Source organism: Flavobacterium muglaense (genome assembly GCF_014305155.1).
GTDB lineage: Bacteria > Bacteroidota > Bacteroidia > Flavobacteriales > Flavobacteriaceae > Flavobacterium > Flavobacterium muglaense.
Genome location: NZ_JACRUK010000017.1, coordinates 1 through 57,671, shown reverse-complemented (window position 1 = coordinate 57,671; position 57,671 = coordinate 1). Strand labels below are relative to the sequence as shown.

General features: G+C 34.4%; 54 protein-coding genes (1 of these 54 running past the window's edge). 35 read left to right on the top strand and 19 right to left on the bottom strand.

Annotated elements, in window-relative coordinates; all coding sequences use genetic code 11:
- Positions 1 to 1,116, bottom strand: the 5' portion of a protein-coding gene (locus tag H8R24_RS09000) for a SusC/RagA family TonB-linked outer membrane protein (protein ID WP_187018241.1). 1,914 nt of this gene lie to the left of the window's left edge; 1,116 of the gene's 3,030 nt are visible here — the first part of the coding sequence; it begins with the start codon at positions 1,114 to 1,116; the stop codon falls past the left edge of the window.
- Between the two features lie 270 nt (positions 1,117 to 1,386).
- Between H8R24_RS09000 and H8R24_RS08995 the strand changes: the two genes are divergently transcribed.
- The 16 genes from H8R24_RS08995 (at position 1,387) to H8R24_RS08920 (ending at position 20,112) form a co-directional block, all read left to right on the top strand.
- Positions 1,387 to 2,439, top strand: a complete 1,053-nt coding sequence (locus tag H8R24_RS08995; protein ID WP_187018240.1) for a sensor histidine kinase — start codon at positions 1,387 to 1,389, stop codon at positions 2,437 to 2,439.
- A complete protein-coding gene (locus tag H8R24_RS08990; protein WP_187018239.1) occupies positions 2,429 to 3,136 on the top strand; it encodes a LytR/AlgR family response regulator transcription factor in 708 nt (235 codons plus the stop codon). Before H8R24_RS08995 ends, H8R24_RS08990 begins: the two co-directional genes overlap by 11 nt.
- A gap of 192 nt (positions 3,137 to 3,328) precedes the next feature.
- Positions 3,329 to 4,798, top strand: a complete 1,470-nt coding sequence (locus H8R24_RS08985) for an MFS transporter (RefSeq protein WP_187018238.1) — start codon at positions 3,329 to 3,331, stop codon at positions 4,796 to 4,798.
- Positions 4,799 to 4,951: 153 nt separating this feature from the next.
- Complete coding sequence (locus tag H8R24_RS08980; protein WP_187018237.1) at positions 4,952 to 6,136, top strand: hypothetical protein; 1,185 nt, start codon at positions 4,952 to 4,954, stop codon at positions 6,134 to 6,136.
- A 461-nt stretch (positions 6,137 to 6,597) separates the two neighbouring features.
- Positions 6,598 to 7,215: a GNAT family N-acetyltransferase gene (locus H8R24_RS08975; protein ID WP_187018236.1), complete on the top strand. Its 618-nt coding sequence runs from the start codon at positions 6,598 to 6,600 to the stop codon at positions 7,213 to 7,215.
- A 68-nt stretch (positions 7,216 to 7,283) separates the two neighbouring features.
- Entirely contained in the window at positions 7,284 to 8,477 is a 1,194-nt protein-coding gene (locus tag H8R24_RS08970; protein ID WP_187018235.1) for an argininosuccinate synthase, read from the top strand.
- A 171-nt stretch (positions 8,478 to 8,648) separates the two neighbouring features.
- A complete protein-coding gene (argC, locus tag H8R24_RS08965; RefSeq protein ID WP_187018234.1) occupies positions 8,649 to 9,626 on the top strand; it encodes an N-acetyl-gamma-glutamyl-phosphate reductase in 978 nt (325 codons plus the stop codon).
- Positions 9,627 to 9,854: 228 nt separating this feature from the next.
- Positions 9,855 to 10,991, top strand: a complete 1,137-nt coding sequence (locus H8R24_RS08960) for an aspartate aminotransferase family protein (RefSeq protein ID WP_187018233.1) — start codon at positions 9,855 to 9,857, stop codon at positions 10,989 to 10,991.
- Between the two features lie 195 nt (positions 10,992 to 11,186).
- Positions 11,187 to 12,383, top strand: coding sequence for a glutamate-5-semialdehyde dehydrogenase (locus H8R24_RS08955; protein WP_187018232.1), 1,197 nt, complete (start codon positions 11,187 to 11,189; stop codon positions 12,381 to 12,383).
- A gap of 92 nt (positions 12,384 to 12,475) precedes the next feature.
- Positions 12,476 to 13,237, top strand: a complete 762-nt coding sequence (proB, locus tag H8R24_RS08950) for a glutamate 5-kinase (RefSeq protein ID WP_187018231.1) — start codon at positions 12,476 to 12,478, stop codon at positions 13,235 to 13,237.
- 156 nt (positions 13,238 to 13,393) lie between these two features.
- Positions 13,394 to 14,362 (top strand): N-acetylornithine carbamoyltransferase, encoded by a 969-nt coding sequence (locus H8R24_RS08945; protein WP_187018230.1) that lies wholly within the window; start codon positions 13,394 to 13,396, stop codon positions 14,360 to 14,362.
- On the top strand, positions 14,331 to 15,116 hold the full coding sequence (gene argB, locus H8R24_RS08940; protein ID WP_187018229.1) for an acetylglutamate kinase: 786 nt from the start codon (positions 14,331 to 14,333) through the stop codon (positions 15,114 to 15,116). Before H8R24_RS08945 ends, argB begins: the two co-directional genes overlap by 32 nt.
- Before the next feature lie 119 nt (positions 15,117 to 15,235).
- The gene (locus H8R24_RS08935; protein ID WP_187018228.1) at positions 15,236 to 16,306 is read left to right on the top strand and encodes a M20 family metallo-hydrolase; all 1,071 of its coding nucleotides are present in this window, start codon (positions 15,236 to 15,238) and stop codon (positions 16,304 to 16,306) included.
- Between the two features lie 229 nt (positions 16,307 to 16,535).
- On the top strand, positions 16,536 to 17,816 hold the full coding sequence (gene argH / locus H8R24_RS08930; RefSeq protein WP_187018227.1) for an argininosuccinate lyase: 1,281 nt from the start codon (positions 16,536 to 16,538) through the stop codon (positions 17,814 to 17,816).
- Positions 17,817 to 17,966: 150 nt separating this feature from the next.
- A complete protein-coding gene (locus H8R24_RS08925) occupies positions 17,967 to 18,968 on the top strand; it encodes a DUF2157 domain-containing protein (protein WP_187018226.1) in 1,002 nt (333 codons plus the stop codon).
- Complete coding sequence (locus H8R24_RS08920; protein ID WP_187018225.1) at positions 18,952 to 20,112, top strand: hypothetical protein; 1,161 nt, start codon at positions 18,952 to 18,954, stop codon at positions 20,110 to 20,112. Before H8R24_RS08925 ends, H8R24_RS08920 begins: the two co-directional genes overlap by 17 nt.
- 493 nt (positions 20,113 to 20,605) lie before the next feature.
- Here H8R24_RS08920 and ytxJ read toward each other — a convergent pair whose 3' ends face one another.
- Complete coding sequence (gene ytxJ, locus H8R24_RS08915) at positions 20,606 to 20,995, bottom strand: bacillithiol system redox-active protein YtxJ (protein ID WP_187018224.1); 390 nt, start codon at positions 20,993 to 20,995, stop codon at positions 20,606 to 20,608.
- A gap of 194 nt (positions 20,996 to 21,189) precedes the next feature.
- On the opposite strand from ytxJ, the gene clpB reads away from it, so the two are divergent.
- From clpB to H8R24_RS08900, 3 genes are all read left to right on the top strand, one after another.
- Positions 21,190 to 23,796 (top strand): ATP-dependent chaperone ClpB, encoded by a 2,607-nt coding sequence (clpB, locus tag H8R24_RS08910; protein WP_187018223.1) that lies wholly within the window; start codon positions 21,190 to 21,192, stop codon positions 23,794 to 23,796.
- 399 nt (positions 23,797 to 24,195) lie between these two features.
- Entirely contained in the window at positions 24,196 to 25,032 is an 837-nt protein-coding gene (locus tag H8R24_RS08905) for a helix-turn-helix domain-containing protein (protein WP_187018222.1), read from the top strand.
- Between the two features lie 86 nt (positions 25,033 to 25,118).
- Complete coding sequence (locus H8R24_RS08900; RefSeq protein ID WP_187018221.1) at positions 25,119 to 25,667, top strand: YbhB/YbcL family Raf kinase inhibitor-like protein; 549 nt, start codon at positions 25,119 to 25,121, stop codon at positions 25,665 to 25,667.
- Between the two features lie 110 nt (positions 25,668 to 25,777).
- Here H8R24_RS08900 and H8R24_RS08895 read toward each other — a convergent pair whose 3' ends face one another.
- On the bottom strand, positions 25,778 to 26,059 hold the full coding sequence (locus H8R24_RS08895; protein ID WP_187018220.1) for a hypothetical protein: 282 nt from the start codon (positions 26,057 to 26,059) through the stop codon (positions 25,778 to 25,780).
- Between the two features lie 186 nt (positions 26,060 to 26,245).
- Between H8R24_RS08895 and H8R24_RS08890 the strand changes: the two genes are divergently transcribed.
- Entirely contained in the window at positions 26,246 to 27,133 is an 888-nt protein-coding gene (locus H8R24_RS08890) for a carbon-nitrogen hydrolase (RefSeq protein ID WP_187018219.1), read from the top strand.
- Positions 27,134 to 27,135: 2 nt separating this feature from the next.
- Positions 27,136 to 28,179 (top strand): agmatine deiminase family protein, encoded by a 1,044-nt coding sequence (locus H8R24_RS08885; RefSeq protein WP_187018218.1) that lies wholly within the window; start codon positions 27,136 to 27,138, stop codon positions 28,177 to 28,179.
- 83 nt (positions 28,180 to 28,262) lie between these two features.
- On the opposite strand, the gene H8R24_RS08880 is transcribed toward H8R24_RS08885, so the two are convergent.
- Complete coding sequence (locus H8R24_RS08880; RefSeq protein ID WP_187018217.1) at positions 28,263 to 30,524, bottom strand: M1 family metallopeptidase; 2,262 nt, start codon at positions 30,522 to 30,524, stop codon at positions 28,263 to 28,265.
- 175 nt (positions 30,525 to 30,699) lie between these two features.
- Here H8R24_RS08880 and H8R24_RS08875 point away from each other — a divergent pair, with 175 nt between their 5' ends.
- The 3 genes from H8R24_RS08875 to H8R24_RS08865 all read left to right on the top strand — a co-directional run bounded on the left by H8R24_RS08875 (position 30,700) and on the right by H8R24_RS08865 (position 32,763).
- Positions 30,700 to 31,548 carry an aldose 1-epimerase family protein gene (locus tag H8R24_RS08875; RefSeq protein ID WP_187018216.1) on the top strand — a complete coding sequence of 283 codons (849 nt, stop codon included), beginning with the start codon at positions 30,700 to 30,702 and terminating at the stop codon, positions 31,546 to 31,548.
- A 6-nt stretch (positions 31,549 to 31,554) separates the two neighbouring features.
- Positions 31,555 to 32,106 (top strand): GNAT family N-acetyltransferase, encoded by a 552-nt coding sequence (locus tag H8R24_RS08870; RefSeq protein WP_187018215.1) that lies wholly within the window; start codon positions 31,555 to 31,557, stop codon positions 32,104 to 32,106.
- A gap of 105 nt (positions 32,107 to 32,211) precedes the next feature.
- Entirely contained in the window at positions 32,212 to 32,763 is a 552-nt protein-coding gene (locus tag H8R24_RS08865; protein ID WP_187018214.1) for a DUF3575 domain-containing protein, read from the top strand.
- On the opposite strand, the gene H8R24_RS08860 is transcribed toward H8R24_RS08865, so the two are convergent.
- Positions 32,764 to 32,991 carry a VF530 family protein gene (locus H8R24_RS08860; RefSeq protein ID WP_187018213.1) on the bottom strand — a complete coding sequence of 76 codons (228 nt, stop codon included), beginning with the start codon at positions 32,989 to 32,991 and terminating at the stop codon, positions 32,764 to 32,766. It abuts the gene before it with no gap.
- A gap of 70 nt (positions 32,992 to 33,061) precedes the next feature.
- Between H8R24_RS08860 and smpB the strand changes: the two genes are divergently transcribed.
- Together smpB and H8R24_RS08850 are read left to right on the top strand one after the other, a co-directional pair.
- Positions 33,062 to 33,514, top strand: coding sequence for an SsrA-binding protein SmpB (smpB, locus tag H8R24_RS08855; RefSeq protein WP_187018212.1), 453 nt, complete (start codon positions 33,062 to 33,064; stop codon positions 33,512 to 33,514).
- A 183-nt stretch (positions 33,515 to 33,697) separates the two neighbouring features.
- A complete protein-coding gene (locus H8R24_RS08850) occupies positions 33,698 to 34,750 on the top strand; it encodes a Fic family protein (protein WP_187018211.1) in 1,053 nt (350 codons plus the stop codon).
- Positions 34,751 to 35,162: 412 nt separating this feature from the next.
- Here H8R24_RS08850 and H8R24_RS08845 read toward each other — a convergent pair whose 3' ends face one another.
- Positions 35,163 to 35,804, bottom strand: coding sequence for a protein-L-isoaspartate(D-aspartate) O-methyltransferase (locus H8R24_RS08845; protein ID WP_187018210.1), 642 nt, complete (start codon positions 35,802 to 35,804; stop codon positions 35,163 to 35,165).
- 145 nt (positions 35,805 to 35,949) lie between these two features.
- On the opposite strand from H8R24_RS08845, the gene H8R24_RS08840 reads away from it, so the two are divergent.
- The 7 genes from H8R24_RS08840 (at position 35,950) to H8R24_RS08810 (ending at position 43,079) form a co-directional block, all read left to right on the top strand.
- Positions 35,950 to 36,915, top strand: a complete 966-nt coding sequence (locus H8R24_RS08840; RefSeq protein WP_187018209.1) for a Gfo/Idh/MocA family protein — start codon at positions 35,950 to 35,952, stop codon at positions 36,913 to 36,915.
- Positions 36,916 to 36,967: 52 nt separating this feature from the next.
- Positions 36,968 to 37,855 carry a 3-hydroxyacyl-CoA dehydrogenase family protein gene (locus H8R24_RS08835; RefSeq protein ID WP_187018208.1) on the top strand — a complete coding sequence of 296 codons (888 nt, stop codon included), beginning with the start codon at positions 36,968 to 36,970 and terminating at the stop codon, positions 37,853 to 37,855.
- A gap of 382 nt (positions 37,856 to 38,237) precedes the next feature.
- A complete protein-coding gene (locus tag H8R24_RS08830) occupies positions 38,238 to 38,900 on the top strand; it encodes a YggS family pyridoxal phosphate-dependent enzyme (RefSeq protein ID WP_187018207.1) in 663 nt (220 codons plus the stop codon).
- Between the two features lie 69 nt (positions 38,901 to 38,969).
- On the top strand, positions 38,970 to 40,331 hold the full coding sequence (locus H8R24_RS08825) for an exonuclease domain-containing protein (RefSeq protein ID WP_187018206.1): 1,362 nt from the start codon (positions 38,970 to 38,972) through the stop codon (positions 40,329 to 40,331).
- An 18-nt stretch (positions 40,332 to 40,349) separates the two neighbouring features.
- Positions 40,350 to 41,177 (top strand): ion transporter, encoded by an 828-nt coding sequence (locus H8R24_RS08820; RefSeq protein WP_187018205.1) that lies wholly within the window; start codon positions 40,350 to 40,352, stop codon positions 41,175 to 41,177.
- 225 nt (positions 41,178 to 41,402) lie between these two features.
- Entirely contained in the window at positions 41,403 to 42,323 is a 921-nt protein-coding gene (miaA, locus tag H8R24_RS08815) for a tRNA (adenosine(37)-N6)-dimethylallyltransferase MiaA (protein ID WP_187018204.1), read from the top strand.
- Positions 42,324 to 42,338: 15 nt separating this feature from the next.
- Positions 42,339 to 43,079, top strand: a complete 741-nt coding sequence (locus H8R24_RS08810; RefSeq protein ID WP_187018203.1) for an acyl-[acyl-carrier-protein] thioesterase — start codon at positions 42,339 to 42,341, stop codon at positions 43,077 to 43,079.
- A gap of 192 nt (positions 43,080 to 43,271) precedes the next feature.
- Here the strand turns inward: H8R24_RS08810 and H8R24_RS08805 are convergent, their stop codons facing one another.
- From H8R24_RS08805 to H8R24_RS08745, 13 genes are all read right to left on the bottom strand, one after another.
- Positions 43,272 to 43,985: a response regulator transcription factor gene (locus tag H8R24_RS08805; protein ID WP_187018202.1), complete on the bottom strand. Its 714-nt coding sequence runs from the start codon at positions 43,983 to 43,985 to the stop codon at positions 43,272 to 43,274.
- A gap of 3 nt (positions 43,986 to 43,988) precedes the next feature.
- Positions 43,989 to 45,572, bottom strand: a complete 1,584-nt coding sequence (locus tag H8R24_RS08800; protein ID WP_187018201.1) for a sensor histidine kinase — start codon at positions 45,570 to 45,572, stop codon at positions 43,989 to 43,991.
- Between the two features lie 59 nt (positions 45,573 to 45,631).
- Positions 45,632 to 46,228 (bottom strand): dephospho-CoA kinase, encoded by a 597-nt coding sequence (gene coaE, locus H8R24_RS08795; RefSeq protein ID WP_187018200.1) that lies wholly within the window; start codon positions 46,226 to 46,228, stop codon positions 45,632 to 45,634.
- A 2-nt stretch (positions 46,229 to 46,230) separates the two neighbouring features.
- Positions 46,231 to 47,229 (bottom strand): glycosyltransferase, encoded by a 999-nt coding sequence (locus tag H8R24_RS08790; protein ID WP_187018199.1) that lies wholly within the window; start codon positions 47,227 to 47,229, stop codon positions 46,231 to 46,233.
- Between the two features lie 177 nt (positions 47,230 to 47,406).
- Positions 47,407 to 48,504, bottom strand: a complete 1,098-nt coding sequence (locus H8R24_RS08785) for a DUF695 domain-containing protein (RefSeq protein WP_187018198.1) — start codon at positions 48,502 to 48,504, stop codon at positions 47,407 to 47,409.
- Positions 48,505 to 48,842: 338 nt separating this feature from the next.
- The gene (fabV, locus tag H8R24_RS08780) at positions 48,843 to 50,033 is read right to left on the bottom strand and encodes an enoyl-ACP reductase FabV (RefSeq protein ID WP_187018197.1); all 1,191 of its coding nucleotides are present in this window, start codon (positions 50,031 to 50,033) and stop codon (positions 48,843 to 48,845) included.
- Between the two features lie 91 nt (positions 50,034 to 50,124).
- Positions 50,125 to 51,777 carry a DNA repair protein RecN gene (recN, locus tag H8R24_RS08775; protein ID WP_187018196.1) on the bottom strand — a complete coding sequence of 551 codons (1,653 nt, stop codon included), beginning with the start codon at positions 51,775 to 51,777 and terminating at the stop codon, positions 50,125 to 50,127.
- Between the two features lie 47 nt (positions 51,778 to 51,824).
- The gene (gene porD / locus H8R24_RS08770) at positions 51,825 to 52,709 is read right to left on the bottom strand and encodes a type IX secretion system protein PorD (protein ID WP_187018195.1); all 885 of its coding nucleotides are present in this window, start codon (positions 52,707 to 52,709) and stop codon (positions 51,825 to 51,827) included.
- The gene (gene coaBC / locus H8R24_RS08765) at positions 52,702 to 53,913 is read right to left on the bottom strand and encodes a bifunctional phosphopantothenoylcysteine decarboxylase/phosphopantothenate--cysteine ligase CoaBC (RefSeq protein ID WP_187018194.1); all 1,212 of its coding nucleotides are present in this window, start codon (positions 53,911 to 53,913) and stop codon (positions 52,702 to 52,704) included. Before coaBC ends, porD begins: the two co-directional genes overlap by 8 nt.
- 6 nt (positions 53,914 to 53,919) lie before the next feature.
- Entirely contained in the window at positions 53,920 to 54,237 is a 318-nt protein-coding gene (locus H8R24_RS08760; RefSeq protein ID WP_007138306.1) for a DNA-directed RNA polymerase subunit omega, read from the bottom strand.
- Between the two features lie 8 nt (positions 54,238 to 54,245).
- Positions 54,246 to 55,040 (bottom strand): outer membrane protein assembly factor BamD, encoded by a 795-nt coding sequence (locus H8R24_RS08755; protein ID WP_187018193.1) that lies wholly within the window; start codon positions 55,038 to 55,040, stop codon positions 54,246 to 54,248.
- 140 nt (positions 55,041 to 55,180) lie between these two features.
- Positions 55,181 to 56,062, bottom strand: a complete 882-nt coding sequence (gene dapA / locus H8R24_RS08750; protein WP_187018192.1) for a 4-hydroxy-tetrahydrodipicolinate synthase — start codon at positions 56,060 to 56,062, stop codon at positions 55,181 to 55,183.
- 6 nt (positions 56,063 to 56,068) lie between these two features.
- Entirely contained in the window at positions 56,069 to 56,587 is a 519-nt protein-coding gene (locus tag H8R24_RS08745) for a DUF6913 domain-containing protein (RefSeq protein WP_187018191.1), read from the bottom strand.
- A 47-nt stretch (positions 56,588 to 56,634) separates the two neighbouring features.
- On the opposite strand from H8R24_RS08745, the gene H8R24_RS08740 reads away from it, so the two are divergent.
- A complete protein-coding gene (locus tag H8R24_RS08740) occupies positions 56,635 to 57,414 on the top strand; it encodes a 5'-nucleotidase C-terminal domain-containing protein (protein ID WP_187018190.1) in 780 nt (259 codons plus the stop codon).
- A 113-nt stretch (positions 57,415 to 57,527) separates the two neighbouring features.
- Positions 57,528 to 57,611 carry a twin-arginine translocation signal domain-containing protein gene (locus tag H8R24_RS08735; RefSeq protein WP_225876791.1) on the top strand — a complete coding sequence of 28 codons (84 nt, stop codon included), beginning with the start codon at positions 57,528 to 57,530 and terminating at the stop codon, positions 57,609 to 57,611.
- Positions 57,612 to 57,671 lie beyond the last annotated feature (60 nt).

The window sequence follows — 57,671 nt, the reverse complement described above, 5'->3', positions numbered from 1 at the left end:
TACTTTTTGGGAAGTATAATTAGCATTTGCAGCAACATTTAATTTATCATCAAAAAACTTAGCCGTTTGACGAATTCCAAAGTTGTTTTTCTTTAAACCGGTCCCTGGAATAACTCCTGATCCAGTAGTATTGGCATACGATAAACTGGTTGATGAAGCCTCAGTCGCTGATGAAAACGCCAACGATGTAATTTGCGTATGTCCTGTTTGAAAGAAATCCTTAACATGATCATTAGAAGTTCCTTTTGCTCCCCAAGTTTCTTCTCCACCGGTAACAGCAACGTAATCAGTTTGGAATTTTGGTAAATAAGACGCACTCTCAAAAGTAGTTACTGATGATGCTTTCAAATTTGATTTTCCTTCTTTGGCCTTTTTAGTCGAAAGTAAAATTACTCCATTTGCACCTTGACTACCGTATAATACCGAAGCAGCCGCCCCTTTTAGTACAGTCATACCATCATAATCATCGGGATTAATTAAAGATACTACATCTCCCCCATCACGGTTACCTCCTGCGGTGTCTCCAAAAGCATTATTAGGTTGGCCAGATGTACCATTAAACAAAGGAATTCCATCAATCACATACAATGGTTGGTTGTTACTTACCGATGAATTACCACGAATTACTACTTTAGTTGACCCTCCAGTACCTCCTGCACTTTTAGTAACCGCAACTCCAGATATCTTTCCTGCAATCGTGTTGATAATATTGGCATCTTTTACTCTTGTTAACTCTTCGGCTTTTAACTCTTGGGCCGAATAAGTTAAGGACTTCCTAGTTTTCTTAATACCCAATGAAGTAACAATAACCTCATTTAAAGCATTAGAACTTGCTTCTTTTAATTTTACAGCAATTGTCCTAGCATCTCCTATTGTAACTTCTAAGGTTTCAAACCCCAAATAAGAGATCAATATTACATTTCCTTTTTTTGCTTCTATCGAAAATTTACCATCTAAATCGGTAATACTTCCTTTAGACTCTCCTAATACAACTATGGATGCGCCTGGTAACGGCATCCCAGATGCATCTGCAACTGAACCTTTGATGATTTTAGACTGAGCAAGCGTAACTTGTGCAGTAAAAACCATCATAAAGATTAAAATAATTTGTTTCATGTTTAAAAGTTTTTGTTAGTTATGGGGTAAATGTATCAGGAAGGAACTGGTAAAAAAAATAAATTAAACCAACGGTTCTTTTTTTTAAACGAACGACATTATTTTGTCTATAACCCGTTTTTGGTCGAATCAACAAAATATTATTTTAATATTATTTTATTAAAAATTCAGGTTTTTATGCAAAATAAAGAGCCCTATATTAAAAAAAATCACTAAAGTTGCATCTTTTAATCTCATGTCCATTTTTTTATAAATTAAACTATTGCTGCTTTGGGTAAAATAAAAGATGTTAAATTCGATTTAAAACTTCAAAATCATTTCTGGTTTTGGGGCATTTACTTTGTCTCTAATTTTTTAAGATGGGGTGCTTATTTTAATGATTATGAATACTCCTTTAAATCCAATTTAATTGAATTTGCATTACACATTCCTTTAGTGTACTTAAATCTCTTTTTTCTAATACCTCGATATGTAATTAAATCAAAATACTTGCACTATACTTTTGCCTTATTACTGAGTGTATTTCTAGTCTATCTATTAAAAACGGGGCTCACTTATTACCTTATTTCCGAAAATATTTGGCCTGAAGCCAACCGCGAATACAAACCGTTTGACACCAATCATATTATCGCAGTTTGTATAGGCGAATTATATGTCGTAGCTATGGCATCTTCAATTTACCTTACCTTAACCTGGCTGAAAGAAAGGGATCGTAATAAAGCATTGCGAGAGGAACAATTTAAGATCAAATTAAAGTATCTCAAAAATCAAATTCAACCCCATTTTTTCTTTAACACTTTAAATAATCTATACGCATTATCTTTAGAATCATCAGATAAAGTGCCCGATGTTATTATAAAACTCTCTAAACTCATGGAGTATGTATTATACGACATCGAAGGAAAAACTTATGTGCCATTGATTAAGGAAATTGAATACATTCAAAATTATATAGAAATAGAAAAACTGCGATTTGAAACTGTCCATGTATCTTTTGATATTGAATCTAACATTGATGAAATTAACGTACCTCCTTTGTTATTTATCAGTCTGGTAGAAAATGCGTTTAAACACGGCGGGATCAGTAACCCTAATTTGGTCATTAAAATTAACTGCAAAACCATCAATGATTCTTTACTAGAGTTCGAAATTATAAATAACTTTATACAAAAACCAAATCTGACAATTAGAACCGGAATAGGATTAAAAAATACAAAAAAAAGATTGAAATTACTGTACCACAACAAATTTAGCCTACAACATAAAATTAAATTCTATTATTATGTAGTAAGCTTGCAAATCCCCCTCAATCATGAAAATTAAATGTATCATAATTGATGACGAACCATTAGCTATTAAAGTTTTACTAAACTATTTTAAAAACTTTCCCGATTTTGAAGTAGTGGCAACATTTACAACCTCGCTTGAAGCTTTGCATTATATCAATAAGACTACTGTTGAGGTTGTTTTTTTGGATATAAAAATGCCTATAATGACTGGTTTTGAACTCATTAAATTAATCGAGCACGATGTAAAACCACGAGTTGTTATCACAACTGCATACAGAGAATTTGCCGCCGAAAGTTACGACTTGGATGTATTGGACTATCTAGTAAAACCTATACCTATCATCCGATTTATAAAGTGCATTAGTAAAATATCGACGGAAATCAGTGTTAAAAACAATATCAAAATAGAACCTTTTAGGGTGGAACCGCATATCTTTATTAAAGTAGATAAAAAAATGGTAAAACTGATTATCGATGAAATTTTATTTATTGAAGGAATGAAGGAATATATTAAAGTAGTTACCAATGATAAAACTTATATCACTCACAAATCCTTAAGCTCTTTGACTGATGAGCTACCAATAGACCAATTTTTGAGAGTTCATAAGTCTTACTGTATCGCTCTAAACAAAATAAAATTCATTGAAGGCAACCGTATTCAAATACAATCATTCACCATCCCTATAGGCCGTAATTACAGTAAAGAAGTAAAAAACAGAATCCTTGAGTAAATGCTGAAACCCAATCATACCAATTAAATTCGCTTTACTTGAAAAATAATCATTATTATTTAACAAAAAGTGATTATTATACAATTATAATAATATTTATGCAAAATTGTTTTTTTTTGATTTGCTTAACAAATATATTTACGCTCTTGAAAACTAAAAACAAATTACTAAAAAAACTAATCCAACACAATTATGAGCTCAGAAAATGTACAAACCAAATGGGGGCAATTTATCTCACTGATAATCGTCTTCTTCTTTTGGGGATTTGTTGGTTCGGCCAACGACATCTTAATACCTGTCTTTAAAAAAGTATTTACTTTATCTCAAGTACAATCACAACTTGTTGCTTGGGCTTTTTATGTAGCCTACTTTGTAGGATCTATTATCTTTTTCTTAATATCACTTAAAGTAGACGTATTACAAAAATTTGGATACAAAAAAACCCTGTCAGCAGGATTATTGTTATCTGCTATTGGTTCGTTTTTATTCGTTCCTGCAGCAACAATGCAAAGTTTTCCTTTTTTCTTGACCGCCTTATTTACGGTAGGTCTTGGATTTTCTATTCAGCAAATTGTAGCTAACCCACTTGCTATTAAAATGGGAAGTGCTTCTACTGGAGCACACCGTTTAACACTAGCTGGAGGAATTAACTCTTTCGGAACCACGATTGGTGCTATTTTATTAGGAATCGCATTGTTCGGAATGGGAGACAATAAGAAAACATCTCTTTCATTAGAAGATATCAAATTGCCTTTTATCATTTTAGGAATAGCCTTTGTACTTGTGGCTATTTTTATGAATTTTTCTAAAATCGAAAACCCGGCAAAAATCGAAAAAGAAGCAGTCGTAACTAGTACTGAAAAATTCAATATTTTAGATTACCCTCAGCTATACCTTGGAATGCTAGCTATCTTTATTTATGTAGGTACTGAGGTAACCATTATCAGTAATTTACCTGCTTTATTACATACAGCTGAGTTTGGTAGTATTCTAGAAGATGCTATTTCGCCTTTTATTGCGCTATACTGGGGAAGTTTAATGATTGGTCGTTGGAATGGTGGTGTAAATGTATTTAACACTTCAAACCTTGTCAACACTGCACTCAAATTTATCGTTCCTGCTCTTGCATTTGGAGTAATTATAGGCGCTAACTTATTTGCTCAGCATGATGTTTCATCATTTTACATCTACCCAATCTGGATCTTACTCTTTATTGCAGTAAGTTTTGTAGGTGGTAAAAATGCTGGTAAAACTTTAATGCTTTTTGGAGTTTCTGGTTTAGTAATGATGTTAGCTGGACTGATTTGTACTGATACTGAAATTGCAAAATTCTTCTTTATATCAGGTGGATTATTCCTATCTATTATGTGGCCATCTATTTTCGATTTAGCTATAGCCGGATTAGGAAAAAACACGGGAAAAGCATCTTCTTTCTTAATTATGATGATTCTTGGAGGTGGTGTTATTCCACTAGTCCAAGGAAGTATTTGTGATTATGACTTAACACATCCTAATGGAATATTTGGTGTCTCATGGACCCATTTCTCTTATGTTGTTCCTTTACTTGGTTTTGCTTACTTAGGATTTTACGGGTTTTATTGTCCTAAAATTTTAAAAAGACAAGGAATCAATCAAGTTGAAACCGAAGGTGGTGCACACTAATTTCAACTCCAAAAATCAAACTATTTTAATCCAAAAGAGTTTTAATTTTTAATTCAATAAATAAAGCCATCAAAAAACATATTTGATGGCTTTTTTTGGCACTAAAATTGAATTTGATTAACCAAATAAATACATTTGTTTAAATCGCTACTCATGAAAAAAACACTACTCTTATTCTTAACTGCCTTATTCATACTATCCTGTGGTGTCAAAAAAACACAAAGTTTACTGAGTGAAGGCGATTATGATGCTGCCATAGACCGCGCTGTTGAAGGGCTTCGTTCTAATAAAAACACTAAAGGAAAACAAGACTATGTATATCTTCTTGAAGAGGCTTTCGCCAAAGCTAAAGATCGAGACTTGCGTAATCTAGACTTACTTTCAAAGGATGGAAATCCTAGAAATTATGAAATCATTTACAACACTTACTTACAATTAAACAATCGTCAAGAAAAAATACGCCCTATCCTTCCATTACCCTTATTAAACAAAGGAAGAAACGCCTACTTTCCATTTGACAACTACAATACACAAATTATTTCTAGCAGAAACACCTTGTCTAAATATTTATACGATAATTCCAAGGCATTGATGCTTACAAACGACAAACAAATATTTAGAAGAGTGTATGACGATCTAAATTATTTGAATCAAATTAATCCCAATTACAAAGATGTTTTAAAGTTAATTGATGAAGCTCGCTTTAAGGGAACCGACTTTATATCTGTCTCATTACGTAACGAAACCAATATGGTTATCCCGTCTGCTTTACAAAACGATTTATTAGATTTTAGTACCTATGGTATGAATGACAAATGGACTGTTTATCATAATGAAAAACAAAAGGGTATCTATTACGATTATGGATTAATAATGAATTTTAGAGACATCAATATCTCACCTGAACAAATAAAAGAAAAGGAGTTTTACAACGAAAAACAGATAAAAGACGGACTTAAAACACTAGTGGACAACCGCGGAAATGTTGTCAAAGACAGTTTAGGAAACACCATTAAAGTTGATAACTTAAAAACAATCAAAATTCGTGTGTACGAATTCAATCAGTTTAAAGCGTGTCAAATAACTGCCAAAGTGGATTATGTAGATCTAAAAACCAATCAGCTATTAGAGTCATTCCCTATCTCTAGCGAATTTATCTTTGAAAACAGATACGCTACTTACAAAGGAGATAAAAGAGCCACTGATGTAGAATACTATAACTACTTTGATCGTAGACCGATCCCGTTTCCTACCAATGAACAAATGGTTTATCAAACCGGCGAAGACTTAAAAGCCAAATTGAAGTCGATTATCACCCAGAATGGTTTTCGCAATTAAGCACGCAATTCCACTATTCATAAAGCAAGCACTTTGAAATTAACAATCAAAGTGCTTTTTTAATAACATTTTACTAAAAAAATGTTAGAAATTAAAAAATACGATTAACGTATTAAAAATAAGTGTACTTTTGCAGCAATGAAACACACAAGATTAAATATAACATCTATCTCACGGATAAAAACCGCTAGTACTTTACCCGAAGTACGGACACTATCTCTATAGTGACCAATACTAGTTCGTTTTATATTAATCATTTTTCATTTTACCGTTTTGAAATCCCAACTGTTAAACATTGGATTATCATATCCTAAAAGCATTTTATTAAAACATTCCATAACTTTTATACCTAATTGTTATACAATCGATTATACATTTGTTTTTAGCTTTAAATTCATTAACTTTTGTTGCTCAAATTTGATTTACAGCTTATTTTTTAACTCAAAAATTCATCTTCTGAAATGAATATCTCCATTATTATAGCACAGGAAGAACATTTTAAGTACGCACAAGTTATTTGCGATACGATAGAATCGTCTGCCTTATTGAGAGGAACTGGAATTGCTAAGCGTACCCCTGAGTACATCCAAAAAAAGATGGAAAACAAGGATGCGGTCATTGCATTAGTCGATGGGACTTTTGCTGGTTTTTGTTATATAGAAAGCTGGCAAGACAGCAACTATGTAGCGCATTCAGGATTAATTGTACACCCTGATTATAGAAACCTTGGCTTAGCCAAAAAAATCAAATCAAAAGTATTTGAATATTCGTTAAAGAAATATCCAAATGCTAAAGTATTTGGAATCACAACTGGATTAGCAGTGATGAAAATCAACTCGGACTTAGGATACAAACCTGTTCCGTTTTCAGAGTTAACCACCGATCCTAGTTTCTGGAAAGGATGTCAAACTTGTACGAATTATGAAATTCTAAAAAGCAAAGATAATAAAATGTGTTTGTGTACCGGAATGTTATATGACCCAAAGGAGAAGCAAAAAATTCCACCAAAACACCCTTTCAATGTCCGGATTTGGAACCGATTAAAAAAAATAAAACAAGCCCTTTTTTTAGAAAACTAAAAAAAAATAAAAATTAAAACACAATCAGCTAAATAGCATCAAGCCATTTAGCCAATAATAGCATAAAAATGAAAAAAGTAGTATTAGCATATAGCGGAGGTTTAGACACATCATATTGTCTTAAATATTTAAAAAACGAAAAAGGATACGAAGTTCACACCGTATTAATCAATACAGGTGGTTTTGACGACGAAGAATTAACTGCAATTGAGGAAAGAGCCTACGAACTAGGAAGCGCACAACACGCTAACCTTACTATCGTAGACAAATATTACGACAAAGCCATTAAATATTTAATTTATGGTAATGTTTTAAAAAACAATACCTACCCTTTATCAGTAAGTGCAGAACGTGTTTTTCAAGCAATTGAAGCCATTAAATACGCGAAATCTGTAGGTGCCGAAGCGATCGCACACGGAAGCACAGGTGCAGGAAATGACCAAATTCGTTTTGATCTAATTTTCCAAACGATCGCTCCCGAAATCGAAATCATCACTCCTATTCGTGACTTGAAACTATCAAGACAAGAAGAGGTGGATTATTTATCAAAAAATGGCGTTCACTACTCTTGGGAAAAAGCACAATATTCAATCAATAAGGGACTTTGGGGAACTAGCGTAGGTGGTAAAGAAACCTTGACTTCACACCAAGCTTTACCTAGCGAAGCGTATCCATCGCAATTGACTAAAGAAGGCGAAGAAAAGGTGACTCTTGAATTCAAACAAGGGGAATTGGTTGCCGTAAATGGTAAAAAAGACAAACCTTCTAATAACATCGTTACTTTAGAAAAATTGGCTAATGCCTATGCTATCGGGAGAGATACACACGTAGGTGACACGATTATCGGAATCAAAGGAAGAGTTGGTTTTGAAGCTGCTGCCCCATTAATTATCATAAAAGCACATCATTTACTAGAGAAACATACACTAGGAAAATGGCAACAATACTGGAAAGAGCAACTAGGAAACTGGTACGGAATGCTTTTCCACGAAGGGCAATTTCTTGATCCTGTAATGCGTAACATCGAGGCGTTCCTTGAAGACACTCAAAAAACGGTAAACGGTACAGTGACTGTTGCCTTGAAACCGTATCATTTCTCATTGGACGGAATTGAATCTGATAATGATTTAATGACAAACAGTTTTGGTCAATATGGCGAAATGAACAACGCTTGGACATCAGATGATGCCAAAGGATTTATCAAGATTTTAGGTAACGCCCAAAACATCTTTTCAGCTGTAAATAATGAAACTTACGAATAAATAGGTTTTACCACAAAGCTCGCTAAGAAAGTGCAAGGCACACTAAGTTTTGTAAACTTTGTGCCTTCTTTGAGTTCTTCTTGGTTAAATTTAATTTACTATTTACATGATTCTTCTATAAAAAACAGAATAATCCAATAAATAGAACGCAAAACATTAAAATAAAAAATTATGATTAACATAGGAATAATAGGCGGCTCAGGATACACAGCAGGAGAATTAATTAGAATCCTAATGTTTCACCCTAATGCAAAGCTTGATTTTGTTTACAGTACCACAAATGCCGGAAAACCATTATCAGTAGCGCACCATGACCTAATGGGTGATATCGAAATGAACTTTACAGACACTGTAAACCCTAATGTTAATGTAGTTTTTCTTTGTTTAGGACATGGTAAATCGATATCATTCTTAAAAGAAAATCAGTTTGCTAGTCACACTAAAATTATCGATTTAGGAAACGATTTCCGTTTAACCAAAGACAAAGAATTTGAAGGTAAATCATTTGTTTATGGCTTACCCGAATTAAATAAAACCAACATTAAAAACGCCAATTATATTGCTAATCCCGGTTGTTTTGCAACAGCAATTCAATTGGCTTTATTGCCATTAGCATCACACAATTTGCTAACTACTGATGTGCACATCAACGCAACAACAGGAAGTACTGGTGCCGGAGTTAGCCCTTCAGAAACGACGCATTTCAGCTGGAGATCAAATAATATGTCGCATTACAAAGCTTTTGACCACCAACATTTAGGCGAAATAAACCAAAGCGTAAATCAGTTGCAAAATTCTTACAATGACGAAATAATCTTTGTTCCAAATAGAGGAGATTTTGCTAGAGGAATTTTTGCTACGTTATACACCACCGTAGAAGAAAGCGTGGAAGATTTGGTAGCCAAATATGAAGCCTATTACAAAGACCAACCATTTGTAACGGTAACAACTACAAATATTAATATGAAGCAAGTGGTACAAACGAACAAATGTATCATCAGTTTAATAAAAAAAGGAAACCGGGTTCTAATCACTTCAATAATTGATAATCTAGTGAAAGGAGCCTCTGGACAAGCTGTTCAAAATATGAACCTCATGTTCGGACTCGAGGAAACTACCGGGTTGCATTTGAAGCCATCAGGCTTCTAAATCCCCACCCCAGCCCTCCCCGAAGGGGAGGGAGACAGGACTTTATCAACGTTGACAATTATATTAGTTTTATTAACTAAGTAATAAAAAAATAAAAATGAATTAATATAACCGCGAACTTATTATTCTTTCTCTTAAAAAGAAAGAACAATAAGAATCTAAAAGCAACACCCCCCGTTGTACGTATTTATTCCCCCTCCTTCGGAGGGGGTTAGGGGGAGGAATACTATGAACTTATTTGACGTTTACCCATTATACCCTATTACTCCTGTAAAAGCATTGGATTGTACTATTACAGACGAAAACGGAATTGAATACTTAGATTTATACTCTGGTCACGGAGTTATTTCGATCGGACATACGCAACCGTATTACGTTGCCAAAGTAAAAGACCAATTAGACAAATTGAGCTTTTACTCGAATGCCATCCAAAATCCATTGCAAGTGGAACTGGCAGACAAACTTGGAAAACTTTCAGGTTATACAGATTACAGCTTGTTTTTATGTTCTTCGGGAGCAGAAGCAAATGAAAACGCCTTAAAAATGGCCTCTTTTCATACCAATAAAGCAAGAGTTGTTTCTTTTGAAAATGCTTTTCACGGACGCACGTCGGCAGCTGTGGCGACAACGGATAATCCCAAAATTGTCGCTCCAATAAACGCACAACAAGTCGTTACCTTTTTGCCATTAAACCAAATTGATTTGGTTGAAGCTGAACTTAAAAAAGGAGATGTTGCTTGTGTGATTATCGAACCTATTCAAGGTGTTGGTGGTTTAGATCAAGGAACAACCGAATTTTTTCAAGCGCTCGAAAAAGTCTGTAAAGCACATGATGTCGTTTTGATCATGGATGAGGTACAATCTGGTTTTGGAAGAAGTGGGAAGTTTTTTGCACACCAATTTCACGGGATTACACCTGATATTATATGTATGGCAAAAGGTATGGGAAACGGTTTCCCAATTGGTGGAATTTTAATTGCACCTCATTTTAAAGCAAGCTACGGTTTACTGGGGACAACTTTTGGTGGAAGTCATTTGGCTTGTGCCGCAAGTATCGCTGTTCTTGAAGTGATTGAAAAAGAAAACTTGATGGCAAATGCTAGTAAAATCGAAGCGTATTTCTTGGAAGCTATTAAAGTAATTCCAGAAATAATCAAAGTAAAAGGAAGAGGATTGATGCTAGGAGTCGAATTCGATTTTGATGTAAGCGCCTTAAGAAAGAAAATGATTATCGAAAAACATATTTTTACAGGTGGAGCTAATAATAAAAACTTATTAAGAATTCTGCCTCCGTTAACAATTACAACGGCTGCTATTGATACATTTATTGTGGCTTTGCAGGAGAGTTTGAAAGAGTTGAAGTAATATTTTTTTAAAGTTGCAAAGGCTCAAAGTTTCTGAGTATTGTACAAAAGTGAATTATTACAAAAAGGTATGCGTGAGGGATAGCAGTGGAAATCCTTTTTTATGAATTGTAGCGCAGCGGAAAGAAATAAAAAAGATTGTAACGAATAGCCCGACCCGACTTTTTTGAGGGTCACGCCCAAATAAAAAACAAATATGAAAACAGTATTATCCATAGCAAAAAGAAATGCCGTTTTGAGTTCGATGGCAATCCTATTAGAACAAGAAAGAGCCAACCTTAAAGCTGTAAATCAACAGGATCTAACAAATTATTCAGGTGATGATTTGGCTATGGAGAAACGTTTGCTTGTTGATGATGCGAAGATTGACGGAATGATCTTGTCATTGCAACAATTGACGAGTCAGGAAGATCCGGTGGGGAAAGTTCGTTTTGATTTTACGCATGAAAACGGAATGAAAATCAGCAATAAAACAGCTGCTTTTGGGACTATTTTAATCATTTATGAATCGCGTCCAGACGTCACTGTTGAGGCAGGTGGAATCGCTTTTAAGTCGGGAAACAAGATTTTATTAAAGGGCGGAAAAGAATCTTTACTGTCTAATTTAAAAATTGTGAATCTTTGGCATCAAGCGTTAAAAGATAATGATGTTGCCTCTTCATGGGTGGAATATTTGAATTATGACCGTGCCGAAACGCAAGCTTTCTTAGAAAATCCAACACAAAAAGTAGACTTGATTGTACCACGTGGAGGAGAGCAATTAATTGCTTTTACAAAGAAACATGCAACTTGTCCTGTAATTGTAAGTGGTCGCGGAAATAACTTTGTTTACGTAAATCAAGAAGCCGATTTAGAAAAAGCGTTAGCCATAATTATAAACGGAAAGACCTCAAACATATCGGTTTGCAATGCTTTGGATAAAGTATTAATTGATACTAATTTACCCAATTGGGAAGCTTTTGCAAACGAATTGGTAAGCAAATTAAAAACATTTAATGTGACTATTTTAGGAGATGACGCTTTCGCGAAAGCGACTCAGATTCCAGTGATTGAAAATGATTTGATTTGGTTCGAAGAGTTTTTAGATTATAAAATTGTAATTGGTACCACGCAGTCAGACGAAGAAGCAATTACCAAAATAAATAAATATTGTGGCGGACATTCGGCTTCCATAATTACAGAAAATAACGAAATCGCACAGCAGTTCATGGATAATGTTGATACTGCAGCAGTTTACCACAATGCCTCTACCCGATTCACAGATGGAGGTCAATTTGGACTTGGGGGCGAACTGGCAATAAGTACCGATAAATTGCACCAACGCGGACCGATAGGTTTACAACATTTGGTAACCAATAAATGGTACGTTTACGGACAAGGACAGATACGATAAAAATTGAAAAATTAAAAGATTGAAGCATTTAAAGGATTAACACAACGAAATTTTGAAATTATTAAATCTTTCAATTTTGAAATGAAACTACAATGGCAAAAAAGAGAATATTACTAAAAATAGGAAGCAATACTTTAACCAAGGAAACCAATCATATTTCGAGAGGGAAAATTGAGGATATTGGAATCCAAATTGCGGCTTTAAATGACGATTACGAATTTGTAATTGTGAGTTCCGGTGCAATTGCAGCTGCAAAGCAGTTTGTAAAACTAGAAAGTAAAGGCAAGGAAATTATTGTTAAACAAGCTTTGGCGTCTATTGGGCAGCCACACTTAATGCGAATTTTCCATGAGAATTTCAAAGATTTAGGGCTATTAACATCGCAGTGTCTACTATCCTATTCTGATTTCGAAAAAGAACAATCTAAAGTCAATATTGTCAACACCATTAATGTGTTAATCGAGAACAATTACATCCCGATTATCAATGAAAATGACACGGTTGCAACAGACGAAATCCAGTTTGGAGATAACGATAAGTTGGCTGCATTAACTGCTGTCCTTCTGAATGTCGATATTTTGATTATTGCAACAAACACAAACGGAATTTACACCAAAGCCTCTATTCACGACGCTGCTCCAGAGACTATTTTACAAGTCAATGATCTAGCTTTGATGGCACAAGAAGTTGGCGATTCAAAATCATCACATGGAACTGGTGGTATGCAATCTAAAATTGAAGCTGCAGCGATTGCAAAAGCAGCAAATATTGAAACTTGGATCGTGAATGGCTTGAAAGACGATTTTATTTTGAATGCCATAAAAAACAGTATTCCGTTCACGAAAATAGTATAAGACAAAATGGAACGCGGATGACGCGGATTCGCTAAAGTGAAAATGCAGAAAATAAATCGTTTCATAATAACCTAAACTAAATAAATTGAAAATCCGCTTTGATCAGTGTCTTTGCGATAGCAAATCCCTATCATCAGCGTCCAAATACATAAAACAATGAATTACATCTCTTTAAAAAACATAGACTCACTCGAAAAATGGGTGAAGCAAGCTTTAAAAATTAAAAAAAAGCCACTTAAAAACAAAAAACTAGGTAAAAACAAAACCTTAGGAATGTTGTTTTTCAATCCAAGTTTAAGAACGCGTTTAAGCACTCAAAAAGCGGCTTTAAACTTAGGAATGAACGTCATGGTAATGAATTTTACCAACGAAGGCTGGACACTAGAATTTGAAGATGGAGCCGTGATGAATCAAGGCGCTTCAGAACACATTAAGGAAGCGGCTGAAGTAGTTTCGCAATATTGCGATATCATTGCAGTAAGAGCTTTTGCTGGCTTAGTAGACAAAGAAAAAGACAATGCCGAAACTGTTTTGGCAGGTTTTTTAAAACACGCTACAGTGCCTATCGTGAACATGGAAGGTTGTACGGGTCACCCTTTGCAAGCACTTGCTGATGCCATTACAATGGCAGAACACAAAACGGAGCATAAACCAAAAGTAGTATTATCATGGGCGCCACATCCTAGAGCATTGCCTCAGGCTGTAGCCAATTCATTCGTGGAAATGATGTTATTGCAAGATGCTGATTTTGTAATTACACATCCTGAAGGATACGAACTAAATCCTGAAATTACTAAAGGAGCTACTATTGAGCACGATCAAAACAAAGCGTTTGAAAACGCCGATTTTATCTATACTAAAAACTGGAGCAACTATATTGATTACGGTAAAATCACAAATAGTGATCCCAGTTGGACCGTAACCGCTGAGAAAATGGCATTGACGAATAATGCTAAATTCATGCACTGTTTACCTGTCAGACGTAATGTAATTGTTGCTGATGAAGTGATTGACAGCGAAAACTCGATTGTAATAGAACAAGCCAATAATAGAACCTATGCAGCGCAACTAGTGCTACAAAAAATACTTGAAAATGCACAAGAAAAAACCCATTACAGTAGTTAAAATTGGAGGAAACATTATTGATGACGCTCAAGAACTCAAGCAGTTTCTCGCTGATTTTGCTAAAATTGACGGACTAAAAGTATTGGTGCATGGTGGCGGAAAATCGGCGACTAAGATGGCGCAAAGCATTGGCTTAGTTCCTCAAATGATTGATGGACGCCGTATTACTGATGCTGCTATGCTTGAGGTTGTCGTGATGATTTATGCGGGTCAAATCAATAAAGACATTGTAGCGCAATTACAAGCTAACGATGCCAATGCAATGGGATTCTCTGGAGCAGATGGAAATTTAATCCAGTCGGATAAAAGAAACCACCCAACAATTGATTACGGATTTGTAGGTGATGTAAAAAAAGTCAACACTACCCTATTAGAGACATTACTAAATAGCGGAATAGTCCCTGTTTTCTGTGCGATTACACACGATAAAAACGGACAATTATTAAACACGAATGCCGATACAATTGCAAGCGAATTAGCAATAGCTTTATCTGAATTTTTTGAAGTAACACTAAGTTATTGCTTCGAAAAACCAGGTGTTCTATACGATGCCGAAGACGACAGCTCAGTTATTACAAAAATGAATCCTGAGTTGTACGCCAAATTAAAGGCTGAAAAAGCCATTCATTCCGGTATGATTCCTAAATTAGACAACTGTTTCAATAGCTTATCCAAAGGGGTGCAACAAATTAAAATTGGGCATCACAAAATGTTACAAAATACAAATGCGGTTTGTACAACTATAGAGTTATAATAACATACCATGAAAAATCACCATTAAGAAATTAAGGACTTTAAGCTTAATTTACTAAATATCTTAATGGTAAGTTTACAACTGAAAATTTCAGTTTTAAGATTCGACATACAAAAAATATGAAAAACAAAGAAACACTTACTCAAGAAGCAATTGCCTTATTAAAAAACCTGATTGAAACGCAGTCTTTTTCAAGTGAAGAGGAACATACTGCTGTTCTAATCGAAAACTGGTTTGCTGTTAACGCCATTCCGTTTGAGAGAGAAAACAACAATATTTGGGCGTACAACAAGACATTCGATAAAAATAAACCAACACTATTGCTGAACTCGCATCACGATACCGTGAGACCCAATCAGGCGTATACTAAAGCCCCTTTGAAAGCCATTGTCGAAGATGGAAAACTATACGGTTTAGGTAGTAACGATGCTGGTGGTTGCTTAGTTTCACTGTTGGCTACTTTTGTCCATTTTTATGCTGCAGAAAACTTGCCGTACAATATTGTAATGGTAGCTTCGGCAGAAGAAGAAAGCAGCGGTAAAAAAGGCTTAAATAGTGTCTTAAAAAGTCTTCCCGAACTAGAATGTGCCATCGTGGGTGAGCCTACTTTGATGCAATTGGCTATAGCCGAAAAAGGGCTACTTGTTCTCGATGTTAAAATCAAAGGAACGCCAAGTCATGCTGCACATCAAAATGAAGACAACGCTTTGTACAAAACAATTCCCGTAATGGAATGGTTTAAAAACTATAGCTTTGATAAAGTATCGGACCAATTGGGCCCCGTTAAAATGACTGTAACCCAGATCAACGCTGGAAAACAACACAATGTAGTTCCGTCTGAATGTGATATCGTAGTTGATATTCGCGTTAACGACTGCTACACGAATCACGAAATTTTGGCTATCGTACAAGAACAGGTAAATGCCGAAGTTACGCCTCGCTCTATGAATTTAAGTTCGTCATCAATCCCCGAAAATCACGGTTTAGTACTAGCTGGAATCGCTTTAGGAAGATCAACTTATGGCTCTCCAACGCTTTCAGACCAGTCGGTTTTGAGCTGTAAATCCTTGAAATTAGGCCCTGGAGATACGTTGCGGTCGCACTCAGCTGACGAATTTATATATTTAAACGAAATCGAAGAAGGAATCGACTTGTACATCAAGATCCTAACTGATTTTTTAAAACAATAAAATAATTAGAAGCTATTCCCGCTATCCGTTACAATCTTTTATTTTTAAAAGAAAAAAAATAAAAGGATTTTCACTGCTATCGGGGCTAGAACTAAGTACACCGAAGGAACATCTAATAATAAACTCTGAGATCCTCTGACTAAACTCTGAGATCCTCTGCGAAACAAAAAACACAAAGAAAGCGACAGTCTAAAAACTTGAAACTTTAAACCTGAAACAAAAAACAAATATGAAACTTTGGGAAAAAGGAATACCTACTGATAAACAAATAGAACAATTCACTGTGGGGAACGACAGAGAACTGGATTTAGTTTTGGCAAAATACGATGCTTTAGGCTCTATTGCTCACGCTAAGATGTTAGGAAACATTGGTTTATTAACCACTACCGAAACTGATTTTTTAGTAGCTGCATTAAACGAAATCATCGCTGATGTAGCCGCAGGAAATTTCGAAATCGAAGATTCATTTGAAGATGTACATTCGAAAATTGAATATTTATTGACTGCAAAACTAGGTGACGCTGGAAAAAAAATCCATACTGCACGCTCTCGAAACGATCAAGTTTTAGTGGATGTGAATTTGTATTTAAAGGATGTCGTTATCGAAATGAAAGCGCAAGTGAAAGCGCTTTTCGATTTGTTAATGGAATCGGCAGAGAAATATCAAAATGTTTTGTTGCCAGGATATACCCATTTACAAATAGCGATGCCATCATCTTTCGGAATGTGGTTTTCTGCTTATGCCGAAACCTTGATTGATGACATCACGATGTTAAATGCCGCTTTGAAAGTAGTAGATCAAAATCCGCTAGGATCGGCCGCCGGTTATGGTAGCTCCTTCCCTATTGATCGTACTTTTACTACCAAAGAATTAGGATTCGAAACTTTAAAATACAATTCGGTTGCCGCTCAAATGAGCCGTGGAAAATCCGAGAAAACATTGGCTTTTGCGATGAGTAGCGTGGCAGCAACTTTGGCTAAATTCTCTATGGATGTGTGTTTGTACATGAGTCAGAATTTTGATTTCATTGGTTTACCGGCACATTTAACTACAGGTTCGAGCATAATGCCGCACAAGAAAAACCCAGACGTGTTTGAATTAATTCGTGGAAAATGCAACAAAATTCAAGCGTTACCATACGAAATCACTTTAATCACTAACAACTTGCCAAGTGGTTACCACAGGGATTTACAGTTGTTAAAAGAAGGATTATTTCCAGCCATTCAAAACTTGCAAGCCTGTTTAGACATTGCTATTTTTTCGATTAAAGACATCAAAGTAAAAGACAATATTTTATCTGATAAAAAATACGATTACCTGTTTACAGTAGATACTTTGAACGAAATGGTAGTTGCAGGAATGCCATTTAGAGATGCTTACAAAGCTGTTGCGGAACAATTAGAAAACGGAACCTACCAATCACCAAAAGCAACCCAACACACACATGAAGGAAGCATAAACAATCTATGTTTGACTGAAATTAAAGAGAAAATGAACCAAGCGTTCTAATTACAATACGATCTGTTTGTTTTAATCCATTCCTCAAAAAGAATGGATTTTTTTCGTTTCATTAGTATTCAACAAGAAGAAACTATTGTTTTATGCAAAAAACTACCCCATTAAACTTATATTTGATATTCAAAATTATAAATCAATGCTATGAAAAAATTTGAAGAACAGGCAACGCAAGGCCTTTTGGATAAAGATTTAATAACCACAGAGCAATTCGACCGTATTCAAGGGTATCGAAATTTAGATCTTTTTTCACTGCATGCGGAGTTAAAATTATTTTTGTATGTTTCAGTATTAATGTTCACCTCGGGTATTGGTATTTTAATTTATCAAAATATAGACAGCATCGGCCACATTGCTATCCTTGGTTTATTACTAACTATAACTGTTGCTTGTTTTTACTTCTGTTTTAAAAACTCCGCAGGGTTTCACAAAATGCAAACACAATTTCAAAATCCCATATTTGATTACCTCATTCTAGCTGCTGTATTACTGAGCTGCATCTTTGTAGGTTATTTGCAGTTTCAATACACTGTTTTCGGCACCCATTACGGCTTAGCTACAATTGTACCCACGACAATAGCTTTCTTTTGCGCTTATTATTTTGATAATAAAAGCGTCTTATCTATTGCCATAACAGGCTTGGCTGCTTATATAGGTCTATCGGTTTCCCCGCAATCTTTGGTTCATAATGATTTTTACCAAACAACTACTTTAAGCTATTCAGCAATACTATTAGGTGTTTTATTAGTTGCCTGGACGGTTTATAGTTCTAAAACCAATCTAAAAAAACATTTCGGCTTAGTGTTTCTTACTTTTGCTTTGCACATTATGAGTATCGCTTGCATCAACAATTTATTTGAAAACTATTGGGGGATTTTTGCATTAATTTTAGCCACTTCTAGCTTCTTTTTCTATTTTACTAGCTATGAATTTAAGTCGGTTACTTTATTTGTATTTACAATAATTTACGCTTACATCGGACTAAATATTGTGCTTGTTACTATTTTCGAATTCTTAAATATTGATGACGATTTATTTATCTCACTCTTTTTCTTAGTTCCTTTTTACTTCATAGGTTCTATTATTTTATTTATCCGTCTTATTAAGCAATTCAATAAAAACAACAGCCATGATACAATACAATAAAGCCGAGTTAGAGCAAGTGTTTTTAGTTGAAGAGGGACGTTCTTTACAAAAAGCAGGGTTTATAAATGCTAAACAATTCACTAAAATTGATACCGACTTAAAGGTTCTTAAATACCATAAAAACATCTTAATACGCATTGGTTTCTTTCTTTTAGGCAGCTTCTTGTACGCCTCCATTTGTGGATTTATAACATTAATTAGTATCGATGCAATTGATAATGAATATCAGTTTTTGATTTATCTATTTGCCATTATTGGCTTTATTGGTACCGAGTTTTTGACTAATCAAAAATATTACGGATACGGCCTTGATGATGCTTTTATACTTGGTGCACAATTATGTCTAGCGATAGCTGTGGGGATTTCTACACATGGAAACGAACTAACAATTGCGTTACTACTTACATTTACATCTTTTCTGAGTTATCTTAGATATGTGCATCTTTCTATGGCTTTGTTGTTTTGCTTAACATCCACTTATTCGGTTGTTTTTATAATGTTTGACTTGGGCGCTTTCGCAAAAACTATTTTGCCGTTCACCATGATGCTTTTTGCAATAGCGATCTATTTTATCTGCAAAAGAATACTACACAAACTAACTGCTCCTTTTTATTATAAAGGAATCCTTTTAGCGCAATCTTTTGCGCTAGTGCTATTTTACTTATCAGGAAATTATTTGGTAGTGCGAGAACTCTCAAGTGAATTAATGGGTGTCGTGATGGCGCCAAACAGTGATATTCCGCTTGCTTTTCTATTTTATGCATTTACTTTCCTAATTCCTGCAAGCTATTTGGTTTTGTCGCTACTAAAAAAAGACCGCTTTATGCTTTGGATCGGACTAGCAACACTTTGCTTTTCGATATTCACCATCCGTTATTATTATTCGGTATTACCTATTGAAGCTGCTTTAACAATTGGAGGTTTGGCTTTGTTTGCTTTTACTTATTTCTCCATAAAAAAGATAAAAAACAATACCACAGGAGTAACTTTTCAACCTGACCGTTTCTCGCAAGGAAATGTCTTTGGCACGGCCGAAATTCTTATGGCTTCTCAAATGGGATTAAAACCCGAAACTACAGTCGATTCTCCAATGGAGTTTGGCGGTGGGGATTTTAGTGGTGGTGGTTCTGGTGGTAGTTTTTAAAGTAAATGAGCGAATAGTTCAATAGCCACGGATTCACAGATTAAAAAAAATGTTGCATCTATAAAAAAAGATTCACAACTACTATCTGTGAAACTATTTTCTATTTTCTAAGTTATTGCAAAATAAAAATTGCGAATTTGCGGTAAAAAAAATGATTGTCGTTTTTCATCCTCAACGCAGTACCAAAAAAATTAACCGCAAATTCGCAAATTAAAACAGTACTGCATTAAAAAAAAACAGATTCACAAATTAAAGTCTGTGAATCTGCAATCCTTTTAGTTAAAACTATTGAATAAAAATTTGCGAATTTGCGGTAAAAATATGATTGCCGTTTTTCATCCTCAACTCAGTACCAAAAAAATTAACCGCAAATTCGCAAATTAAAACAGTACTGTATTAAAAAAAAAAAAACAGATTCACAAATTAAAATCTGTGAATCTGTGGCCTAAAGGTCTTTTTAGTATTTTTTAAACTTTACTAATCGTGTATCAAACTATACTTTAGTTTTCAATTCTCCAGCATCAATATCACTATGAGAAACATTGTAAACTGCTTTACCGTTTTTGATCAAGATCAATTGTGGTGATTGGTGTTGTACTCCAAAACGGCTAGCGATATCATTTGAAATTTCGCGAAAAGCAATTAAATCCAAAAAATAAGGTGTTACTTTTTCTGGAAAGTCAAACTCGTTTTCAAATTGTTTCAACGCCATACGGCTAATGCTGCATCTGGTACTATGCTTAAAAATAGCAACGGGTTTGTCTTTCGATTCTGCTATTATTTCGTCAAGCTGACCAATAAAGTTCAATGGTTCCCAGTCCATTTTGATATTGGATTCGTTTGGATTTTCAGAACTTCCAAAAATATTTTTAAAAAAACTCATAATTTGTCGGTATTTCAGTCATTTTGACTGGTTTATATGATAAAGATCATCTTTTATAAGCCATTTTGTCTCTACTTTTACTATGGAATATAAATTGATGTTTCACTCGCAAAGATAAAACAAATTACTAATAAACACAGCTTGTCTCTTTTTTCAAAACTAAAAATACAAGCTTGTTATTAAACTATAAAAACATGAACATAAATAAATTTACCATTAAGTCGCAGGAAGCCATTCAGCAATCGCAACAATTGGCTCAAGGTTATGGACAGCAACAAATAGAAAACGAACATATTTTTAAGGCCATATTTGAAGTCGATGAAAATGTAGCACCCTTTATTTTGAAAAAACTAAATGTAAATGTGTCCTTATTTATCCAAGTTTTAGACAGTACCATTCAAAGTTTTCCAAAAGTTTCTGGTGGCGAAGTAATGCTTTCAAGAGATGCGAACAAAGCTCTAAACGAAGCAGAGATTATTGCAAAAAAAATGAACGATGAATTTGTTTCTATCGAGCATTTAATTTTGGCTATTTTTGGTTCAAAAAGTAAAGTTTCTCAAATCTTAAAAGACCAAGGTGTAACCGAGAAAGGTTTGAAAGCAGCTATTGACGAATTGCGAAAAGGAGAACGTGTAACCTCTGCCTCTGCCGAGGAAACGTACAACTCTTTAAACAAATACGCCAACAATTTAAATGAGTTGGCCAAAGCCGGGAAACTAGATCCAGTTATTGGCCGCGACGAAGAAATTAGACGGGTATTGCAAATCTTGACACGTAGAACCAAAAACAATCCGATGCTTGTGGGAGAGCCTGGCGTGGGTAAAACCGCCATTGCCGAAGGTTTAGCACATCGTATCGTTGATGGTGATGTACCTGATAACTTGAAGGATAAAATCGTTTTCTCACTCGATATGGGTGCCCTAATTGCGGGAGCCAAATTCAAGGGAGAGTTTGAAGAACGCTTGAAAGCCGTTGTAAAAGAAGTAACTGCCGCCGAAGGTGACATTGTGCTTTTTATTGATGAGATTCACACGCTTGTAGGTGCAGGTGGTGGCGAAGGCGCTATGGATGCCGCTAATATATTGAAGCCAGCCTTGGCTCGTGGAGAACTAAGAGCTATTGGTGCAACGACCTTGGACGAATACCAAAAATATTTCGAAAAAGACAAAGCCCTAGAGCGTCGTTTTCAGAAAATTATTATTGAAGAACCCGATACCGAAAGTGCAATTTCGATTCTTCGTGGAATCAAAGAAAAATACGAAACACACCATAAAGTCCAAATCAAAGATGAGGCCATTATTGCCGCTGTAGAATTATCACAGCGTTATATTACGAATCGTTTTCTTCCAGACAAAGCCATTGATTTAATGGATGAGGCGGCTTCAAAAATTAGAATGGAGATCAACTCTAAACCGGAAGAACTGGACGTTTTAGACCGAAAGGTGATGCAACTCGAAATCGAAATTGAAGCCATCAAGCGCGAAAAAGATGAGAGCAAACTCAAAGTCCTTGGTATGGAATTGGCCAATTTAAAAGAAGACCGCAACACCATTTATACCAAATGGAAATCGGAGAAAGATGTGGTGGATAATGTACAAGCCATCAAGACTGAGATTGAAGACTATAAATACGAAGCAGAACGTGCGGAGCGTGATGGAGATTACGGAAAAGTAGCCGAAATACGTTACGGAAAAATCAAGGAAGCGCAAGAGCGATTGGATATTTTGCACAAAGAATTAGTCGAAAATCAAGCTGGAGGCAGTTCATTAATTAAAGAAGAGGTAACTCGCGAAGACATTGCTGAAGTAGTGGCTAAATGGACAGGAATTCCAGTTATGAAAATGCTACAAGGCGAACGCGAAAAACTATTGCATCTTGAAGAAGAATTGCACCGCCGCGTGGTAGGTCAAGAGGAAGCTATTGAAGCGGTCAGTGATGCTGTACGCCGTTCTCGTGCGGGTTTGCAGGACATGCGCAAACCCGTGGGAAGTTTCCTTTTCTTGGGGACAACCGGTGTGGGTAAAACAGAATTGGCGAAAGCCTTAGCCGAATATTTATTTGACGATGAAAACGCTATGACACGCATCGATATGAGTGAGTACCAAGAACGCCACAGTGTGAGCCGTTTAGTGGGTGCGCCTCCCGGATACGTAGGTTATGATGAAGGCGGACAGTTGACAGAGGCCGTGCGCAGAAAACCATATTCAGTTATTTTATTAGATGAAATCGAGAAAGCACATCCAGACACCTTTAATATCTTGTTGCAAGTATTAGATGAAGGTAGATTAACGGATAATAAAGGACGTCTAGCCGATTTTAAAAACACCATAATCATCATGACTTCCAACATGGGAAGTCAGATTATACAAGAGAAATTCGAGAATATCAAAGGCAGTCTTGAAGAAACTACTGAGGTAGCCAAAGTAGAAGTGTTGAACTTATTAAAACAAACGGTCCGACCTGAATTCATCAATCGTATCGACGAGATTGTGATGTTTACGCCTCTAACAACGGCAAATATTACTAAAATCGTGAGTTTACAACTAAAATCAGTTACTAAAATGCTGGCCCTGCAAGGCATCACCATGGACGCCACACCCGATGCAATTACACATCTTTCTGAAAAAGGTTTTGATCCACAATTTGGAGCTCGCCCCGTGAAACGTGTGATTCAACGTGAGGTATTGAACAAGTTGTCGAAGGAGATTTTAGCTGGCAAAATAGCAACCGATAGCATCATTCTTTTAGATGCTTTTGATGGCGAATTGGTTTTTAGAAATCAAACCGAATTAGTAGAATAAATAATTATATTTTTTTTTTGTAGTAAGAGAACACCAGTCACAAGGCTGGTGTTTTTTTGTGCTTTTTTTTAGGAGCAGAACGTTTTTTTTTTCATAATCACCTTCCCTCCTGCTCTCGGCTATATCTCTTCGTTGCACTACGAGGATGCCGCCTCGATCAGGGCTGATTAAAACAACTAGATTTCATAAGAAGCTTATTAAAAAAACTAAAAACAGTTTGTCAAGTTTCTTAAAGGGATGACTACTTGCTCAAAAGACAAGTTTGGGCAAGTAAATCGTTGCGTATCGCTGTGCTCTCTTTGCGTATCTCTGCATAGTAAAAAACAACAAAATAGCGCTCTAGATAAATAATGATAATTAATTCCTTTTATACGCTTACTTTTGCAAAAACAAATTCCGATGAAAATAATTGCGCTTCCTGACGAACTCCCGATACAAAAATCGGATTTTGTAAAAGTATACGATTATCAAAGTGATCAGGAAATAACCAAACAACAAATTATTTTAAACCAAAATACTTTTAGCTTCCTTGCAGAGGGCACTAAAGATGTTTTTTTTGATAATTCGGCTTGGTCAATTGATAATTCTCATTTCTTGTTAATGAAAGCAGGGCATTGCTTAATGACTGAGAAGCTATCAGCAGGTAAAAATTATAGAAGCATCCTACTGTTTTTTTCCAATGAAACCTTGCTAAAGATTGTCAAAAAAACAGCTGTAGATCAAGCTGAATTTAGTAGTAAAAAGTCCGTTTACTCTTTTAAATACGATGACTTTATCAAGCGTTTTGTAACTAGTTTGCTAGATATATCTAAATTAACCAAAACTACACAAGAAAAATTACTGGAAGTAAAACTGGAAGAAATTATTCTCTATTTAACAGCAATTGATGGAGTAGAATTTGTTCATGCACTACTTTCAAACAGCAATAACAGCCAGCAAAAAATTATTCAAACAGTCGAAAACAATCTCTTGAATAAATTAACGATCACTGAATTGGCTTTTTTATGCAATATGAGTATTTCCACTTTTAAAAGAGAATTTGAAAAACATTATGCCGAATCCCCTATTAAATGGTTTCAAAACAAACGGCTAGAACACGCTTATTTTTTACTTCATCAGGAACATAAAAATGCTTCCGAAATTTATTATGAAGTTGGGTACGAAAATCTATCTAGTTTTATTCAAGCGTACAAATCAAAATATGGTATCACTCCAAAGCAAGATGGAAAAAGCTGAACTTTTAGCAACAGTTTTTGAACCTTTTCATCTTCTTTAGATCAAGCATTGACTCTACATTTGCAAAAACATTTAAAACACACAAAATGAAAAAAGCAAGTTTAGTTTTAGCATTATCATTACTATTTTCGACTACTATTTTCGCACAAAAAACATTTACTTTAACTAGTAAAAACCTAGGCGGACAAGCAACTAAATCTCAAGAATTCAATGGTTTTGGTTGTTCTGGTGATAATTTATCGCCTCAATTAAGTTGGGCTAACGCTCCTGAAGGAACAAAGAGTTTTGCTGTTACGATGTATGATCCAGATGCACCTACAGGCAGCGGGTTCTGGCACTGGGTGGTAGTAGACATTCCATCAAACGTCAATGAACTTGTACAAAACGCAGGAAACGTAACCCTTAATTTAACTCCAAAAGGGGTTATTCAAAGTACAACTGACTACGGTATTAAAGGATTTGGAGGTCCATGTCCACCTGAAGGTCACGGATATCATGAATACATCATCACCGTTTTTGCTCTAAAAACAGATAAGCTAGGAACAAATGAAAATACAAACCCTGCTGTTGTAGGCTTTAATCTCTGGAACCAGACTTTAGCAAAAGCTAGTATTGTTGTTTATTATAAAAGATAGAAATTAAAAAAACGGATAGAAATTCAATTTCAATCCGTTTTTTTATTTCATACTGTACCGTCACACTTCTTTGCTTCCGCAAATAAATTGCAGTTGTCAAAATGTAATTTTTAAGCAATTTTCAAAATGCGGTTTATTGGGATACCTACACCTTTTTTTAATACTACACTTTCATCTGTAAGTGCCCAAACGGTTGTTTCTACCATCTTTTTAGACTGCTCATCTTCAAAAAAGATTTGGATTTTAGAATGTTCTAAATTTCCTAAAGAAAGTGCACGCTCTAGTTCGGTTTTTCTTTGATTGATCGCGTTATCGTCTTCTAAAACTTCTACATGTGGAAATTTTAAGGTTTGTATGTTTTCTTTCTCGATGATTTCAAAATCAGTATTCATAATGACTTATATTTTATTAATAATCTGGTTCAATTGATTTGGTACACGAGTCCTCTTTTATTTAGGATTGTTTAACAAATATAAAATACATTTGGCCTAACCGATACCTACGTTATCACTATTTTAACAAACCTCTTTTTAATAGTCGACATAAATTCTTATTTTTGCAATCTAAAAATTTATCTGATGCCAAATAAAAAATATAAAATAGCTGTTATCCAATTGAACCTTAACGATGTTGCCGAAAACAACTTGAAAAAATGTTTAAGTTGGGTACGTGATGCAGCAGCTCAAGGTGCCGAAGTGATTTCCTTGCCAGAATTGTACAGCAGTCATTATTTCTGTCAAAGTGAAGATGTGGATAATTTTGCTTTAGCTGAACCACTTTACAGTACTTCCTTCATTGCTTTTAGCGCTTTGGCAAAGGAATTGGGTGTAGTGATTATTGTTCCATTTTTCGAAAAAAGAATGGCTGGCATCTATCACAATAGCGCTTACATTATCGATACTGATGGATCTGAAGCTGGACTATATAGAAAAATGCACATTCCAGATGACCCACATTTTTATGAAAAATTCTACTTTACACCTGGTGACTTAGGATTTAAAACGATACCAACACAAAAAGGAAAGATAGGTACCTTAATTTGTTGGGATCAATGGTATCCAGAAGCAGCTCGTTTAACGGCTCTTCAAGGTGCTGAGGTTTTATTTTACCCAACAGCTATTGGATGGCATCCAGCCGAGAAAGACGAATATGGAGTTAACCAACATGGTGCTTGGATGAGTGTAATGAAAGGGCATGCTGTAGCAAATGGTGTTTATGTTGCTGCCGCAAATAGAATTGGTCTAGAGCAATACTTACCAGATACAGCTGGAATTCAGTTTTGGGGATCTTCGTTTATTGCTGGACCACAAGGAGAAATTTTGGCGCAAGCCTCACATGATAAAGAAGAAATCTTAATTGCCGAAGTAGATCTTGACTTACAAGAAAATGTACGCCAAAACTGGCCGTTTTTTAGAGACAGACGAATTGACGCTTTTGGTGACATTACTAAAAGAGCAATCGACTAATTATGAGTACTACAAACAACCGAAGATTTCCGGCAGAATGGGAAAACCAACAAGGGATATTACTTTGTTTTCCACATAACGGAAAAGACTGGCCTGGAAAATACGAAGCGATTCAATGGGCTTTTGTCGAATTTATAAAAAAAGTAACGACTTACGAAACTGTTTTCTTAGTCGTTGCCGATGAAAAACTAAAAGAAAAAGTAACCCAAATGCTCGAAATGGCAAGAGTAAATCTTGATCAAGTTTCCTTTATTGTTCAAAAAACCAACAGAAGCTGGATGCGTGATTCTGGTCCTATTGTGGTTCAGAACAACGGTAAAAGAGAAGCGTTGAACTTTAATTTTAATGGTTGGGCGAAGTATAAAAATTTCCAATTAGACAAACACATTCCTGCAACAGTTGCTCGTCATCTGAACATGCCTATTACGCAAGTAACGTATAAAGGTAAACCTGTAATTATTGAAGGGGGAGCAATTGATGTAAACGGTAAAGGAACATTATTAACTTCAGAAGAGTGCTTGATGCATCCCGATATTCAAGTTCGTAATCCCGGATTTACAAAGGCGGATTATGAAGCTGTATTCAAGGAATATCTTGGTGTTACTAATGTGATCTGGCTTGGAGACGGTGTAGAAGGTGACGATACCCACGGACATATTGATGATTTATGTCGTTTTATCAATGAAGACACCATAGTCACCATTGTAGAAATGGACTCAAAAGACGCTAATTACAAACCATTGCAGGACAACTTAAAGCGTTTGCAAGAAGCTAAACTAGAAAATGGAAAATCACCAGTGATTGTAGCTTTACCAATGCCTAAACGTATTGATTTTGAAGATTTAAGATTGCCTGCTAGTTATGCCAATTTCTTAATCCTGAATAAATGTGTTTTAGTACCTACCTTCAATGATGCTAACGACCGTAAAGCCTTAAATATATTGGCAGAATGCTTTCCTGATCGCGAAATCATTGGAATTAGTGCTATTGATTTGATCTGGGGATTTGGAACACTTCATTGTTTGAGTCAACAAATACCAGCTTAAACTATTTTTCGATTAGATTATTCTTATAATAAAAAACACCAGCAAATATGCTGGTGTTTTTATATGCTATAAATCGGATTTTATTATTTATCCTTTGTAAAAGGAATTTTTTGATCGGCACTGATAATCATATCAAAACCAGATTTATCTTCATTAAACTGGAATTTTAATCCTGCTCTTGTAGATTCAAATAAATCTTTACCTATTGGTTCAACAGTAAACTGGGGGTAATCAGTAATTAAAACATTTAGCACTGAATTCTTTTCAGAGAATGTTATTTTGATAGGGGCTTTTGTATTTGAATACGTACCTAAATAACCATCCAAAATCACATCTTTTTCAATTGCACCAGCACCACTTGTCCAAACATTATTTGATTCATTGCTATCAGGAAACACATGATCAGGATCTAAAGTAATACTTTCTATTTCTTCTGTAGAATTGTGCTTGAATGACCATGAATTATTTCTTTGCCATACTTCAACAGGTAATTTTACTCTGTCTACTTTACCACTTTTTAATTTTACATCTAAAACGATTGGCATTGGCATTTTTTCGAAATTCTCAACTGTAATTATGACTCCTTGTTTAGGATCATTTTTTACGTATTTGATTCCGTTAATACCTTGATCAAAACGCCAGTTGTTTTGAAACCATCCTCTCCAAAACCAACTTAGATCTTCACCCGAAACATTTTCCATTGTTCTAAAGAAATCATCTGGTGTAGGATGTTTAAAAGCCCATCTTTCTACATAAGTTCTAAAAGCCAAGTCAAAACGTTCAGCTCCTAAAACTTGCTCGCGTAGCACAATCAGACCAGAACTAGGTTTAAAATAACACAACATCCCTATATTTGCTTCCTTCATATTATCAGGAGAGCTCATAATCGTTTCTAACTTTGGACTTGTAAAAGCTTCGGCCATATTATGTAAATCAGTAGCTTGACTTTTATATTCTCCATTGTTAAAATCAACTGAACTAAGTGAGTTGATAAAAGTATTAAACCCTTCATCCATCCATCCAAATAAACGCTCGTTTGAACCTACAATCATAGGAAACCAGTTGTGACCAAATTCATGGTCTGTAACTCCCCATAGATCCTCTCCTTTTGACTCCCATCCACAAAAAACAATTCCTGGGTACTCCATTCCACCTTCATTACCTGCTACGTTTGTAGCCACTGGATAAGAGTATTCAAACCATCTTTTTGAATAATTTTCAATTGATGCTTTTACAAACTCTGTTGAACGACCATAGGCTCCATTTCCTCCACTCTCTACTGGATACGCAGATAATGCTAAAGACTTTTTACCGCTAGGAAGATCGATTTTGGCTCCATCTAGAATGAAAGCTGCCGAAGATGCCCAAGACATATCCCTTGCATTCTTTAGCTTATAATGCCACGTTTTAGTAGCTGTACTTGTTTTTAATGCTTCTACTTCTTCTTGAGTACGTATGAATACTGTTTTATCACTTGCTTTTGCCTTCGCTAATCTCGCTTGCTCTGTTGCACTATAAACCGCTGTAGGATTTACTAATTCTCCTGAACAAACTACAATATGATTTGCTGGAGCGGTGATATTAATATCAAAATCTCCATACTCTAAATAAAACTCTGACGCTCCCAAATAGGGATTTGTGTTCCATCCGCGTACGTCATCATACACACACATACGTGGATACCACTGTGCAATAGTAAATATTTTTCCGTTTTTAGTGTCTAAAACTCCTGTTCTGTCTGATCCTTCTTTGGGTGAAATATAAGAGAAATCAATTTTAATTTTAACCGCACCACCTTTAGCTTTTAATTCTTGAGGAAGAAAAACTTGCATTCTAGTATCGGTTATTAAAAACTTTGTCTCTAGCTCAGTTGTTTTACCATTAGTAGTGTTAACAATTTTAACCGATTTGATTCTATGTCCTCCGTCAAAAACTTCTCCTTGTGCACCATTACGACTACCTGTAAGTGGTACAACCGCGTTTCCGCGAGAGTCTGCTTTAAATAAATTTTGATCTACATTCATCCAAACAAAACTCATTTTGTCAGGACTATTATTGGTGTACGTAATTATATCAGTACCAATAATTTCGTTAGTGTTTTCATTTAATTTTGCTGTTAATACATAATCAGCTCTGTTTTGCCAATACTCAGCTCCTGGTTGACCGCTAGCTGAACGTGTAGTAGTTCCATTTTTAGAATAAAAAAATGGCGCAAAAGCATCATGATAATTGTAATTTGAAACCGGAGCAGCTGCCTTGGTTTCTGGCATTTCTTGTGCCCAAAGGGAGGAAATTCCAAATAATAAAGCCAATGGTAAGCCGGCTTTGAACCTAATATTTTTCATCTGTTGTTATTTTACTACCAAATTAACGAAAAAAAAGCTTAGCAGTAAATTAAATTCAATGCTTTTATCAAAAATTAAGAAAATTTTATCGAAAACATATTTTAGAGAAATTTTGGAATAAAATAAAAATTATAAAATACATTTACAGTAATTATCACCCCAAAAAGTAAAAAGAATGACTACAACACTTTTCAATTCAGACTTAACTGCTAAAATAAATCATCTTGGTGCCGAATTATTTTCATTAGAATCAAATAACAAGGAATACATCTGGGAAGGAAATCCTGAATTTTGGGGAAAACACAGTCCGATTCTTTTTCCCATTGTTGGAACATTAAAAAATAATACATACAGTTTTAAAGGCAAGCCTTACAAGCTATCACGCCACGGATTTGCTAGAGATAACGAATTTGTACTTATTGAAAAGCAAGATCATCGTGCCGTGTTTTCTTTGAAATCTAACACGGATACTTTAAAAGTATATCCTTTTGATTTTGAACTGCAAATTATTTATACTCTAGCAGGCAATGATTTAACAATTGCGTACCAAGTTATTAATAGTAGTACTACTCCAATGCCATTCTCTATTGGTGCTCATCCTGCTATCGCATTAACGGGTGATTTTGAAAAATATAGTATTCAATTTGAAAAAAACGAACCTTTACAATACCACTTATTAGAAGATGATTTAATTTCGAATAAAACAGAAACCCTTTCTACAACAGATAATAAAGTAGCTTTAAATTACAAAATATTTGAGAACGATGCTTTGATTTTTAAAACTTTAGAATCAGATTATTTAACTATTTTAGAAAATAAAAAACCTTTGATAAGAGTGCATTATAAAGATTTTCCACATTTGGGAATTTGGACAAAAACAAATGCCCCTTTTCTTTGCATCGAGCCTTGGTTTGGTTACTCTGACTCCACTGAAACCACCGGAAACATTATGCAAAAAGAAGGAATTCAAATTCTACAACCAAAATCAACTTTTAACGCTGAATTTAGCATCCAAATATTATAAAAAAAAATGTTAACAATCAATTTTAGTCCGTTCCCAAATTTAGAAACAGATCGTTTGACCCTTAGAAGCGTTACTGTAAATGACGTTAATGAAATTTTTGACTTGCGTTCTAATAAAGAAGTAATGAAATACATCCCGAGACCTATTGCCAAAACACTGGACGATGCTTTAGATCATATCAATACTATTAACGCAATGATTGATAAAAACGAAGGCATAAATTGGGGAATTAGTTTTAGAGGAAGCCCTAAATTAATAGGTATAATAGGCCACTATAGAATTCAACCACATAATCACCGCGCTGAAGTAGGCTATATATTAAACCCTGAATTTCATGGTCAAGGAATTATTCCTGAAGCGATGAAAAAAGTTATTGCATATGGATTTAATGAAATGAAGCTACATTCTATCGAAGCTGTCATCAATCCAAAGAATAACGCCTCAGAAAGAGTGCTCCAGAAAAGTGGTTTTAAAAAAGAAGCTCATTTTATTGAAAATCATTTGTACGAAGGAGAATTTCTTGACACTGTCATCTATTCATTGTTAAATAATTCTTAATTACTATTATTTCATCAACATCATGTACTAAAAAGTCTAGATTTGTGTTAGTAATACCTCCACTAGGATAGTGGCATTAGCTACTAGACACAACTTTTATAATTTATGAAAAAATTGCTCTTACTACCCCTACTTTTAGTTGCGATGCATTCGCAATCCCAGACATACGTAAAAGTAAATGCGTTTACAACGCTTTTAACAATACCAAACGTGGCTGTTGAAACCAAAATTGGAGAAAAATCAACTTTAAATTTTGATGTACTAGCCTCACTCTGGAAGTCGGTTAACGGGAAACCTCGTGAATTTTATACTTTCACCTCAGAGTATCGGTATCATTTTAAGAGTACGGATAATGGATTTTATGTAGGAGGAAACATCGGCTTAAGTGCATACAATTTTCAAAAGTGGAATTATATCAACACTGATTACTACGAAAGAGGAAAAGGATACTTCATTGGCTCAACCATTGGTTATAAAGCTAAAATAAATGACAAATTTTACCTAGACTGTTTTCTAGGCGGTGGATGGCACCAAGGATTCTACAGAGGTTACCGCATTAGTGACGGTACTAGATATGAGCATGCCCAGCATTATAACAAAAGTGGTGAATGGTTTCCATACCGCGGTGGTGTAATGGTTTCGTATAAATTAAACTAACTACAAAAATTTAGAAACGTTTTTTACATACAACTCTTCTACTTCTTTCCTTGCCCAATCTGTTTTACGTAAAAATGTTAAACTTGACTTGATACTAGGGTTATCATTAAAACATTTAATTTTTATTAATTCGCCCAAAGTATCAAACCCAAAATGAGCTTCTAGTTTTTCTAAAATCGTTTTTAAAGTAATACCGTGCAATGGGTCTTTTGACTGTTGTTTTTCCATATTGCAAATTTATACCAATTTTATAAAAAAAATTGCTGATTCATACATTTGTTGCTACATTTGTCACCCTATGCTAAAAACTGTCAACATACTAAATAAAAGAGCTCGATTTGATTACGAAATAATCGAGAAATTCACTGCTGGAATTGTTTTAGCAGGTACCGAGATAAAATCCATCCGTCTAGGTAAGGCAAATATTACCGAAAGCTTTTGTGAGTTTAGTAATAACGAACTTTTTGCTATCAATACCTATATCGAAGAATACACTTTTGGAAATCAGTTTAATCATAAAGCTAGAAGTGAAAGAAAACTGCTTTTGAACAAACGCGAACTAAAAAGTCTGGAAAGAAGTGTGCAAGCCAAAGGTTTAACTATTGTTCCTTTAAAATTATTTACTAATGAAAAAGGAATGGCGAAACTTGAAATAGGACTTTGCCGTGGTAAGAAAACATACGATAAGAGAGAATCTTTAAAAGAACAAGATACAAAACGTGATTTAGACCGAATCAAAAAAGCTTTTTAAAACCATACCTACTATTCATCGATTGCTTAGTCAAATCAACTTATTTATTTTTATTGTAGCAACATCTATTTTCAACTTGCTAGAAAAGAAGATTTGCTTGAGGTAGTGAAATATTGTGTCAAATTTTTTTCACCAAAATATTATGACTAATTTTGTCAAGACAATATTAAACATATTTTGATCATGAAAACTTTACTAAAAGCAGCAAGAGAAACAAAAGCACTTAAAACAAGAGAATTAGCGCAATTGACAGCTATTGACCAAGCATTAATTAGTAAATTTGAAAGTGGTTCTCGTAAACCTACCAAAGAACAAATAATCAAATTGTCATCTATTCTAGAAATTGACTACGAAACATTGATGATAGCGTGGTTAAAAGAAAAAATTCTTTATGAAATTGGTGACGAACATTTTGCTCTTAAAGCCTTAAAAGAAGCCGAAGAAGAGTTAAACTACATAAGAATAGCAAGTCCCAACCAAAAAATATCCAAAGAGCTACAGCTTTTGTTAAATGAAATAGATGCTTTAAAAATTAAATTAGATAAATTTCGTCAATTTGATAGTTTTAGAATAGCTCAAGCACTTGAGCTAGAATATACTTTCGAAAGTAATCGAATCGAAGGAAATACATTAACATTACGTGAGACTGATTTAGTCATCAACGAAGGTTTGACGATCTCAGGAAAAAGTATGCGTGAACATCTTGAAGCTATTAACCATCAAGAGGCCATAGCCTACATCAAGCAGTTAATTGAGAAAAATAATCCCCTTAATGAGCGTGAAGTTTTATCTATACACAACTTGATCTTACGAGGAATTCAGCCTGAAGATGCAGGTCGATATCGACAAGTTCAAGTGATGATAAAAGGAAGTAGTTATATGCCTCCACAACCGTATATGGTTACTAAAAACATGGAGGATTTCTATATGTGGTACGAAACGTATAAATCTAAACTCCATCCTATTATTTTAGCCGCCGAAATGCACGAACGTTTGGTAACCATTCATCCATTTATTGATGGAAATGGAAGAACTTCACGATTAGTTATGAATTTAATTTTATTGCAGCATGGATATGTAATTGCTAATATCAAAGGAAACTATGAAAGTCGCATGCAATATTATCAATCACTTGAAACGGCTCAAACTCAAAACAACAAAGAAGATTTCCTGCTATTTATTGCTCAAATTGAGAAAGAAAGCTTGGAGCGTTATATTGGGATTATTGCGCAATAAATCAGTGACATCCGTAGTCTAATTCTCAATGCTTTTTCACAAAGATTCACAAAGAAAATAGAGCAACACAAAGTGAATAAAAAATCAGTTTAAATCTGTTTAAATCCGCGTCATCCGCGTGCCATCTCTCAATGTTTTTTCACAAAGATTCACAAAGAAAACAGAGCAACACAAAGTGAATGAAAAATCAGTTTAGATCTGTTTAAATTAGTGACATCCGTGGGCTAATTCTAAACACTATTTCACAAAGATTCAAAGAAAACAGAACAGCACAAAGTGAATGAAAAATCAGTTTAAATCAGTGACATCCGTGGGCCATCTCTCAATGCTTTTTCAAAAAGATTCACAAAGAAAACCAGTCCCATATAGGTCCCAATTCTCCATACACTTCCTCCTAGAAAACGCGAGTGTTTTAATTTTTATCTTCTAATAATGGAACGAATCTAAACTCCCCTAATTCATGTTTTTCGAACTGAGTTTCGTTTTTTCGAATCAATAAAGTCATAATTTGCACATCATCGCCAAGCGGAATAACAAGCCTTCCTCCTATTTTTAACTGTGCCATTAAAGGTTGTGGAATAAATGGTGCACCAGCCGTTACAATAATACTATCAAAAGGTGCAAATCCAGGCAACCCTTTGTACCCATCTCCAAAAGTAAGATGTTTAGGTCTAATTCCTAATTTTGGTAACAAAGCTGATGTTTGCTTGAATAATTCATTTTGACGTTCTACACTATATACCTTTGCTCCCATCATGTACAAAACAGCAGTTTGATAGCCCGAACCAGTGCCTATTTCTAAAACTTTATGATCTTTTTCTATCTCAAGCAACTGAGATTGAAAGGCTACTGTATACGGTTGTGAGATCGTTTGCCCAGCACCTATAGGGAAAGCCTTATCTTGGTAGGCATAATTTTCAAAGCTTGAATTCAAAAAAAGATGTCTGGGAATCTTTTTGATTGCTTCCAGAACATTTTTATCTGTTATTCCTTTCTCTTGTAAAACGCTTACTAATTGGTTTCGAAGTCCTTGATGTTTGGCTGTATCTTTCAAACTTTATTAATTTTATTTTGGTAAAAATAGAAAAGAAATTCTAATTCCAATTGCCAATTTTTAATTTTTAAATAGGCAAATAATTGTGCCTTATCTCTAATTAATTAATCATTTTATTCCTATTTTTGTAGAAATTACAATCATTATGCTAAAAATTGGAGTATTAGGTGCTGGTCACTTAGGAAAAATACATTTGCGATTATTACAACAATCTGAGAAATATGAATTAGTTGGTTTTTATGATCCAAATCAAGAGAATGCTGAGAAAATTTCAAAAGAATTTGGATACAAGCACTTTACCACAATAGCTACTCTTATTCATGCAGTAGACGTCATTGATATTGTGACACCTACGCTTTCCCATTATAAATGTGCTAAAGTTGCTATCAAATCTGGTAAACATGTTTTTATCGAAAAACCCATTTCGAATACTGTCGAAGAGGCCGATGAAATTATCGCTCTTGCAAATGAGTATAAGGTAAAAGGACAAGTAGGACATGTAGAGCGGTTTAACCCAGCGTTTATAGCCAGCAAAGACATGATTGAAAACCCTATGTTTATAGAAACGCACCGTTTGGCTGAGTTTAATCCGCGTGGTACTGATGTGCCTGTAGTTCTCGACTTAATGATTCATGATATTGATGTTATCTTGAGCGTGGTTAAATCCAAAGTAAAAAACGTAAGCGCCAGTGGAGTTTCAGTCATTAGCGACACTCCAGATATTGCTAATGCTAGAATCGAATTTGAAAATGGCTGCGTGGCTAACTTGACTGCAAGCCGAATTTCGATGAAAAACATGCGTAAAACAAGGTTCTTTCAAAAAGATGCTTATATCTCTGTTGACTTTTTAGAGAAAAAATGTGAGGTTGTCAAAATGAAAGATGCTCCCGAAGTTCCGGGTGATTTTGATATGATACTACAAAATGCCGAAGGCGTAAAAAAACAAATTTACTTCTCAAATCCTGAAGTAGAACAAAATAATGCAATCCTAGAAGAACTAGAAACTTTTGCTGATGCAATTACAACTAATTCGACTCCTATTGTTACTTTAGAGCAAGCCACAGACGCTTTAAAAGTAGCCTATCAAATTATCGATTGTTTTAATAAATAAAAGTTCTGATTTAAAAGTTAAACGAGAAAACTTTAAATTTAAAAATAAATAAATGAAAATTATAGCAGTAATTGGAGCAGGAACAATGGGTAACGGAATTGCCCACACTTTTGCTCAAAGCGGTTTTACCGTAAAATTAATAGATGTTTCCGAAAAATCATTAGACAAAGGAATGGCTACTATAGCCGGAAATTTGGATCGAATGATTGCCAAAGGAACTATTACTCAAGAAGACAAAGTAAAAACAATCACCAATATAATTACATACACGGACATTAAGGACGGGGTTGTAGGTGTTGACTTAGTCGTTGAAGCTGCAACTGAAAATGTTGAATTAAAACTGAATATCTTCAAGCAATTAAACGAAGCTTGTTCTCACAATACCATCCTTGCAACAAATACTTCTTCTATTTCAATTACACAAATTGGAGCTGTAGTTGCTCATCCTGAACGCGTTATTGGAATGCATTTTATGAATCCAGTGCCGATTATGAAACTAGTCGAAATCATTCGTGGTTATAACACCAGTGATGAAGTGACAAAGACAATCATGACATTATCAGAGCAGTTAGGAAAAACACCTGTTGAAGTTAATGATTATCCCGGGTTTGTTGCTAACAGGATTTTAATGCCTATGATTAACGAGGCTATTGAAACTTTGTACAACAAGGTAGCAGGTGTTTATGAAATTGACACAGTAATGAAGTTAGGTATGGGACACCCAATGGGACCTTTACAACTAGCTGATTTTATTGGATTAGACGTATGTTTAGCTATTTTGAACGTAATGTACGATGGTTTCAAAAACCCAAAATATGCTCCTTGCCCATTGTTAGTGAATATGGTTCGTGCTGGAAAATTAGGTGTAAAATCTGGAGAAGGTTTTTACGATTATACCGAAAGTAAAAAAGCTGATAAAATAGCTAAACAGTTTGTTTAAATAGCTTCATCGCTATTTAGAAATGATTTCAAAACTTTGAAAACTGTCCTTAACTTACAAATCAAACAATGGTTTTTGTTATAAAAATAATTGCATTGTCAATTTTCTTTCCAATGATTTTTCAACTTATCGTTGGTACACTATCTATAGGAAACAAAGTGAGATTTTCATTTAAGACTGTTTGTATCTATAGTATCATTTCACAATTCGTATTTGCTGTTGTTGCATTTATTACGCTTTATCTTGATTTTACTAAAGAAAGCCAACCTAAATGCTTAAACCCAATGGTAGGAATTGTAAGTGCTATTGTAGCTTGCTTCATCTTTCTAATTGTCTTGATTACCGTTCAAGCTATCAGTAACTATTTTGTAAAAAAAATAAAATGTCAATAAAAAACAACCTACTACATATCAAATCAACGCTACCTGAAAACGTTATACTTGTCGCTGTTTCAAAAACAAAACCAGTGCCCGATTTAATGGAAGCTTACGATGCCGGACAACGTGTTTTTGGAGAAAATAAAATCCAAGAAATGGCCGATAAATGGGAACAAATGCCCAAAGATATCCAGTGGCACATGATTGGTCACGTACAAACAAATAAAGTCAAATTCATGGCCCCTTTTGTAAGTTTGATTCACGGCGTAGACAGTTTAAAATTATTAACCGAAATCAATAAACAAGCCTTAAAAAACAACCGTGTGATTGATTGCTTATTGCAAATGCATATTGCTGAGGAAGAAACCAAATTTGGATTAGACGATCAAGAACTTACTGCACTTCTAGCCTCAAATGAATTTCATGAATTGAAAAACATACGTATCACAGGATTGATGGGAATGGCTACTTTTACGGACAGCCAAAACCAAATTAAGAAAGAATTTATGCATTTAAATGCTGTTTTTAAAAAACTACGCAGCACTTCAACTAGCAGTAACCTTGACATAACTACTTTATCCATGGGAATGTCTGGCGATTATCAATTGGCAATTGAATGTGGCAGTACTATGGTTCGAATAGGGAGTAGTATCTTCGGAGGAAGATAACTCGATAAAGAACATTAGCTGCTTTAAAACGGTTTTAAATCCAAAACCACCAACTTTAAACAAAAAAATTTGTACGCAATATTAGACATAGAAACCACCGGAGGCGCTTTTAATGAAGAAGGAATTACGGAAATTGCTATCTATAAATTTGATGGGCAAGAAATTGTAGACCAATTCATCAGTTTAGTTAATCCTGAAATCCCTATTCAACCTTTTGTGGTCAAATTAACAGGTATCAACAATGCCATGTTAGTCTCTGCACCTAAATTTTTTGAAATCGCTAAGCGCGTTATTGAAATTACTACTGATTGTGTGTTAGTAGCACACAATGCCGACTTTGATTACCGAATCCTACGCACGGAGTTTAGACGTTTAGGATATGATTTTAGCTTAAAAACGCTTTGTACTGTTGAGCTTTCTAAGAAGTTGTTACCAGAGCAACCTTCACATAGTTTAGGGAAGTTAGTGCGTGCTTTAGGCATTCCTATGGCCGACAGGCATCGCGCAAGCGGTGATGCACTAGCTACGGTAAAACTATTTAAAATGCTACTGGAGAAGGACGTCAATAAAGAAATTGTCAAAGACTTTATTAAGCTCAAAGTTGAGAAAGGAATGGCTCCTAAACTGCTGGATATCATCAATACCTTACCCACATCAACAGGAGTTTATTACATACATAACGAAAAAGGAGAATTAATCTACATTGGTAAAAGTAAAAATATCAAAAAACGAATAAATCAACATTTCACCGGTATTACCACTAGCTCTAAGAAAATTCAAGCCGAAGTCTATGCCGTTACCTATGAAGAAACAGGTAGTGAACTTGTCGCTTTGCTAAAAGAAAGTCAGGAAATTAAAATTCATAAACCCAGGTACAATAGAGCGCAACGTAAAAATATTTTTCAATGGGCATTGTATCCTGAAATGGATAAAAACGGTTACATCAACTTAAAATTGCAAAAAGCTGATGGCCGTAAAAAAGAAATAATATCATTTACTAGCTTACTTGAGGGTAAAAACATGCTTTTTAGAATTTCAGAAAAATACAAACTCTGTCAAAAACTAAACGGCCTTTTTGCTTCCAAAAGCAACTGCTTTCAATATACGATTAAAGAATGTGACGGCGCTTGCATCGGCAAAGTTTCACCACAAGAATACAATATTCGCGTTAAGGAATTTATTACCCATAGCGAGTTTGAAAGCCAAAATATGGTTATTGTCGAGCGTGGCCGCAGCATTAGCGAACGCTGTGCCGTACTTATTGAGAACGGAATTTACAAAGGATATGCTTTTTATGATTTGAATTATCAAATAACCAATATGAAAATCCTAAAAAACATCCTTACTCCCATGATCCACAATCGCGACACTAAGAATATTATCCAAGCTTATTTGCGCAAAGAAAAAAAGCCTAAATTGCTTAAATTTTAATTACAACTATTTCGCTAGATGTCAAAAATGAAGTCGCAATACCAGATCTTTAAACAAAAAGTCCATATTGTTATTTATGGGACTAGCACAAAAGCAGGTCGTTTATTCGATTTAATATTACTAGGACTCATCCTTTTGAGCGTGGTTTTGATCATGATGGAAACAGTTGCATCATTCGATCAGCAATACCATAGCGAACTAGTTTCCTTAGAATGGATCATCACTATCTTTTTTACAATCGAATATCTGTTGCGCATTATCTCGATACAAAAACCGTGGAAATACATCTTTAGCTTTTATGGCATCATCGATTTAGTTGCTATTTTACCCATGTATTTGTCCATTTTCTTTTTGGGAACCAGTATTTTCAGTGTCGTAAGATCGTTGCGTTTACTCCGATTATTCAAAATCATCAATCACCCACAATTCACAAACCAGTCCGTTCAATTAAAACAAGCCATCAACGCAAGTCGCGGTAAAATAGTAGTTTTCATCTACTTTGTTCTTATCATTACAATCATTATCGGATCGGTTATGTACCTAGTAGAAGGAAAAGAAAGTGGTTTTACTAGCATCCCTGCAGGGATCTACTGGACCATTGTAACGCTAACAACCGTAGGTTATGGTGACATTTCACCAGTCACGCCATTTGGCCAATTCATCGCCTCATTTGTCATGATTTTAGGATACGGAATCATCGCCGTTCCCACCGGAATTGTAACCGCCGAGATTGCCAAAAATGCACAAAAACCAACAAATAGGAGTCAAATACCTTGCAGTGGTTGCGGCGTCGATGATTATCCATCCAAAGCTAATTATTGCCACAATTGTGGACATCTGCTGTAACATACAAACATTCACAAACCTACTTCATACAGAGCTTAAACGCTATTGCACAATCTCAATTATAACTAAAATCAGGAGCCACTTCCAGCTATTCATTGCAACTCCTCCGCTTGCAATTTGTATTTCTAAGCCATAAAAGGAGCTTCTAAGGTCGCTCTTTTACGTCAAGAAATACTAACTTGCAATCGTCCGGGGTTTACATTACTATCTGGGCTAAAAATCAATATGAAACAGTTAATTACCATCATCGGCCCCACAGCTATAGGCAAAACAGCCTTAAGTATCCATATAGCAAATCACTTCAATTGCGAAATTGTTTCTTGTGATAGCCGACAGTTCTTCAAGGAAACAACCATAGGAACTGCCGTACCAAGTACAGCTGAATTAGCAGCAGCTCCACATCATTTTATCCAAAACAGATCTATATTTGAACCATATACGGTAGGTGATTTTGAAAAAGAAGCCATTGCTACCATTGATAGATTATTTCTAACTAATGACTATGTTGTTCTTGTAGGAGGTTCTGGATTGTATGTCAACGCCGTTTTAAAAGGATTTGATGAATTCCCAGAAATCGATCCGGCGATACGCGAAAACATTACAGCCAGTTATGAAAAGTTAGGCATCATCTATTTGCAAGAGCAATTGCAAAAATTAGATCCTGATTATTTCAAAACCCTACTCACCGAAAATGCTCAAACATTACAAAACCCGCAACGCATGATGCGCTTTGTAGAGGTGTGCTTGGGTGCTGGAAAACCGTACTCGTCTTTCTTGAATCAAAAACAAAACACCCGCAACTTCACTCCTATCCTAATAGGTCTTGAAGCCAATAGAAGCATCCTTTACAACCGCATAAACGAACGTGTGAACATCATGATGAATGAAGGTTTACTGCAAGAAGCCAAAACTGTTTACCCGAACAAGGAACTCAACGCATTGCAAACTGTAGGCTACCGCGAACTGTTCAATTATTTTGATGGAGAAACGGCATTAGAATTTGCCATTGAAGAAATTAAAAAAAATACAAGACGCTTTGCCAAGCGCCAACTCACTTGGTTTAAAAGAGACCAAAACACCAAATGGTTTGATTTTGAAACGCCATATCAAACTATTTTTGACTACATTAAATTAAAAAACGCCTAATTTACAATCACTAATATGCCTATAAGTCCAAATTTCACTTCGGTATTAAGCAAGGAATGGGAAATCAATTTCACACAATGCATGCCTAATGGCTTTTTAAAATATACCGATTTATGCAACCTACTGCAATTAACAGCTGCAGCACATTCAGACCTAGGAGGAATTAGCTTCACTGATATGCAAGCATTCAACCAAGCATGGGTTTTGAGTAGAATGCGTGTCGAACTTACAGCATTGCCAAAATGGCGTGATGTAGTGACCGTAAAAACATGGATTAACACCTTAGAAAAATCCCGTTCCATACGTGCATTAGAAATGCATCTAAATGGCAAAAAAATTGTGGGTGCAGAAACGTTTTGGGCTGTTTTTAATACTGAAAAGCGTCGTCCAGAAGCGTTAGCATTGCCATACCAACATTTTGAATTATATCCAGAAAACAAAGCTACTCTAACACCATTTTCAAAGATCAATGTGAGTCTTGAGAAAGAAATATTGTTCGAAAAAACGGTCTTTTTATCTGATTTAGATATTGTTGATCATGTCAATAATGTAAAATACTTAGAATGGTGTTTGGATCACGTTGACGAAAAAATAATATTAAACCAAGACATCACCAGTTTTGAAATGAATTTTATGAAAGAACTTTCTTTAAAAGATCAGGTAGTTATTCATGAAAATGAGTCTGAAGACTCGGTTATTTTTAGCATTGCAAAAGAGGATAAAAATTGTTTCGCTTTGCAATTAAATTTGAAATAAGCACAAATCCCTAACCCCGACTGCAACGAAAGCATTTTGAGATAAAAAATTTAATTTCCTGACTTAAAAAAGCGACCAAAGGAAGCTCTTTTTAAGGCATTTGGAAATTATTTTTTTTATGAAAAAGGCTGCAGTGGAAGGCGGGAATAAGTTCCAAAAAAAAAGGCTCCGATTTCTCGAAGCCTTACTTATTTATGCTGTTTTATTTTTTACAACTAATCTAAAACCTTCTCCGTGAATGTTTAAGATTTCTACATCCTCGTCTAGTTTTAGATACTTTCTTAATTTAGCAATGTAAACGTCCATGCTTCTTGAAGTAAAGTAATTGTCATCTCTCCAGATTTTTGTCAAGGCCAATTCACGTGGCATTAAATCATTTTCATGAAGGATTAACATTTTTAATAATTCATTCTCTTTAGGAGATAATTTTACTGGCTCCTCAGTATTAAAAGTCAAGAACCTTAATTTAGAATTTAAGTGGAATTTTCCAACATTAAATTCAAATTGCACTTGTTCTGCTTTTACATCTGAAGATTTTCTTTGAATGATCGCTTTGATTTTCATCAGTAAAACTTCTGAATCAAATGGCTTATTCAAGTAATCATCTGCTCCTGCTTTGTATCCTTTTAATACATCTTCTTTCATAGACTTAGCTGTCAAAAAGATAATAGGCACTTCGCTATTTTTCTCTCTAATTTCCTTAGCCAATGTATATCCATCTTTGTAAGGCATCATGACATCTAGGATGCATAAATCGTACGTATCTTTTTTAAATTTTTCAAATCCTTCCATACCGTTTTTTGCTAAAACGACATCAAAATCATTCAACATCAAATAGTCTTTCAGTACTGCACCAAAATTAAGGTCATCTTCTACTAAAAGAATTTTTTTATTTATATTTTCCATATTTTAATTTATTAGTGGTATTTTTATTATGAAGGTACTCCCTTTTCCCTTTTCACTTTCAACATAAACTTGACCATTATGGTCCTCAACAATTCTTTTTACGTAGGCTAAACCTAAACCATGCCCTTTTACATTATGCAAGTCTCCGGTATGTTCTCTATAAAATTTCTCAAAAACTCTCTTTTGAGCCACTTTACTCATTCCTAATCCCTTATCTTTTACTTTGATAAGGATCATATCCTTAATATTCTCTGTATAAATATCTATCTCTGGTATGTCTGGCGAATATTTAATAGCATTTTCTAACACATTGACTAGAACATTTGTAAAATGTACCTCGTTGATTAAAACGGTAGTTCTTGCAGCATCAAAATGGCATTTAATACTTCCTTCCCTATCTTCCAAAATTAAGTTCACATGCTCTATTGCATCATTTATAACTTCGACAACATCACTTGATTCTTTCTCGATATCAAGCTCTTTTTTCTCTAATTTTGAAATCCTTAATACATTCTCCACCTGCGCATGCATTCGTTTATTCTCGTCTCGAATCATTTGCAAGTACTTATAAACCTTTTCTTTATCATCAATTATCTTTGGATTCTTAATCGCATCTAATGCTAAATTGATAGTCGCAATAGGCGTTTTAAACTCATGTGTCATGTTATTAATGAAATCGGTCTTGATTTCAGAAATTTGACGTTGACGTATCAATTGATTCAAAGCACTTGAATAAGCTACGATAATAATCAATGTAAATATGATCGAAAGAACGGTAATACTCACTAGCTCAGATAATAACCATTTTTTCTTATGCGGAAAACTAACTAATAACTTGTATTTTTCGTTTCCTTCGTTATCAGTATAAACAGGTGTAGTATATGTAGACTCTTTGTCGTACTTAAACTCAGTCGATTTTATAGTAGTGGCCAAACCGTTACTATATATTCCAAATTCAAATTTGGTTTTAACTCCAGCTTGCTCTAATTCTTTTTTAATTAATTTTTGCAGTTCCTCTCTAGAAATTCTTTCTTCTAAGGGCATTGCTGCTGCAATATCTTTGTATGAAATCTCAAACTGTACTTTGTCTAAAACATCTAAATTACCTGATTTTTCGACTTTAACATCAGGCAATAAACTTTGCTGTAAACCGGATTTATCAACGGCATTGTTGTTGTAAACTTCGGTTACACGTTTTGAACTGAAATTTTTAAACTTATCATTATTGAATTTCTTATTAAATAATGACGCTGAGATATCGTAATCTTCGGCAATAATACTATTGGAATAAACGATTGTTTTATTCGTTTTCGTATTGCGTTGAAAATAATAAACTTCTAGTAAATCTTCCTTTTGCGGTACTTTTCCAGTACTATCTTTTATACGATTATATTTATCATAAAAGGTATATGCCTCTTGTTTTTGCAATTTATCAGCTACATTACCAAGTACTTGAGTAACGTGATACTTAAATTGTTCATCGTTGTTTTTAAAAGAATTGTTGAACCAGTACACTTGTACGAGAATTATACCTATTAAGGACAAACTCATCAACAACACAAGTAATCTAAAAAATAATTTATTCATCGGAACAAAATTAACATTTTAACAGTATGAATGATAATACATTAACCAAACATTAACATCTAGGACTCGTTTTGTTTAATCCTTAAAATTTTAAGAATATCATCTACTTGACTTTTCGCCTTTTCCAAATCAATATTTTCTATCGAAAAATCACTTTTTGAAACACGTTGCTCATCCGACCATTGTGCATTTATTCTTTTAATAATCTGGTCTTTGGTGGTTTTATCTCTAGTTAAAACACGTTCTACCCTTATTTCTACTGGGGCAGTTACAGCAATTGTTATATCAAAATCTTTATAGCTACCACTCTCAAATAATATAGCCGATTCATAAACTACAAGTTCATGCTCCTTATTGCGCGCTAGCCAGTCCTTAAAATCTAGCTTTACTGCTGGGTGAACAATCGAATTTAAGTTGGCTAATCGTTCCGGGGTGTTAAACACAATCTCAGCTAATTTTACTCTATTCAACTCATCGCCATCATAAATAGTAGCGCCAAATGCTTTTTTAATAGCATCAATGACTGCTGGATGTTTCATTACTTTCTTGGCTTCAACATCAGATATATAAACAGGTATTCCTTTTTGGGCCAAATAGTGCGCTATTGTTGTTTTACCACTCCCTATACCTCCCGTTAAACCAATAATTTTTGTCATATCTATAGTTTGAAAAACAATTCTGGAAACGCAGTTTGCGGTTTTTGTTTTAAAACAATCACTTTTATATACGATTCTAAAAAGCCAATTCCGTAACCCGAAAATTGTTTCCAAACCGCTATAATTGATAAATACCCAATTTTGATACTTTTATTTTGAAAGCTTGACACCAAAAACAAAATCAAAAAGTAGGTGAAATACAATTTTAATAAAACATCATAAGTAAATATCAATAACACAACAGCAAACGCAAAACCAAGCATAAAAACTGTTGGGAAGAAAAATGTTAACTTATTATGTTTAGGGTACCAACTATTTAAAATAGGTCTAGCTTTTCCAAATTTATTTACCTGAATAGAAAACTTATCCCAATCAATCCTTCTCTTATGATATACATACGCATTTGTGAAGAGTTTGGTTTCAAATCCTAAATTCCACAATCGAATAGATAAATCAGGATCTTCACCAGGATGAATGTTTCCAAAGCCATTGGATGCTTCGAATGCTTTTCTAGAAATTCCCATATTAAAGCTACGAGGTTGGAACTTATCAATTTTTTCAGATCCGCCGCGTATTCCTCCAGTAGTAAGGAAGGAAGTCATAGCAAAATTAATTGCTTTTTGAATGTCCGAGAAACTATCTAATGCTTTATCTGGACCACCAAAACAGTCCACATAATTCAACTGTAATGCTTTTTCAACCTCTGATAAATATTGTTTTGGTATTATACAATCAGAATCAAATATAATAAAATAATCTCCTTTTGCTTTTCGCATTCCGTAGTTTCTAGAATCTCCTGGACCTGAATTTTCTTTAAAATAATACGAAATCGCTAGACGACTTGCGTATTTTTGAACTACGTCTTCACAACGTATTGTAGAACCATCTTCAACAAGAACAATTTCAAAAGCAGCTTTATAATCTGTTTGAGCCAAACTTTCTAAAAGTTCATCAACTTCCTCCGGACGATTATACACGGGAATGATTAAAGAAAACAACATAAATCTTATGTGGTATTAGTTAAAATAAAAATAGTAATTAAGGGCGCAAAGATAGCTTTTTTAACAACATCAATATAAAAACTAATAGGAATTAAGAGGTTGTTTTAAGTAGTCTTTTGGCGTTCTAGTATCCAAAAATGACTGTCATTTACTTATCGTAATTTTCCTAAAAAAAGATTAGTGTTTGGGTCTAAAATGCGCAAAAGATTGCCAGTATTTATCTTTGTATAATTCGTAATTAATATTTAGTTTTCCCTTATATTTTAGAATCAATACTTGCATTATGAGAGCAGGTTTTCTAAAGTCCTTACACGCAAAGTAAATTTCTCTTTCCCCATCGGCAGTTTGCCTTCCTATATTCAAGTAGCCGTTTTCATCTTTCAAATCGAGCATTATTTCGTCTTCTAATTGATTGAGTAGTTCATAGGTCGTACTATCCGGCATGCCGTTATTATTAGCGCCATTAAATGCAACTGCAACTTTAAAAATCCAAGGATGTGATGCCTTACTCTCCCACTCTAACAGGGTTGAATTTACTATTGCGATCAACGGTTTACCGTTTTCAAGCTCTGCTTCCATACTAGAATAACTATCATTCTCTGTATTGTAGCGGTGTCCGTTGTATTTTTCTACAAATTCTTTCTCTCTCCAAATGAGGTACGCCTTTAATTTGGCTATCGGGATCAAAGCCTCCTTTGCCTCGCCCTTTGAGATCACCACCATATTATCAATTGTAGTAACAGAGTTCAGCTCGCCCAAATAATTATCAATAAAAATGAAAGTCCCATTAACAATTAAACCTTTGTCTTTTTCGGCATAATCATCATAAACAATTACAATATCAACTTCATCAGGGTATTGCTTGTGGTCAATTGCATAAAAGAAAAGATTTTCGCTGCCAAACACGTAACCACCCATGGTGATTTGGATATTTTCAATATCTGTTTCCGGTTTTAAGGCAGTAAATTTCCAATTGGATAATTGTGGTGATGCTTTGACTAATTCCTCTACAGCAGCAATATTTTTTACAACTCCTTCGGCAGTTAAAATCAACTCGGCAGTGGTATCATTACACATACCAGTTAAATAATAAAACCCTTCTTGCAATTGCGCTAGCTTAGGAGCTATTTTATTTAAAAAGTCCTTTTCTATATTTTTATGTTGTTTAACGACTTCAAAAAACGGCTGTTCATTACTTTGAAACCAGTCCCAAAATTCAACATAAGTGCTAATTGCGTTTTCTTTTTTTGAGAAAATATTTTTTAAAAAACCCATCTTTTATTGCTTTTAACTGTTTACATACTGACTAATAGCCAAACGAATATAAGAAAATATCTAATAAAAATAAATCTCTAGCTACAAATTAGCCCCTTTAAACCGCAACATATAACTTTCTTAAAAGTATAAATCGCTATCTCTAGCCGTGACAGCAGCGGCATCGCCTGCTTTAGAAAAGAAGGCTCTTATAGCCGTATTTTTCTTAGCGGGAATACAGCGAATGGCGCGATTATACGTTCTTTAAAGCAATTATTGTCTTGCTCCAAAAAAAAACACCTTACTCTAATCAGTTAAACTGAGTAAAGTAAGGTGTTGTATGTAGCACGGTAGTATGCTTATTTAATACTCTCTACTGCTACCATTTCGTTAGCTTCTGCTTTATAATCTACGCCGTCAAAACCAAACCCGAAAAGGTTATGAAAGTCGCTTCTGTATCCTTCTAAATCTCCTAATTCGGCTAAATTTTCCGTTGTAGCTTGTTCCCACAATTTAGCTACTTTATCTTGTACATCTTGACGCATTTCCCAGTCGTCAATACGGATTCTACCTTTTTCATCAGTTGGAATTTCTTTTCCTGTAAACAATCTATCAGCATACAAACGTTGAATTTGCTCGATACATCCTTCGTGAATTCCTTCTTCTTTCATTATTTTGTACAACAATGAAATATACAGAGGAATCACTGGAATTGCTGAACTTGCTTGTGTTACCAATGCTTTGTTTACCGAAACATAGGCTTTTCCATTGATATCAGCAAGGCTATCTGTGATTGTAAAAGCAGTAGCTTCTAGGTGATCCTTAGCTTGACCAATTGTTCCTTTTCTATAAACAGCCTCCGTTAATGATGGCCCAATATAAGAGTAGGCAACAGTTGTAGCGCCAGGTGCCAATAAATTCTCTGCTTTTAAAGCATCAATCCACATGGTCCAATCTTCACCACCCATAACTTTTACAGTATTCTCAATATCATCACCTGCAGCAGGCTCTATTGAAACTTCAGATACTTTACCGGAGTGAAAATCTACTGTTTTATTAGTAAACTTACCCCCTATTGGTTTTAAAACAGAACGGTGTAAAACACCCGTTTTAGGGTCTAAACGCACAGGAGAAGCTAAACTATAGATAATTAAATCTACTTGACCTAAGTCTGCTTTGATAAGATCTAATGTTTGTCTTTTAACTTCATCAGAAAAAGCATCTCCATTGATACTCTTTGCATACAAACCTGCTTTGTGTGCTTCTTTTTCAAAAGCAGCAGAGTTGTACCATCCTGGTGAAGCTGTTTTTCCTTCACTTGGTGGTTTTTCAAAAAACACTCCAATTGTCGAAGCATTAGATCCAAATGCGCTTGAAATTCTTGAAGCCAAACCAAAACCTGTTGAAGCACCAATTACAAGTACTTTTTTAGCTCCGTTTATTGCTCCTTTTGATTTAATGTATTCAATTTGATTTTTTACATTTTGTTCACTTCCATCAGGATGGGCGGTCAAACAAATAAATCCTCTCATTCTAGGTTCTATAATCATTTTGTATATTTTATTCGGTGAATTTTATAGTTACGAGGTATTTGACTACCTATTATTCTTTTGTTTATAAGGACAAATATAATCCAAAAATCTAGTTCAGCAAGGCTTTTGCATGATTTAGGGCCGAATCAGAAACTACAGTTCCTGATAGCATTTGTGCAATTTCGACAATGCGCTCTTCCTCTGTCAATAGTTTCAATTCAGATTGTGTATCTTCTCCTACAGTAGATTTAAAGACCTTGAAATGTGCATTTCCTTTGGCTGCTATTTGAGGTAAGTGCGTTATAGCAAAAATTTGCATTGTTTTACTCATCTCTTTCATAATTTCACCCATTTTAATAGCGATTTCACCCGAAACACCGGTGTCTATTTCATCAAAAATCAAAGTTGGCAACTTAGAATACTGTGCCAAAATGGCTTTTACAGCAAGCATAATACGAGACATTTCTCCCCCTGATGCCACCTTTTTTAAGATCCCAAAATCAGTTCCTTTATTGGCCGAAAACAAGAATTGCAATTCTTCTTTTCCATTATTTAAATAAGTAGTTGAAGGTATCAATTGGATATCGAAACGCACATTGGGCATTCCTAGCGTTTCTAGAATTACAATTAATTTTTGGGATAAAACCGGAATGGCTTCCATCCTTTTATCATGAATTTCATTTGCAATGGTATCTAATGCTACGGCTTTGTCCTCGATTGCAATAGTAATCGCTTTTATATCTGCATCTAAATTCCCTAATTCTAAAACAGCATTTTCTAGCTTAGATTGAATTTCGATCAATTCTTCGATCGTAGCCACTTGATGCTTTTTTTGTAAGTTGTAAATAAGCTGCAGTTTTTGGCCTATTGCATTCATTTTTTCCGGATCATTGATCAATTTATCCGAACAACGATTCAATTCTACCGCGATATCATCAAATTCTATAGCCAAACTGGTTACACGCTCTGACAAAACACTGTAGTCTGTTGAAAAGGTAGCTATTCTTTGAAGAGCCGCCTTAATTTCTTTTAAATTATTCAAAACACCAACTTGCTCGTCATTACCTATAGCCAATGACTTCTCGATGGATTCTTTGATTATCTCTACATTATTGAGCTGCTCAAAATCTGACTCTAAACTTTCTTGCTCTCCCGCTACTAATTTAGCTTCGACCAATTCATTCCATAAAAAAGTATTGTACTCCTGTTCCTTAATTGACTCAGCTTGTTTTTTAACAAGTGCATTAAGTTTGGATTTATCTTGCTTGTATGATTTAAGCAACACTTGGTATTTACTAATATCTTCTTGATTGTTAGCGATAGCATCAATAATATCAAACTGAACGTTTTCATCCGATAATTCTCTTGTTTGCTGTTGTGAATGAATATCAATCAAAAACAAACTCAAATCTTGCAGTTCTTGTAAATTTACAGGACTATCATTTATAAAAGCTCTCGATTTTCCCGAAGGCAGAATTTCGCGTCTTATAATTGTATCATCTTCATAATCCAAGTCGTTCTCCTTAAAAAAGGGACTTAAATTATACTTAGAAATTTCAAAATGTGCTTCAATAATGCATTTTTCTTCTTTGTTTTTCAACGAAGATAAATCAGCACGCTTACCTAATACTAATCCCAAAGCGCCTAATATAATTGATTTACCAGCACCTGTTTCTCCTGTAATTATTGAAAATCCTTTTGAAAAATCGATAGTTAATTTTTCTATTAAGGCATAGTTTTTTATCGATAGTGACGTAATCATTTAGCTGTTTTTAGGGTATTGTTGAGTAAAAATATTGCAGTATAAAATTAGTACTTTATACTACTCCATTTAGTTGAATTTAAAGGAGAAACTCTGTTCAAGCTTTCCGTCAAATCAGTGATTGAAATAGTAGGTCCACCAGAAAAAATAGAAACAATTTCATCTGACTTAGCGTCAAAAAAGACACGTGTTAAAAAGGCATTCGGCTTTGAAGCATTCAGTTTAGTAATATCCACTAATGCTGATTTTATCTTTTCTTTGGCACCTTTTAAATCACTTGCCATTAAATCTAGGCCTGTATGGTACTCGTAAGAAGTTTTACGTATTTGTGCGTAGGCTGGCGAAAGCAAATCGTTGATTAAAAAGTACCTATTTTGATTGCCATCAATTTGACTCCATCCTTTATTACCACTCTGTTGAGCAATATTAGCAATATTTTGTGCTATTTCTAGGTTGTCATTTCCTGATTGCGCATCAAATGAATCATTATCCATTCCCAAAATAACATAACTATAGAAAGAAATAATGGAAACTAAATTAGACTCAAATACAGTAGGATTAAAAAGTAAGTTCTCGTACTCTGTATATTTAAAATTAAAATCTTTGTCATTATAATTAAGCACAGGAGACGAATAAGTAGAATTGTAAATAGGTCTCGAAGATTGCACTTGTATTGTTGCTGAAAATTGATCTGAACTATTCGATTCAATTGTAATAAACATCGAACAGTTTATTTTTTCATTTTGTTTGTAAACTTGTCCGTTCCAATCGGTTTTATTCACTAGATCAGTCAAAGACGTTTGTAGTGTTTTAAAAACCTGTTGATTGGAGTTACTTAATTTCTGTGAATTTATAGACACTGTACAGTTCAGTTGTTGAGCTTGAGTAAGCCCAAATGATAAAAAGACAAGAAAGACAATTAGTTTATTCATGAAAAAAATTTAAAACTTTGTTTAATATATCGTCAGAAACGGCTTCTTTCGACTTCAAATCCATTGGCTCAATATTAAAGTCTTTATCAATAAAAGTCACTTTGTTCGTGATTTTACCAAAACCTGCACCCTCATCTTGTAAAGAATTTAAAACAATCAAATCTAAGTTTTTTTTCTGGATTTTCCCCTTTGCATTCTCAATTTCATTTTCAGTTTCTAATGCAAAACCAATCAAAAACTGTTTTTCCTTGATAGCACCTAGTGAAGCCAGGATATCTTTTGTTTTCTCTAATTCAATTGTAAAGTTGTCTGGCGCTTTCTTAATTTTTTGTACAGCCACTGTTTTGGGTCTGTAATCGGCTACTGCCGCAGCCGCAATAGCTACATCCATATCTTTAAAATACAAATGACAAGCATCATACATTTCTTGTGCAGAGACTACATTAATCACTTTAATGGCGCTGTTTTTAGCTTCAAATTTAGTAGGACCAGAAACTAAAATCACTGAAGCTCCAAGACTTGCTGCACTATTTGCTATATCAAAACCCATTTTCCCCGAAGAATGATTTCCTATAAAACGTACAGGATCTATTGCTTCGTATGTTGGACCCGCAGTAATTAGTATTTTTTTTCCTTTAAGCGGTAATTTACTCTCTAAATCGGCTTCAAGAAAGCCTATTATATTTTCAGGCTCAGCCATTCTACCTTCACCCGAAAGTCCACTAGCTAACTCTCCACTTTCAGCAGGAATTATAGTATTCCCAAAGGTTGTAAGGGAGTTAAAACTACTAATAGTTGATGGGTGTTTGTACATGTCTAAATCCATTGCTGGAGCCACATAGACTGGACATTTAGCCGAAAGATAAGTTGCTATAAGAAGATTATCACAGTTCCCACTCACCATTTTAGACATTGTATTTGCTGTAGCAGGTGCGACAATCATCACATCTGCCCAAAGTCCTAACTCGACATGGTTGTTCCATTTTTCATTTTCATCATCGTGATTGAAGAAACTGGAATGTACAGGGTTCTTGGATAGTGTAGATAAGGTAAGAGGGGTTACAAAATCCTTAGAAGCAGGTGTCATTATCACTTGGACATGTGCACCTGCTTTTATAAAAAGTCGTACTAAAGACGCTGTTTTATAGGCGGCTATTCCACCAGATATTCCTAGTAAAACGTTCTTACCGCTTAAAACTGACATATAGTATTATTTAGTTGAATCTCTGTGGTAAATTTTACCGTCTAACCATTCTTGAACTGCTAAAGCGTGAGGCTTAGGCAATTTTTCATAGAATTTTGAAACTTCGATTTGTTCTTTGTTTTCAAAAACTTCTTCAAGACTGTCATTATATGTAGCAAATTCTTCCAATTTCTCAGTCAATTCTTTTTTGATCTCTGAGTTAATTTGGTTTGCTCTTTTAGCCATAATGGTTATTGCTTCATACACATTTCCAGTAGGTTCTTCAATAACAGTTTTATTGTATGTTATTGTATTTACTGGAGCATTCGTCTTTTTTAAATCCATGACTTTATTTATTTAGTAAATTTTTGTAAATCTTGTTCAACACGAGCTAACATTTCGTCAGCTTTCTCTTTATACTGCGTATCTGCTTTAAATTTAATTAAAGACGTATAGGCAATTTTTGCAACATTTAAACGATCTTGCATTTTAGACTCGATACTGTTTATACCTAATTGGTAAGCTGAATCGAATTTATAAAACAAAGCTTGTTCCTTGTATTTGGTACCAGGATAATCAGCTATGAAATTATCTAAAGCAACTATAGCCGATTTATAATCAGAAATAGTGTTGTACCCTTTTGCATTTTCGTATACTTTTTTCTCGATTTTATCAGTCAAAATCTTCACTGATTCATTTGCTAATGGCAAATATTCCGAACTAGGATAGTTGTCAATAAACGTTTGTAATTTATCAATTGCTTTATTTGTATCCGTTTGATCTAAACTATAAACAGGCGATAATTTAGAATAACTATTTGCTCCTAGATAAGCAGCTTCTTGTAACTTTTCACTTTTTGGATAACCGGAAACAAAACTTTCAAATTGATATCCCGCTAAATAAAACTGTTCTGTTTTATAATAAGACTGTGCAAACATATAAAACAATTTTTCTGCTTGAGGCTTTCCTCTATACGCTGGCGCAATTTGTTCAAAAAGGCGAATTGCTTTTGTGTATTTTCCAGCTTCGTATAATTTTGTAGCCATTTCAAACTTCACAGCAACATCATCCTTTTTCAATGCTTTTTGATATTCATTACAGGAAGTAAAGAAAGCTACTAAAAGCAATAGAGATACAATTTTTTTCATTTTTCTTATTTTTAATTAAAATCTTATGAATTATCTACAATCCACAAAAAATCATACCGAACTTTCGGTTGCAAATTTAGTTATTAATTTAGCTACTACAAAATATTTCTTTGCTTAAAAAAAAGCAGTATTTTAAGGGCTTATTTATCGATATTTTTAACAAATGCTGCTATTCTATTTTGTAGAGATTCATCTACAGTTACTAATGGCAACCGTACGAAATTATCCGCAATACCAAGAGACTGAAACACTTGTTTAATCCCTGCTGGATTTCCTTGCTCAAAAATCATATCAATACAATCCATTAAAAGGTAATGCAATTTGAATGCATCATCTACTTTGCGATTTAACCCTAGTCGAATCATTTCGGAAAATTGTTTTGGAAAACCTTGCCCTATTACAGATATTACACCTGATCCACCTGCCAAAACCATCGGTAAAGCAATCATATCATCTCCTGAGATAACGAGAAAATTGTCTGGTTTATTTTTTAGTAATTGAAGTGATTGCGCCATATCGCCAGCCGCTTCTTTTATACCTACTATATTTTTACAGTCATTTGCTAAACGGAAAACCGTAGAAGGCAGCATATTACTTGCTGTTCTTCCCGGTACATTGTAAATAATTACTGGCACTGGAGATGCTTGAGCGACTGCTTTAAAATGTTGGTAAATTCCTTCTTGAGTTGGTTTATTATAAAAAGGTGAAACTGATAAAATAGCTACAAAAGGAGAAAAATCCCTTGTATTTAACTCTTCAACAATTTTTCTTGTATCATTCCCCCCTACTCCTAAAACTAAAGGCAAACGTCCTTTATTTGCTTCTATCACAGTTTGAATAACGATTTCTCTTTCTTCAATTGATAAAGTTGCGTTCTCAGCAGTTGTGCCTAATATTACAAGATATTCAATTCCTCCATCTACAGAAAAATTTACAATTCCTTTTAATGCTTCTGTATCAATTGAAAAATCTTCTTTAAATGGGGTTACAAGGGCAACACCAGTTCCTATTAATGCTTGCATGTTTGATTATATTTTGTTTAAAATTTTTAAATATCTAAATAATTCTTGAGTAAAAACGCTATGGTTTTCTGTTGTTATATTAATTAATAAATCATTCAAACCTTTCTCTACTTTAGGAAAACCAACTTTAAAACGTGCTTTTGACTCTTGAGTCACCACCATTAAAATTGCTTTTTCGACATCATAATAGCTAATTAACAAGTCAAAATCATTGTTTATAAAGTTATTCAAAGTTGCGCCTGATAAGCTCCCGTTCCAGTTTAAGTCCTGAGCACTACACTTGATCTTTGCGATTGAGTCACTTTTTTTCCATCGATCCTTATAAAATAAAACCTCTAAATTTTGCTCCAGAATGCCATTTTTAAGCAACTCTTGAATCACAAGATCGGCTTTTGAAAAATAACGTTCATCGATAATTAAACCTACTTTTTTCACAACGCCAGACTCTAAACTCGTCTTTACATTAAGTAGCCTTTTTTTTATCGATTTTTTTACGATAAACTCTTTTATATAATTTAAAAACATACTATTTTTACTCGTTTACAAAATTAATTAATTAAGTCATATTATAAATGGTAAATCTAAAAAAGTATAACGGAGTTTTTAAACTTTTTGTTATATTCTTAACATTTTTTTTCATTCTTTCTTGTAGCAATAAAGTCGTTCATTTAACCAAGATTGAAGGAAAGCAGCTTCATATAACCGAAAAAGAAAATCAAAATACTGAAATTGAAAGCTTTATAAAACCCTTTAGAGAACACATCAATACTGACTTGGATAGCATTTTATCGTATTGCCCTATCACTTTAGACAAAAAAGCAATCAACTACCAGAGTACTATTGGTAATTTGATGGCTGATGTTACTTTAAAACGTGGAAATATAGTTTTTAAATCTCGTGAAAACAAAACTATTGATATCTGTTTGCTCAACAATGGAGGAATTAGAGCGATACTACCACTAGGTAATGTAACAACACGAACGGCGTTTCAAATCATGCCATTTGAAAACACAATGGTTGTAATAGCCTTAAAAGGAGCGCAAATACTAGAAATGGTAGACTATTTTGTGACCGAAAAACAAGCGCATCCTTTAGCTGGATTAACTTTTACTATTGACAAAAATAACAAACCGAAAAATATATTAGTACAATCTAAACCTATTGACAACGATCGTACTTATTATGTAGGAACGAACGATTACTTAGCCAATGGTGGCGATAGTATGAACTTCTTTAAAAAAGGGACCGCTACTTATGATCTCAATTACAAATTAAGAAACATTTTGATTGATTACTTTAAAGAAACGGATACGATTAAATCGACACAAGATAACCGCATCATTGTTGAGTAATTCATAATTCCAATTGAGCTCTAGCCCCGATTGAAGTGGAAATCCTTTTTATTTTTTCTTTAAAAATAAAAAGATTGCAACGGAAAGCGGGAAATAGCTCCAAATAACAACTCATGAAAAGAAGAGATTTTATAGAAAAAACAGCTGCCAGTACAGCAATGCTAAGTTTAGGCTTATCGCTAAGTAGGGCTTGCTGAAAAATTGCAAATCCAATAAAACAGAGGTATTTAGAGCTACTTTTTCTTGTTTAAATGCAA

Excerpts from the sequence above, each read along its gene's own strand:
- H8R24_RS08990 (WP_187018239.1), top strand. The coding sequence starts at position 2,429 with ATGAAAATTAAATGTATCATAATTGATGACGAACCATTAGCTATTAAA.
- H8R24_RS08985 (WP_187018238.1), top strand. The coding sequence starts at position 3,329 with ATGAGCTCAGAAAATGTACAAACCAAATGGGGGCAATTTATCTCACTG.
- H8R24_RS08980 (WP_187018237.1), top strand. The coding sequence starts at position 4,952 with ATGAAAAAAACACTACTCTTATTCTTAACTGCCTTATTCATACTATCC.
- H8R24_RS08975 (WP_187018236.1), top strand. The coding sequence starts at position 6,598 with ATGAATATCTCCATTATTATAGCACAGGAAGAACATTTTAAGTACGCA.
- H8R24_RS08970 (WP_187018235.1), top strand. The coding sequence starts at position 7,284 with ATGAAAAAAGTAGTATTAGCATATAGCGGAGGTTTAGACACATCATAT.
- argC (WP_187018234.1), top strand. The coding sequence starts at position 8,649 with ATGATTAACATAGGAATAATAGGCGGCTCAGGATACACAGCAGGAGAA.
- H8R24_RS08960 (WP_187018233.1), top strand. The coding sequence starts at position 9,855 with ATGAACTTATTTGACGTTTACCCATTATACCCTATTACTCCTGTAAAA.
- H8R24_RS08955 (WP_187018232.1), top strand. The coding sequence starts at position 11,187 with ATGAAAACAGTATTATCCATAGCAAAAAGAAATGCCGTTTTGAGTTCG.
- proB (WP_187018231.1), top strand. The coding sequence starts at position 12,476 with ATGGCAAAAAAGAGAATATTACTAAAAATAGGAAGCAATACTTTAACC.
- H8R24_RS08945 (WP_187018230.1), top strand. The coding sequence starts at position 13,394 with ATGAATTACATCTCTTTAAAAAACATAGACTCACTCGAAAAATGGGTG.
- argB (WP_187018229.1), top strand. The coding sequence starts at position 14,331 with ATGCACAAGAAAAAACCCATTACAGTAGTTAAAATTGGAGGAAACATT.
- H8R24_RS08935 (WP_187018228.1), top strand. The coding sequence starts at position 15,236 with ATGAAAAACAAAGAAACACTTACTCAAGAAGCAATTGCCTTATTAAAA.
- argH (WP_187018227.1), top strand. The coding sequence starts at position 16,536 with ATGAAACTTTGGGAAAAAGGAATACCTACTGATAAACAAATAGAACAA.
- H8R24_RS08925 (WP_187018226.1), top strand. The coding sequence starts at position 17,967 with ATGAAAAAATTTGAAGAACAGGCAACGCAAGGCCTTTTGGATAAAGAT.
- H8R24_RS08920 (WP_187018225.1), top strand. The coding sequence starts at position 18,952 with ATGATACAATACAATAAAGCCGAGTTAGAGCAAGTGTTTTTAGTTGAA.
- ytxJ (WP_187018224.1), bottom strand. The coding sequence starts at position 20,995 with ATGAGTTTTTTTAAAAATATTTTTGGAAGTTCTGAAAATCCAAACGAA.
- clpB (WP_187018223.1), top strand. The coding sequence starts at position 21,190 with ATGAACATAAATAAATTTACCATTAAGTCGCAGGAAGCCATTCAGCAA.
- H8R24_RS08905 (WP_187018222.1), top strand. The coding sequence starts at position 24,196 with ATGAAAATAATTGCGCTTCCTGACGAACTCCCGATACAAAAATCGGAT.
- H8R24_RS08900 (WP_187018221.1), top strand. The coding sequence starts at position 25,119 with ATGAAAAAAGCAAGTTTAGTTTTAGCATTATCATTACTATTTTCGACT.
- H8R24_RS08895 (WP_187018220.1), bottom strand. The coding sequence starts at position 26,059 with ATGAATACTGATTTTGAAATCATCGAGAAAGAAAACATACAAACCTTA.
- H8R24_RS08890 (WP_187018219.1), top strand. The coding sequence starts at position 26,246 with ATGCCAAATAAAAAATATAAAATAGCTGTTATCCAATTGAACCTTAAC.
- H8R24_RS08885 (WP_187018218.1), top strand. The coding sequence starts at position 27,136 with ATGAGTACTACAAACAACCGAAGATTTCCGGCAGAATGGGAAAACCAA.
- H8R24_RS08880 (WP_187018217.1), bottom strand. The coding sequence starts at position 30,524 with ATGAAAAATATTAGGTTCAAAGCCGGCTTACCATTGGCTTTATTATTT.
- H8R24_RS08875 (WP_187018216.1), top strand. The coding sequence starts at position 30,700 with ATGACTACAACACTTTTCAATTCAGACTTAACTGCTAAAATAAATCAT.
- H8R24_RS08870 (WP_187018215.1), top strand. The coding sequence starts at position 31,555 with ATGTTAACAATCAATTTTAGTCCGTTCCCAAATTTAGAAACAGATCGT.
- H8R24_RS08865 (WP_187018214.1), top strand. The coding sequence starts at position 32,212 with ATGAAAAAATTGCTCTTACTACCCCTACTTTTAGTTGCGATGCATTCG.
- H8R24_RS08860 (WP_187018213.1), bottom strand. The coding sequence starts at position 32,991 with ATGGAAAAACAACAGTCAAAAGACCCATTGCACGGTATTACTTTAAAA.
- smpB (WP_187018212.1), top strand. The coding sequence starts at position 33,062 with ATGCTAAAAACTGTCAACATACTAAATAAAAGAGCTCGATTTGATTAC.
- H8R24_RS08850 (WP_187018211.1), top strand. The coding sequence starts at position 33,698 with ATGAAAACTTTACTAAAAGCAGCAAGAGAAACAAAAGCACTTAAAACA.
- H8R24_RS08840 (WP_187018209.1), top strand. The coding sequence starts at position 35,950 with ATGCTAAAAATTGGAGTATTAGGTGCTGGTCACTTAGGAAAAATACAT.
- H8R24_RS08835 (WP_187018208.1), top strand. The coding sequence starts at position 36,968 with ATGAAAATTATAGCAGTAATTGGAGCAGGAACAATGGGTAACGGAATT.
- H8R24_RS08830 (WP_187018207.1), top strand. The coding sequence starts at position 38,238 with ATGTCAATAAAAAACAACCTACTACATATCAAATCAACGCTACCTGAA.
- H8R24_RS08820 (WP_187018205.1), top strand. The coding sequence starts at position 40,350 with ATGTCAAAAATGAAGTCGCAATACCAGATCTTTAAACAAAAAGTCCAT.
- miaA (WP_187018204.1), top strand. The coding sequence starts at position 41,403 with ATGAAACAGTTAATTACCATCATCGGCCCCACAGCTATAGGCAAAACA.
- H8R24_RS08810 (WP_187018203.1), top strand. The coding sequence starts at position 42,339 with ATGCCTATAAGTCCAAATTTCACTTCGGTATTAAGCAAGGAATGGGAA.
- H8R24_RS08805 (WP_187018202.1), bottom strand. The coding sequence starts at position 43,985 with ATGGAAAATATAAATAAAAAAATTCTTTTAGTAGAAGATGACCTTAAT.
- H8R24_RS08800 (WP_187018201.1), bottom strand. The coding sequence starts at position 45,572 with ATGAATAAATTATTTTTTAGATTACTTGTGTTGTTGATGAGTTTGTCC.
- coaE (WP_187018200.1), bottom strand. The coding sequence starts at position 46,228 with ATGACAAAAATTATTGGTTTAACGGGAGGTATAGGGAGTGGTAAAACA.
- H8R24_RS08790 (WP_187018199.1), bottom strand. The coding sequence starts at position 47,229 with ATGTTGTTTTCTTTAATCATTCCCGTGTATAATCGTCCGGAGGAAGTT.
- H8R24_RS08785 (WP_187018198.1), bottom strand. The coding sequence starts at position 48,504 with ATGGGTTTTTTAAAAAATATTTTCTCAAAAAAAGAAAACGCAATTAGC.
- fabV (WP_187018197.1), bottom strand. The coding sequence starts at position 50,033 with ATGATTATAGAACCTAGAATGAGAGGATTTATTTGTTTGACCGCCCAT.
- recN (WP_187018196.1), bottom strand. The coding sequence starts at position 51,777 with ATGATTACGTCACTATCGATAAAAAACTATGCCTTAATAGAAAAATTA.
- porD (WP_187018195.1), bottom strand. The coding sequence starts at position 52,709 with ATGAATAAACTAATTGTCTTTCTTGTCTTTTTATCATTTGGGCTTACT.
- coaBC (WP_187018194.1), bottom strand. The coding sequence starts at position 53,913 with ATGTCAGTTTTAAGCGGTAAGAACGTTTTACTAGGAATATCTGGTGGA.
- H8R24_RS08760 (WP_007138306.1), bottom strand. The coding sequence starts at position 54,237 with ATGGATTTAAAAAAGACGAATGCTCCAGTAAATACAATAACATACAAT.
- H8R24_RS08755 (WP_187018193.1), bottom strand. The coding sequence starts at position 55,040 with ATGAAAAAAATTGTATCTCTATTGCTTTTAGTAGCTTTCTTTACTTCC.
- dapA (WP_187018192.1), bottom strand. The coding sequence starts at position 56,062 with ATGCAAGCATTAATAGGAACTGGTGTTGCCCTTGTAACCCCATTTAAA.
- H8R24_RS08745 (WP_187018191.1), bottom strand. The coding sequence starts at position 56,587 with ATGTTTTTAAATTATATAAAAGAGTTTATCGTAAAAAAATCGATAAAA.
- H8R24_RS08740 (WP_187018190.1), top strand. The coding sequence starts at position 56,635 with ATGGTAAATCTAAAAAAGTATAACGGAGTTTTTAAACTTTTTGTTATA.
- H8R24_RS08735 (WP_225876791.1), top strand. The coding sequence starts at position 57,528 with ATGAAAAGAAGAGATTTTATAGAAAAAACAGCTGCCAGTACAGCAATG.